General features: G+C 63.5%; 49 protein-coding genes (2 of these 49 only partly in view). 25 read left to right on the forward strand and 24 right to left on the reverse strand.

Annotated features, from left to right (window positions below; all coding sequences use genetic code 11):
* Positions 1 to 118: the 3' portion of an ABC transporter ATP-binding protein gene (locus ACFE72_RS02010; protein ID WP_375411364.1), read on the forward strand. Its footprint begins 587 nt before the window's first position; only the last 118 of its 705 coding nucleotides appear in the window; the start codon falls outside the window, past its left edge; the stop codon is at positions 116 to 118.
* Positions 119 to 135: 17 nt separating this feature from the next.
* Positions 136 to 591 carry a MarR family winged helix-turn-helix transcriptional regulator gene (locus ACFE72_RS02015; protein ID WP_375411365.1) on the forward strand — a complete coding sequence of 152 codons (456 nt, stop codon included), beginning with the start codon at positions 136 to 138 and terminating at the stop codon, positions 589 to 591.
* 239 nt (positions 592 to 830) lie between these two features.
* On the opposite strand, the gene ACFE72_RS02020 is transcribed toward ACFE72_RS02015, so the two are convergent.
* Positions 831 to 1,793 carry an alpha/beta hydrolase gene (locus tag ACFE72_RS02020; protein WP_375411366.1) on the reverse strand — a complete coding sequence of 321 codons (963 nt, stop codon included), beginning with the start codon at positions 1,791 to 1,793 and terminating at the stop codon, positions 831 to 833.
* 67 nt (positions 1,794 to 1,860) lie between these two features.
* The gene (locus ACFE72_RS02025) at positions 1,861 to 3,057 is read right to left on the reverse strand and encodes an amidohydrolase family protein (protein WP_375411367.1); all 1,197 of its coding nucleotides are present in this window, start codon (positions 3,055 to 3,057) and stop codon (positions 1,861 to 1,863) included.
* Between the two features lie 151 nt (positions 3,058 to 3,208).
* On the opposite strand from ACFE72_RS02025, the gene ACFE72_RS02030 reads away from it, so the two are divergent.
* Both ACFE72_RS02030 and ACFE72_RS02035 read left to right on the forward strand, forming a co-directional pair.
* Positions 3,209 to 3,982 (forward strand): ferredoxin--NADP reductase, encoded by a 774-nt coding sequence (locus ACFE72_RS02030; RefSeq protein WP_375411368.1) that lies wholly within the window; start codon positions 3,209 to 3,211, stop codon positions 3,980 to 3,982.
* Positions 3,983 to 4,166: 184 nt separating this feature from the next.
* Positions 4,167 to 5,297, forward strand: a complete 1,131-nt coding sequence (locus ACFE72_RS02035) for an alpha-hydroxy acid oxidase (RefSeq protein ID WP_375411369.1) — start codon at positions 4,167 to 4,169, stop codon at positions 5,295 to 5,297.
* Positions 5,298 to 5,472: 175 nt separating this feature from the next.
* On the opposite strand, the gene ACFE72_RS02040 is transcribed toward ACFE72_RS02035, so the two are convergent.
* From ACFE72_RS02040 to ACFE72_RS02065, 6 genes are all read right to left on the reverse strand, one after another.
* Positions 5,473 to 6,291: an MBL fold metallo-hydrolase gene (locus tag ACFE72_RS02040; protein WP_375411483.1), complete on the reverse strand. Its 819-nt coding sequence runs from the start codon at positions 6,289 to 6,291 to the stop codon at positions 5,473 to 5,475.
* Positions 6,292 to 6,495: 204 nt separating this feature from the next.
* Positions 6,496 to 7,170, reverse strand: coding sequence for an ATP-binding cassette domain-containing protein (locus ACFE72_RS02045; protein ID WP_375411370.1), 675 nt, complete (start codon positions 7,168 to 7,170; stop codon positions 6,496 to 6,498).
* A complete protein-coding gene (locus ACFE72_RS02050; RefSeq protein ID WP_375411371.1) occupies positions 7,167 to 7,916 on the reverse strand; it encodes an ABC transporter ATP-binding protein in 750 nt (249 codons plus the stop codon). The genes ACFE72_RS02045 and ACFE72_RS02050 overlap by 4 nt, the downstream gene beginning before the upstream one ends.
* On the reverse strand, positions 7,913 to 8,905 hold the full coding sequence (locus ACFE72_RS02055) for a branched-chain amino acid ABC transporter permease (protein ID WP_375411372.1): 993 nt from the start codon (positions 8,903 to 8,905) through the stop codon (positions 7,913 to 7,915). The genes ACFE72_RS02050 and ACFE72_RS02055 overlap by 4 nt, the downstream gene beginning before the upstream one ends.
* Positions 8,905 to 9,801: a branched-chain amino acid ABC transporter permease gene (locus ACFE72_RS02060; protein ID WP_375411373.1), complete on the reverse strand. Its 897-nt coding sequence runs from the start codon at positions 9,799 to 9,801 to the stop codon at positions 8,905 to 8,907. Before ACFE72_RS02060 ends, ACFE72_RS02055 begins: the two co-directional genes overlap by 1 nt.
* Positions 9,802 to 9,990: 189 nt before the next feature.
* Positions 9,991 to 11,295, reverse strand: a complete 1,305-nt coding sequence (locus ACFE72_RS02065; RefSeq protein WP_375411374.1) for an ABC transporter substrate-binding protein — start codon at positions 11,293 to 11,295, stop codon at positions 9,991 to 9,993.
* A gap of 302 nt (positions 11,296 to 11,597) precedes the next feature.
* Between ACFE72_RS02065 and ACFE72_RS02070 the strand changes: the two genes are divergently transcribed.
* From ACFE72_RS02070 to ACFE72_RS02095, 6 genes are all read left to right on the forward strand, one after another.
* Complete coding sequence (locus tag ACFE72_RS02070) at positions 11,598 to 11,855, forward strand: DUF3551 domain-containing protein (RefSeq protein WP_375411375.1); 258 nt, start codon at positions 11,598 to 11,600, stop codon at positions 11,853 to 11,855.
* A gap of 458 nt (positions 11,856 to 12,313) precedes the next feature.
* Positions 12,314 to 13,909 carry an ABC transporter substrate-binding protein gene (locus ACFE72_RS02075; RefSeq protein WP_375411376.1) on the forward strand — a complete coding sequence of 532 codons (1,596 nt, stop codon included), beginning with the start codon at positions 12,314 to 12,316 and terminating at the stop codon, positions 13,907 to 13,909.
* 310 nt (positions 13,910 to 14,219) lie between these two features.
* Positions 14,220 to 15,167 (forward strand): ABC transporter permease, encoded by a 948-nt coding sequence (locus ACFE72_RS02080; RefSeq protein ID WP_375411377.1) that lies wholly within the window; start codon positions 14,220 to 14,222, stop codon positions 15,165 to 15,167.
* Positions 15,164 to 16,057: an ABC transporter permease gene (locus ACFE72_RS02085; RefSeq protein ID WP_375411378.1), complete on the forward strand. Its 894-nt coding sequence runs from the start codon at positions 15,164 to 15,166 to the stop codon at positions 16,055 to 16,057. The genes ACFE72_RS02080 and ACFE72_RS02085 overlap by 4 nt, the downstream gene beginning before the upstream one ends.
* A complete protein-coding gene (locus ACFE72_RS02090; RefSeq protein ID WP_375411379.1) occupies positions 16,057 to 17,130 on the forward strand; it encodes an ABC transporter ATP-binding protein in 1,074 nt (357 codons plus the stop codon). Before ACFE72_RS02085 ends, ACFE72_RS02090 begins: the two co-directional genes overlap by 1 nt.
* Positions 17,131 to 17,161: 31 nt before the next feature.
* Positions 17,162 to 18,124, forward strand: coding sequence for an ABC transporter ATP-binding protein (locus ACFE72_RS02095; protein ID WP_375411484.1), 963 nt, complete (start codon positions 17,162 to 17,164; stop codon positions 18,122 to 18,124).
* 231 nt (positions 18,125 to 18,355) lie between these two features.
* Here ACFE72_RS02095 and ACFE72_RS02100 read toward each other — a convergent pair whose 3' ends face one another.
* On the reverse strand, positions 18,356 to 19,000 hold the full coding sequence (locus tag ACFE72_RS02100; protein ID WP_375411380.1) for a hypothetical protein: 645 nt from the start codon (positions 18,998 to 19,000) through the stop codon (positions 18,356 to 18,358).
* Between the two features lie 348 nt (positions 19,001 to 19,348).
* Here ACFE72_RS02100 and ACFE72_RS02105 point away from each other — a divergent pair, with 348 nt between their 5' ends.
* The 7 genes from ACFE72_RS02105 (at position 19,349) to ACFE72_RS02135 (ending at position 28,155) form a co-directional block, all read left to right on the forward strand.
* The gene (locus ACFE72_RS02105; protein WP_375411381.1) at positions 19,349 to 20,416 is read left to right on the forward strand and encodes an isocitrate/isopropylmalate dehydrogenase family protein; all 1,068 of its coding nucleotides are present in this window, start codon (positions 19,349 to 19,351) and stop codon (positions 20,414 to 20,416) included.
* A gap of 57 nt (positions 20,417 to 20,473) precedes the next feature.
* Complete coding sequence (locus ACFE72_RS02110) at positions 20,474 to 21,541, forward strand: ABC transporter substrate-binding protein (RefSeq protein WP_375411382.1); 1,068 nt, start codon at positions 20,474 to 20,476, stop codon at positions 21,539 to 21,541.
* 3 nt (positions 21,542 to 21,544) lie between these two features.
* Entirely contained in the window at positions 21,545 to 23,236 is a 1,692-nt protein-coding gene (locus ACFE72_RS02115) for an ABC transporter permease (protein ID WP_375411383.1), read from the forward strand.
* Between the two features lie 56 nt (positions 23,237 to 23,292).
* On the forward strand, positions 23,293 to 24,348 hold the full coding sequence (locus ACFE72_RS02120) for an ABC transporter ATP-binding protein (protein WP_375411485.1): 1,056 nt from the start codon (positions 23,293 to 23,295) through the stop codon (positions 24,346 to 24,348).
* Positions 24,349 to 24,450: 102 nt separating this feature from the next.
* On the forward strand, positions 24,451 to 26,007 hold the full coding sequence (locus ACFE72_RS02125; RefSeq protein ID WP_375411384.1) for an AMP-binding protein: 1,557 nt from the start codon (positions 24,451 to 24,453) through the stop codon (positions 26,005 to 26,007).
* Positions 26,008 to 26,044: 37 nt separating this feature from the next.
* On the forward strand, positions 26,045 to 27,043 hold the full coding sequence (locus ACFE72_RS02130; protein WP_375411385.1) for an NAD(P)H-dependent flavin oxidoreductase: 999 nt from the start codon (positions 26,045 to 26,047) through the stop codon (positions 27,041 to 27,043).
* A gap of 86 nt (positions 27,044 to 27,129) precedes the next feature.
* Positions 27,130 to 28,155, forward strand: a complete 1,026-nt coding sequence (locus ACFE72_RS02135) for a L,D-transpeptidase family protein (RefSeq protein ID WP_375411386.1) — start codon at positions 27,130 to 27,132, stop codon at positions 28,153 to 28,155.
* 40 nt (positions 28,156 to 28,195) lie between these two features.
* Here ACFE72_RS02135 and ACFE72_RS02140 read toward each other — a convergent pair whose 3' ends face one another.
* The 9 genes from ACFE72_RS02140 to ACFE72_RS02180 all read right to left on the reverse strand — a co-directional run bounded on the left by ACFE72_RS02140 (position 28,196) and on the right by ACFE72_RS02180 (position 41,884).
* Complete coding sequence (locus tag ACFE72_RS02140) at positions 28,196 to 28,495, reverse strand: hypothetical protein (RefSeq protein WP_375411387.1); 300 nt, start codon at positions 28,493 to 28,495, stop codon at positions 28,196 to 28,198.
* Positions 28,496 to 28,520: 25 nt separating this feature from the next.
* Complete coding sequence (locus ACFE72_RS02145) at positions 28,521 to 31,865, reverse strand: DUF6519 domain-containing protein (protein ID WP_375411388.1); 3,345 nt, start codon at positions 31,863 to 31,865, stop codon at positions 28,521 to 28,523.
* Between the two features lie 29 nt (positions 31,866 to 31,894).
* Positions 31,895 to 34,066, reverse strand: a complete 2,172-nt coding sequence (locus ACFE72_RS02150) for a hypothetical protein (RefSeq protein ID WP_375411389.1) — start codon at positions 34,064 to 34,066, stop codon at positions 31,895 to 31,897.
* Complete coding sequence (locus tag ACFE72_RS02155; RefSeq protein ID WP_375411390.1) at positions 34,063 to 36,831, reverse strand: putative baseplate assembly protein; 2,769 nt, start codon at positions 36,829 to 36,831, stop codon at positions 34,063 to 34,065. The genes ACFE72_RS02150 and ACFE72_RS02155 overlap by 4 nt, the downstream gene beginning before the upstream one ends.
* A gap of 3 nt (positions 36,832 to 36,834) precedes the next feature.
* Complete coding sequence (locus ACFE72_RS02160) at positions 36,835 to 37,815, reverse strand: putative baseplate assembly protein (RefSeq protein WP_375411391.1); 981 nt, start codon at positions 37,813 to 37,815, stop codon at positions 36,835 to 36,837.
* Between the two features lie 658 nt (positions 37,816 to 38,473).
* Entirely contained in the window at positions 38,474 to 39,169 is a 696-nt protein-coding gene (locus ACFE72_RS02165) for a hypothetical protein (RefSeq protein ID WP_375411392.1), read from the reverse strand.
* Positions 39,170 to 39,189: 20 nt separating this feature from the next.
* Positions 39,190 to 39,711 carry a phage tail protein gene (locus tag ACFE72_RS02170; RefSeq protein ID WP_375411393.1) on the reverse strand — a complete coding sequence of 174 codons (522 nt, stop codon included), beginning with the start codon at positions 39,709 to 39,711 and terminating at the stop codon, positions 39,190 to 39,192.
* Positions 39,712 to 39,720: 9 nt separating this feature from the next.
* Positions 39,721 to 41,565 (reverse strand): phage tail sheath family protein, encoded by a 1,845-nt coding sequence (locus tag ACFE72_RS02175; RefSeq protein WP_375411394.1) that lies wholly within the window; start codon positions 41,563 to 41,565, stop codon positions 39,721 to 39,723.
* Between the two features lie 58 nt (positions 41,566 to 41,623).
* The gene (locus tag ACFE72_RS02180; RefSeq protein ID WP_375411395.1) at positions 41,624 to 41,884 is read right to left on the reverse strand and encodes a hypothetical protein; all 261 of its coding nucleotides are present in this window, start codon (positions 41,882 to 41,884) and stop codon (positions 41,624 to 41,626) included.
* A gap of 316 nt (positions 41,885 to 42,200) precedes the next feature.
* Here ACFE72_RS02180 and ACFE72_RS02185 point away from each other — a divergent pair, with 316 nt between their 5' ends.
* Positions 42,201 to 43,382 carry a DUF4157 domain-containing protein gene (locus tag ACFE72_RS02185; protein WP_375411396.1) on the forward strand — a complete coding sequence of 394 codons (1,182 nt, stop codon included), beginning with the start codon at positions 42,201 to 42,203 and terminating at the stop codon, positions 43,380 to 43,382.
* Positions 43,383 to 43,478: 96 nt separating this feature from the next.
* Here ACFE72_RS02185 and ACFE72_RS02190 read toward each other — a convergent pair whose 3' ends face one another.
* Entirely contained in the window at positions 43,479 to 44,516 is a 1,038-nt protein-coding gene (locus ACFE72_RS02190) for a sigma-54 interaction domain-containing protein (RefSeq protein WP_375411397.1), read from the reverse strand.
* A 295-nt stretch (positions 44,517 to 44,811) separates the two neighbouring features.
* Between ACFE72_RS02190 and ACFE72_RS02195 the strand changes: the two genes are divergently transcribed.
* A complete protein-coding gene (locus ACFE72_RS02195) occupies positions 44,812 to 46,065 on the forward strand; it encodes a flavin-dependent oxidoreductase (RefSeq protein WP_375411398.1) in 1,254 nt (417 codons plus the stop codon).
* A 147-nt stretch (positions 46,066 to 46,212) separates the two neighbouring features.
* On the opposite strand, the gene ACFE72_RS02200 is transcribed toward ACFE72_RS02195, so the two are convergent.
* Both ACFE72_RS02200 and ACFE72_RS02205 read right to left on the reverse strand, forming a co-directional pair.
* Entirely contained in the window at positions 46,213 to 46,665 is a 453-nt protein-coding gene (locus ACFE72_RS02200; protein ID WP_375411399.1) for a cupin domain-containing protein, read from the reverse strand.
* Positions 46,666 to 46,686: 21 nt separating this feature from the next.
* Positions 46,687 to 47,859 carry an ABC transporter substrate-binding protein gene (locus tag ACFE72_RS02205; protein WP_375411400.1) on the reverse strand — a complete coding sequence of 391 codons (1,173 nt, stop codon included), beginning with the start codon at positions 47,857 to 47,859 and terminating at the stop codon, positions 46,687 to 46,689.
* Positions 47,860 to 48,008: 149 nt separating this feature from the next.
* Here ACFE72_RS02205 and ACFE72_RS02210 point away from each other — a divergent pair, with 149 nt between their 5' ends.
* From ACFE72_RS02210 to uraD, 5 genes are all read left to right on the forward strand, one after another.
* Positions 48,009 to 48,836: an alpha/beta hydrolase gene (locus ACFE72_RS02210; protein ID WP_375411401.1), complete on the forward strand. Its 828-nt coding sequence runs from the start codon at positions 48,009 to 48,011 to the stop codon at positions 48,834 to 48,836.
* A 79-nt stretch (positions 48,837 to 48,915) separates the two neighbouring features.
* Positions 48,916 to 49,197 (forward strand): hypothetical protein, encoded by a 282-nt coding sequence (locus tag ACFE72_RS02215; RefSeq protein ID WP_375411402.1) that lies wholly within the window; start codon positions 48,916 to 48,918, stop codon positions 49,195 to 49,197.
* A gap of 86 nt (positions 49,198 to 49,283) precedes the next feature.
* A complete protein-coding gene (locus ACFE72_RS02220; protein WP_375411403.1) occupies positions 49,284 to 49,697 on the forward strand; it encodes a DUF3830 family protein in 414 nt (137 codons plus the stop codon).
* Complete coding sequence (gene puuE / locus ACFE72_RS02225) at positions 49,697 to 50,632, forward strand: allantoinase PuuE (RefSeq protein ID WP_375411404.1); 936 nt, start codon at positions 49,697 to 49,699, stop codon at positions 50,630 to 50,632. Before ACFE72_RS02220 ends, puuE begins: the two co-directional genes overlap by 1 nt.
* Entirely contained in the window at positions 50,629 to 51,525 is an 897-nt protein-coding gene (gene uraD, locus ACFE72_RS02230) for a 2-oxo-4-hydroxy-4-carboxy-5-ureidoimidazoline decarboxylase (protein ID WP_375411405.1), read from the forward strand. The genes puuE and uraD overlap by 4 nt, the downstream gene beginning before the upstream one ends.
* A 162-nt stretch (positions 51,526 to 51,687) precedes the next feature.
* Here the strand turns inward: uraD and ACFE72_RS02235 are convergent, their stop codons facing one another.
* A complete protein-coding gene (locus tag ACFE72_RS02235) occupies positions 51,688 to 53,085 on the reverse strand; it encodes a nucleobase:cation symporter-2 family protein (protein WP_375411406.1) in 1,398 nt (465 codons plus the stop codon).
* A 170-nt stretch (positions 53,086 to 53,255) separates the two neighbouring features.
* On the opposite strand from ACFE72_RS02235, the gene pucL reads away from it, so the two are divergent.
* Positions 53,256 to 54,092 carry a factor-independent urate hydroxylase gene (pucL, locus tag ACFE72_RS02240; RefSeq protein ID WP_375411407.1) on the forward strand — a complete coding sequence of 279 codons (837 nt, stop codon included), beginning with the start codon at positions 53,256 to 53,258 and terminating at the stop codon, positions 54,090 to 54,092.
* 434 nt (positions 54,093 to 54,526) lie between these two features.
* Here the strand turns inward: pucL and ACFE72_RS02245 are convergent, their stop codons facing one another.
* Positions 54,527 to 57,250: a molybdopterin-dependent oxidoreductase gene (locus tag ACFE72_RS02245; RefSeq protein WP_375411408.1), complete on the reverse strand. Its 2,724-nt coding sequence runs from the start codon at positions 57,248 to 57,250 to the stop codon at positions 54,527 to 54,529.
* On the reverse strand, positions 57,247 to 57,671 hold the 3' portion of the coding sequence (locus tag ACFE72_RS02250; protein WP_375411409.1) for an FAD binding domain-containing protein. Its footprint extends 403 nt past the window's final position; only the last 425 of its 828 coding nucleotides appear in the window; its start codon lies beyond the right edge, outside the window; it ends in the stop codon at positions 57,247 to 57,249. The genes ACFE72_RS02245 and ACFE72_RS02250 overlap by 4 nt, the downstream gene beginning before the upstream one ends.

A 57,671-nucleotide genomic window follows, 5' to 3' on the forward strand; every position in this document is an offset into this window, starting at 1 on the left:
CGCCAAACTGATTTGCGACCGCGCCTATATCGTCGAGCGCGGCCGTATCTGCTTTAGCGGCACCATGAGCGAACTCGACGCGCGACCGGACGTCCGCGACGCGCATCTGGCGCTGTGAGAGGAAGGGGGGAGCGCATGAACAGGGCCATCTCGCCGAAACGAAACCCGAAGCCGCCCCGCCCCGCTTATGTGCTGGAGGAACAGATCGGCTTCATCCTGCGCCAAGTGTGGCAGCGCCACGCCATCATCTTCGCCAAAGAGGTCGGGATCAACCTGACCCCGACGCAGTGGGCGGCGCTGGCCAAACTCACCGAAACCGGACCGTGCTCGCAGAACCAGCTCGGCCGGCTGACGGCAATGGACGTCGCCACCATCAAGGGCGTGATCGACCGCCTCACCGCCCGCGGCCTTACCGAGATCAGCGCCGACCCCGAGGACGGCCGCCGCCTTCTCGTCAGCCTGACGCGGGCGGGTCAGCAACTGGCCGAAAAGACCGCGCCCAACGCGCTTGCGATCACGCGAGAGACGCTGGCGCCGCTCGATGCAAATGAGCGCGAGACGCTGGTGACGCTGTTAAGCAAGCTGCGGTGATGCTCGCAAAGCCGCTATCTTGTCCAGCGTCGTTCCGAGGTGCTCGCCGCGAGGCGGCGAGCCTCGAAGGATTGCTACAGGCGTTGCGGTTCATCCTTCGAGACGCCGCGCAAGCGCGCGGCTCCTCAGGAGGAGATTGACTTGCAGTCATTGCCTTGTCATTGCACGGAACGAAACGACGAAGCACTCCAGCCTTCCTGGCTCTGGATTGCTCCGTTCGCTTACCCGGGCTAGGGTTGCTATACCCCGCGTTCCAGCATCGCCTTGAAATCGGCGCGCGCGCGTTGCGCCTCCAGCAGTGCGGCCTGCGAAGCTTCGCCGAGGCCGAAATATCCGTGGATCAGGCCCGGGCCGTCATGGTATTTCGTAGTGACCCCGGCGGCGGCGAGCGCGTCGGCATAGGCTTTGCCCTCGTCGCGCAGCGGATCGAACCATGCCGTGGTGACCACCGCGGGTGCGACGCCGGCCAGGCTTTTCGCGCGCAGCGGCGAGACGCGCCAGTCCGTGCCATGCCTGGCGTCGGCAAGATAATGCCCCGAAAACCATTCCATCACCGCGCGTGACAGGAAATAGCCTTCGGCATTTTCCGCGCGGGAGGGAAAGCGCGCGTTCTCCGTTGCGTCGGCATAATTTCCGGCGACATCGGTCACCGGGTAGACCAGCAGTTGCGCGGCCAGTTCGAACCCCGCGTCGCGGCAGGCGATGGCTGCCGTCGCGGCGAGGTTGCCGCCGGCGCTGTCGCCGGCGACCCCGACGCGCGTGCTGTCCCCGCCGAATTCGACGACGCGCGCGATCACGTCGCGCAACGCGGCAAAACCATCGTCGAACGCGCCGGGAAAGCGGGTTTCCGGCGGCCGCCGGTAATCGACCGAGACGACCACGGCGCCGGTCTCGATGGCCAGCAGGCGCGCCTGCCGGTCGTGGGTTTCCAGATCGCCAGCAACCCAGCCGCCGCCGTGGAAGAACACCACGGTCGGCGATTGTCGGTCCGACATACGATAGACCCGCGCGGCCAGCGGCCCGGCGGCGCCCTTCACTTGCGTATCGATCGCGCTCGCCACCGGCGGCCGCGGAATGGCGGCGCGGGACGCGGCAAGCGCGCGCAGTGCATCGCGCGCGCTCTGCGGCGTCAAGGTAGCGGGATCGCGCAATGGCAGCAGCGGAATGATCGCTGCGATAACGGGATCAAGCGGCATGGTCATGTTGGTCCTCATTCTCCGTCATTCCGGGGCGCGCCTCTTGGCGCGAGCCCGGAATGACGGTGCTCTCTCAATGTCCGACGATCTCCGGAACCCTGGTCGCCGGCGGCGTGTTGCGGCTGCGCTGGGTGCGGACCAGCCCGTCGATGATGGTCATGCCGATGCCGGGCAGGTCGCCGAGTTGCACGCTCTCAAGGACGTTCTTTCCCGCCGAATGCTGCGCCTTGTCCATGATGACGAAATCAGCCGGTCGACCGACTTCGACAATGCCGCAATCCAGCGCGCGCATCCGCGCAGTGTTGCCGGTGGCGAAGCAGAACGCGGTTTCCGCCGGCACCTCGCCAAGCGACGACAATAGCGACACCATGCGCAAAATGCCGAGCGGCTGTACGCCGGAGCCGGCCGGCGCGTCGGTGCCGAGGATGACACGCGACAGATCGCCCATCTCGCGCGCGATCCGCAGCGTATAGAGCGCGGCGCGCTCATTACCGTTATGCACCAGTTCGAGTCCGCGCTTGCAGCCTTCGCAGATGCAGCGGATCTGGCCGTCCGGCAGCGCGGTATGGCCACCATTGATGTGGCCAACCACATCAGTATCAGCCTCCAGCACCACGTCGGCGTCAATTAGGCCGGAGCCGGGGATCGACGGTCCGCCGGTGTGGATGGTGCTGTTCATGCCGTATTTCCGCGCCCATGCCACCATTTTCCGCGCGGTAGGTCCGTCCTTGACGCCGCCGAGCCCGACTTCGCCGAGCCATCTCACGCCGGCTGCCGCCATCTCGCTGAAATCTTCCTCGACCATGCCAGGCTCGATCACCGGGGCGCCGGCCATCACCTTGACGCCGCCGGGACGAAAATTGTCGAACGCACGCTGCGCGAAAATCGCCATCGCCTTGACGCCGACCACGTCGCGCGGCCGGCCGGGCATGTGCACTTCGCCGGCCGAGATCATGGTAGTGACGCCGCCGTTGAGAAAGCTGTCGATCCAGCCGATCTGGTTCTGCCGGGGCGTCCAGTCGCCGGCCACGGGATGGACGTGGCTGTCGATCAGCCCGGGCGTCACCGTGGTGCCGTTGGCGTCGACGATGGTGGTGGCGGTTTCAGTGTCGAGGTCCGCGGCGCGGCCGACTGCGGTGATCCTGCCGTTCTCGGCGACGATGGTGTCGGCATCGAGGACGGGTTTTTCGATCATGCCCGAGAGCAACAGCCCAATATTGCGGATCACCAGTCTGGTCGGGCCGGTGGCTGCAGGCGCGTCGTGAGCCATGATTTTGTCCTTTTTGTTCAATGCTTTCGCAGTGTAGGGCGCATCTTGCCCGTGGCTTGACGCCGGGATCAAGAAGGATTATTCGTTAGTATACGAATGAATTTATACACACACGCGGCCGGCGCAATCGGCCATGCAGCGGACTGCGCAGATGAGCAACTTCAACCATGAAAACGTGCTGAGCGTCCATCACTGGACCGACACGCTGTTCTCCTTCACTACCACCCGCGATCCGTCGTTCCGCTTTCGTAACGGCGAGTTCACCATGATCGGGCTCAAGGTCGGCGAGAAACCGCTGCTGCGCGCCTACAGTGTCGCCAGCGCCAATTACGAGGACCGGCTGGAGTTCTTCTCGATCAAAGTGCCGGACGGCCCGCTGACCTCGCGGCTTCAACACTTGAAGCAGGGCGACGAGATCATCGTCAGCCGCAAGGCCACCGGCACGCTGGTGATCGACAATCTCGACGACGGTCGCAACCTGTACCTGATCGGCACCGGCACCGGCCTCGCACCGTTTCTCAGCGTGATCAAGGATCCGGAAACCTATCAGCGTGTTGAGAAGGTGGTGCTGCTGCACGGTTGCCGCCGCGTCGCCGAACTCGCGTATGGCGAGATGATCACCAAGGAGTTGCCTAACGACGAACTGATCGGCAACCTCGTGCGCAATCAACTGATCTACTATCCGACCGTGACCCGCGACCCGTTCAAAAACCGCGGCCGCATCACCGACCTGATCACGTCAGGCAAACTGTTCGCTGATGCCGGCCTGGCGCCGCTGGAGGCCGAACACGACCGCATCATGATCTGCGGCAGCCCGGCGCTCGTGAGTGATACGCGCGCGCTGCTGGCGGGCAAGGGGTTCGTCGAAGGCAACCACGGCGAACCGGGGCAGTTCGTGGTGGAGCGGGCGTTCGCGGAGCGGTAAAATGACTCTTCACGTCGTCCGCTTTCGGATCAAGCACAGCGCAATCCGAAGTTGCACGGCGCATTAAAGCCCGGGATTCGCCGCGCTCCACCGAGCCGGGTCGAAGAAGAGGGCTGCCACATTGCGATCGGTGGGGTCCGGCGTTATACGGTTTCCAGTTTCCTTGGAACACCGGTAGCGTGACATGACCGACGGAATTACCAATAAAACGGCACCAGTCGAAGCCGGCACCGCGGCGGGCGACTTCCAGAACCTGCACGAACTCGTCGCCAAGGCGCGCGCCAATCTCAATCAGAACGCGTGGGACTACATCGTCGGCGGTACCGAGACCGAGACGACGCTGCATCGCAACCGGATGTCGCTCGACGAGATCGCGTTCCGGCCGCGCGTGCTGCGCAATGTCGGCAATGTCGACGCCTCGGTCGAGGTGATGGGCCGCAGACTGCGGCTGCCGGTGCTGCTGGCGCCGGTCGGCGCGCTGGAGACGTTCGATCCCGGCGGCGGCGCTGCGGTCGTTCGCGGCGTCGATAGGTTCGGCGCGGCGCATATGCTGAGCTCTGTGTCCGAACCCGGCCTGGAGAATGTCGCCAAGGCTGGGCCCGGCGCGTTGCGCATCTATCAGCTTTATGTCCGCGGCGACCACGCGTTCGTCGAAGATCGCATCGAACGGGCGATCGCCAACGGCTATGCCGCGTTCTGCCTGACTGTGGACACCGCGCATTACAGCCGGCGCGAACGCGATCTCGCCAAGCGCTATGTCCGCGCCAACCGCCGCGACGTCAGCGGGCGCGAATTCCAGATGGGACTGGACTGGCGGACCGTCAAACGCATCAAGGACAAATACAAGGTTCCTCTGGTAATCAAGGGCATCGCTACTGCGGAAGACGCGGCGATTGCGATCGATCATGGCATCGAGTGGATCTACGTCTCGAACCATGGCGGACGCCAGCTCGATCACGGCCGCGGAGCCATGCATGTGCTGCCCGAAATCGTCGCCGCTATCGGCGGCCGTGCGAAAATCATGGTCGATGGGTCGTTTTGCCGCGGCACCGACATCGTCAAGGCGATAGCGGCCGGCGCCGATCTCGTCGGTCTTGGGCGCCTGCAATGCTGGGCGCTGGCGGCGGCAGGCGAAGCCGGGATCGTGCGGATGCTGGAGTTGCTGGAAGACGAGGTGCAACGTTGTTTGGGGCTTCTCGGCGTCAATTCGTTCGCCGAACTCGATAAATCCTATCTGCACGCGGCAACGCCGACCGGTTTGCCGCATGTGTTCAGCGCATTTCCGCTGTTGCAGATCGAGCCCTACCGTTACTGACCAAAGCGCTTCGTCCGAACCGTGCCGTTGGAAGCGCGGGGGAAGAAGCGGTCTTTGTCAGGGGAGCCTGGGCCGGTAGACTCGGCTGCCGTTTTGCGAACAATGCGGTCTTCTCGCCGCGATGTCGGCGGGGACCGGAGCGGATACGTTGTGCTAATCCGCCGTACGCTGCGGATCAGACCCCGTCGAGAATAATCACCGTCGGCGCGCGCGGCAGCGATTCCCGCGATATCCGCAACGTCCGCTCGGTACGGGCATCGATCTCGAAATCCCGGCCGATCCGGCGCATGAAGTCGTCGAGCGGGGTGGCGAAGCGATGCATCGGCAGTACCACGGAAGCGCGCAGCCGGCGGGTGATGTCGGACACGCCATCGAGCGACATGGTATAACTGCCGTCGATCGGCACCATTACGACGTCGAGCCGGCCGATCGCGGCGAAATGGCTGTCGTCGAGCTTGTGGTGCAGGTGTCCGAGATGGCCGATGCAGAGGCCGGCAACCTCGAAGATGAAGATCGAGTTGCCGTCCTTGATCATCTCGCCGTTCGAATCGTCGCCAAAATATCGCCGGATGTCGGTGGTCACGTTGCGGATCAGCACGTCGCCGACGCGGAGCGCGATTTTCGCCGGCTGCCCGCCGTCGCCCCAGCCGTGCAGCACGTGGGGAATGCGGGGATCCGGGAACAGCGTATAGTGTGTGCCGTGGGCCCGGTTCATGGTGACGACCTCGGGCAGCCGGCCGATCCGGTAGGCGCCGTTGTAATCGGTCGCGATCCGAATCCCGCCGGGCGTGTCGATGACGTAGGTCGAATGGCCGGCATAGCTGATCGCGACCTCCTCGGCCGTTGCCGCGGTGCGGCGGAGACTGACCGGCGTGGCGAGCGACGGCGCATTCGCCATCGCAAGACATTCGCTGCCGCGTGCGGCATCCTGCGCCGCCGCCGGCGCGATCAGCGCCCCCAGCAATGCAAGCGTGGCGGATAAGCATCGCAGCAGCATGGCAGTTCGCCTCCGATTAAAGCCAAGCGTACCATAATGTCCAATGCGGCGGCCGTCATCGGGGGGCAGCGACAGCAATGGCGGTCTTGAGGCTCACTGCGCCGCTCCAATAACCGCGTCGTCCCCGCGCGGGTAAAAGTCACTACCGCTTTCGCCATCATCAACGACGGCGTATGGGTCCCCGCCTGCGCCGGCACGACGTTACGGCGCGGCTTGATTGGCCAGATTCGCGCCGCGTTCGATCGTGAACTCGACGTCGGTCAGCCCGCGGGAGTGGTTCATGTCGGATTGCGACATCAACAGTGTCAGATCCCCGCCCTTCAGCGAGGCCAGCACTTCGGACAGCCGTTCCGACAGCGCCGGCGCTATGCCCTCGAACGGCTCGTCGAGCAGCAGGCATTTGGTGCCGATGCCGAGGGCGCGGCCAAGCGCGACCAGTTTCTGCTGGCCGCCGCTGAGCAGCAGCGCCTTGCGGCTGCGCATCTCGGCGAGTTCGCCGATCACTTCATAGACGAAGTCCAGCCTCGCCTTGCGGTCGAGATGCCTGGCCACCCATAGCGGCAACAGGATGTTTTCTTCGACCGTCAGCTGCGGGACCAGGCCGCGATCCTCCGGCATGTAGCCGATGCCGAGGCCGGCGCGGGCGTGGCGCGGAATGGCTGCGAGATCGGCGCCTTCAAACCGCACGCTGCCTTGCGCAAGCGCGAGGTGGCCCATGATCGAGCGCATCAAGGTGGTTTTGCCGGCGCCGTTGCGGCCCACCAGGCTGACCATCGTGCCGCGCGCCAGGTCCATCGAGAAGCCGCGCAGCGCCGGCATCGATTGGATTTCGACCACCAGATGATCGATCTCGAGCAATGGCGCGGCGCCGTTCATCGTCCGCCTCCGGTGACGTAGCGCCGCACTTCCGGGTCCTTCAATACGTGGTTCGGATCACCGTCGGCAAGGATGCGGCCGCTGTAGAACGCCACGACGCGGTCGGCGTAGCGGGCGACGATGTCCATATCGTGCTCGACAAAGACGATGGTCGCGGCATCAGGTGCGACGGCATGGATCACGCGGTCCATGGTAACGAATTTCTCCTCCGCCGAAACTCCGGAGGTCGGTTCGTCCAGCAGCAGCAGTTTGGGACGCCGCACCAGCGCCATGGCGATATCGACGAGTTTCCGCACGCCGCCCGCGAGCTCCGAGACCGGACGGTCGGCCTGGTCGGAAAGTCCGAACCGCGCCAGCAATTCGACCGCGGCGTCGCGCCTGCCTTGCGCATCCGCCGGCGAATGAAACGACAGCCGGTGGCTGCGCGCGCCGGAAATCGCGACGCCCAGGTTTTCGCACGCCGTCAGCTCGATGAACAACTGCGGTATCTGGAACGACCTGGAAATGCCGAGCCGCGCCACGTCTCTGGGCGAGCGCCCGACGAGGTTCATCCCATCGAGCACGATTGCGCCGCCATCGGGCTTCAAATAACCGGTCACCATGTTGACGAACGTCGTCTTGCCTGCGCCGTTGGCGCCGATCAGGCTCAACCTCTGGCCGGCCGCGAGTTCGAGCGTCAGTGCGTCAGCCGCGACCACCGCGCCAAAGCGCTTGTCGAGCCCGCGCACCGATAGGATCGGGGTCACGACAGTGCTCTCTTGTCGGCCGCGACGGCAACTGGCGCTGCCCGGCGTTTCCGGCCACGGCGGTCCCTGATCCAGAGCGAGCCGATGCCACGCGGCAAGAACAGGATAACAGCAAGCAGGAACACGCCGAGCACCAGTTGCCAGGTGTTGGGCAGATACAGGTTCGAAAAAGAGCGGACCAGTTCGAGCGCCATCGAGGCGACGAACACCGCGGCCACGCTTTGATATCCGGCCAGCACGGCCACGAACACGAATTCGCCGGAGGTGGTCCAGTACGCGAATTGCGGGTCGATGTGGCGTTGCGCCATCAGCGTGAGCGCACCCCCGGCTCCGGCGAATACCGCGGCGATCACAAAGTTGATGGTAACGATCCTGTTCGCCGACAGACCGAGATACTCGACCCGCAGGTTGTTTTCCCGCACCGCAAGGCTGGCGAGACCGAGTTCGGAGCGCAACAGGATGGTTGCGGCAATGCCGGCGAGGCCGGTGGTGACGACCGAAACCGCGTACAGCATGAAATCCGCTTCGCGGGCGTCGGTGAAGACCATGCCGAACAGGCTTGGCCGCCCGATGTTGAATCCGTCGGAGCCGCCGAGTGCCGCCGACTTGACCAGCGCACCATATAGCACCATCGACAGTGCCAGCGTCAGCATGCCGAAGAAGATGCCGGTATAGCGTGCGATCAAGGGGCCGATCACGAGGCCGAGCAGGCCGCCGCAGATAGCGCCGATGGCCACCTGCGTCGCCGCATCGGTGATGCCTGAGGCTTTGGCGATCACTGCCACGCCATAACCGCCCGCGGCGAAGAACAGGCCCTGGCCGAACGACACGTTGCCGGTGCGCGCCAGCACCACGATGCCGAGCGCGATCAGGGCGTTGGAAGCGGCCACCGTGGCCAGCGACAGCGTCCAGGTCGGAAGCACGCGGCCGAACAGCGCCGCCGCGATCACCAGCCCGGCCATGACGCCGGGATGCAGGCCGTGCTTCATCAGATCCGCCTTGCCGTCTCGCGCTTGAACAGGCCTTCGGGGCGGAACATCAGTACCGCCGTCATGATGAAATAGATCATGAACAGTTCGGCCTGCGGCAGCAGATGCACCGAGGTGGCGCGCGCAAGCCCGACCAGGATCGCACCAACCGCGGCACCCTCGATGCTGCCGAGCCCGCCGATCACCACGATGGCGAAACTCAGGATGATGACGTCGGAGCTTAAACCCGGCTGCACGGAAATCTTTGGCGCCGTGAGCGCCCCTGCGAACGCCGCCAACAGCACGCCGAACGCAAAGGCGAAGGCGTACACGCGCTTCACCTTCACGCCCATGCTGGCGCTCATCTCGGCGTTGTGGATGACGGCCGAGACGATCTTGCCACTGATGGTCCGGTTCAACCCGAACCATACCGCCACGCCGCTCAAAATCGAAATCGGGATCAGCATCAGGTCATAGCTGACATAATACAGCCTGCCGAAGGAGACGTTGCCGAACAGGCCGTAAGGCTGCGTCGCGTAGATCGGGTTGACGCCCCAGATCAGTTTTGTCAGATCCTCCAGCAGCAGAAACACGGCATAAGTCACCAGCAGCAGCACCACCTCATCGCGGCCATAAAACATCTTGAGCAGGCCGCGCTCCAGCATCAGCCCGACCGCGGATGCAACGAAGGCGGCCGCAAGCAGCATAGCAACGAAGCTGAGGGCGGGCGGCAGTCCTTTCGCGGTAGCCATCGTCACCGTGCTGGCGGCGACATAGGCGCCCAGCGCATAGAAACTGCCATGCGCGATGTTGAGGATTTTGAGCACGCCGAACACCAGCGTCAGCCCGAGCGCGACGATGAACAACCAGGACGCCTCGATCAGGCCGTCCACGATGATGGTGAGAACGAGATTCATCGGGAATCAATTCTTCCTCTCTCCGCCCGCGGGGAGAAGGTCGGGGTGAGGCGGATTCTCCACAGACTGAGCGCTTGCGGATAATCCCCTTCACCCGGATCACATCTAGCGATGCGATCCGGCCTCTCTTTGCAAGCGGGGAGAGGTGACCTGAATGTCTGGGTCGTTTTCACCGGAAGCTACGATGCTTTAATCGCACTTCGCGCCAGCCATGCCGCCCCTGATCCAGTCCAGCGCCTTGACGCCGGGCGGCGGATTGACGCACTCGGCGGGAAAGTACTGGATATCAATCAAGTCGACCCGTTTCGAATCCGGATTGTATTTGGTGCGGCTGAAGGCGATCGGCTGGATTGCCTGGTGGCCGTCGGCGAGCTTCATCTGGATCAGGCCGCCCGGCGATTGCCATTCCAGCCCGGTCATGGCGGCGACCAGCTCATCGGTCGACGGTTTCTTGCCGCCGTTGCCGGCCATGGCTCTTTCGGCCGCAGCCTTCAGTCCAAGGATCGCCTGGCTCATGCGGTAGGCGGCCTGCACCGGGTAGATGTTATTCGCAGCTTCGTAGCCTTTGAAGAACCAGTCGTTGATCGGCGACTTCTGCGACATCAGCCCGTAGGCGCCGCGGGCGCCGATGATGACGCCGTCGGGCATCTTGTCGCCGAGCGGCGGCAGCACGTGATCGGAAGCGCTGAACACCAATTGGCTGCGCTTGGAAAGTCCGCGCGGCACCGATTGCAAAATGAAAGCCTGCAGATCGCCGCCCCACAGGCTCGAATAGACCACGTCGGAACCGGCGCCGACCAGTGCCGAGATTTCGGTGCCGTACTGGCCCGCGCCGAACTTCGGCAGCAGGTCGGTTTGGAGTTTCGCATTTGGATAGAGCTGCCCGGCGGCGGCGACGAAGTCGGCGCGGCTGTCCTGGCCCCAGGCGTAGTCCTGGTTGATGGCCGACAGCGTATCCATCTTGATGTTCTTTGCCTTCATGTATCTGAGGAGGCCGACATTATCCATGGTGGCGTGGGCGGCGGTGCGGAACACATAATTGTATTTCGCCTCCTCGAAGATGCGCGGCGTGCCGCAATCCATGAGCACCAGCATCTTCTTCAGTTCTTCCGCGATCGGCGCCACCGCCAGACAGTCGCCGGAGCCGATATAGCCGAGCACGACGTCGACATTGTCGCGCTGATAGAGGTTGCGCAGTTCCTGCACCTGCTTGGTGGCCCCGCCATTCTCGTCGATGATGACCGGCTCGATCTTCATTCCGCCGAAGCCCACCTTGTCGTAAGGCGGCGGCGCCGAACCTTTGTTCAACTGCTCGATGACGTATTGGCCGCCGTTGCGGGCGGGCACGCCGAAACTGTCCGCCGCAGGGCCGGACAGGAAAGTCACGATGCCGAGCTTGAAGGTTTCCTGGGCGGCGGCGGGGGCTGCCAGCGCCAGTGCCGACGCGGCGACGGCAGGTAGCAACGCGGCATTACGCCGTAAAATTCGGTGCATGGTTGTCTCCCTGGATGGCCCGGCGGTCAGCCGGATCGTTGTTTCCGCGCCCGTTGGTTCAGACGTCGATGGGCACCAGTCTAGGCGCGGTTTTGCGGTCCGTCTACGTCACGCGGGGTTAGCCGTGTGTAAGGTGGCAAAAGTCGTTTGCGCGCGAACGCGCGGCCGGCGGCGTGCCCACCGTTTTCATAACGCATCAGGACAACAATGGTGGGCAGGCGCTTCGCCTTTGCCCACCCTACGGCTCGGAGATGTGTTACGATAAAGTTTGCCAGGCATCAGTCCTTGCAAGGAGGCTCCTTATGCGTGCGTTCGCCAAGCCGGTCCTGGCAATTGCGCTGACGTTGGCCGCGGCGTCAGCACAGGCGCAGACATACGATCCGGCGTATCCGATATGCCTGCAGACCTTTGGCCGGTTCGGCAACGCGATTTCCTGCGGCTATACATCGATGCAGCAATGCAAAATGTCCGCCTCCGGCCGCGCAGCGCAATGCATCGTCAACCCGTTCTTCGCAGGTGCAAATCCAGGCCGGACCCGGCGCCAGCCCCGGATGCAATGACGCGCCCTGTTGCGCGACTATGCTCAGGCTGCGTATCGTCAGGCTTCCTCGCAAGATGATGGGAGAAGGCCGATGCCCGCTTTCATTGCCGTGCGCTGGAAGACCTCTGCCAAGGTCTCGGCGTCACCGATCCGGCGGTGCTGGCGCTGAAATAGGCGCGACGACCGAGCTCATACTCCGCATACATCTCGATGAGTGCCGAAGCTCATTGCGGGGTGTTCCTTCGATCAATCCCGTCAATGCCGGGTTTGACCCGGCAATCCATCCGCTTCGAAAGACTCGTGTGGAGAACGATGGATGCGCGGGTCAAGCCCGCGCATGACACAAATAACAAATAGTCGTGTCGGTTTTTGTCGTCACCTTAGTCATCCGGAGCATTGTCCCCGGGCGCAGCCGTGATAGGTTCGCCGGCAATTCGAAAAACACATCTGCGTCGCGGTTCCGCCGGGAGGAATGTCATGTCGGCTTGCCTGAGATCAACGTCCCTCGCGCTGCTTGCATTCGCGCTTGTTGCCGGACCGGCGGCGGCGCAAAAGGCGGGAGGCACGCTGCGCTTCTATCACCGCGACAACCCGCCGAGCGCGTCGATTCTCGAGGAAGCGACGGTGTCGGTCAACGCGCCGTTCATGCCGATCTTCAACAACCTGGTGATGTTCGATCCGACCAAGTCCCACGAGAGCGCCGATACCGTAGTGCCGGACATGGCGACAAGCTGGTCGTGGGATCCGACCAACACAAGGCTGACCTTCAAGCTGCACGAGGGCGCCAAGTGGCATGACGGCAAGCCCTTCACAGCCAAGGACGTGCAGTGCACCTGGAACATGCTGATCGGCAAGGGGGAGGCTGCGGATTTCCGCAAGAATCCGCGCCAGGTCTGGTATTTCAATCTCGACGACGTCACCACCAATGGCGACAATGAAGTTACCTTCAATCTAAAAACGCCGCAGCCGTCGTTCCTGCTCCTGCTCGCATCCGGATATTCGCCGATCTATCCCTGCCATGTACCGCAGCAGGTAATGCGCACCCGCCCGATAGGAACCGGGCCGTTCAAGTTTGTCGAATTCAAGCGCGGTGACCAGATAAGGCTGTCCCGCAATCCCGATTACTTCAAAAAGGGCCGGCCCTATCTCGATGGCATCGACATCAAGATCATCGAGAACCGCTCGACCCGCATCCTGGCCTTCACCACCGGCGAATTCGACCTGACGTTTCCTACCGATATCTCGGCGCCGCTGATGAAGGACATGAAAAGCCAAGCGCCGAAGGCGGTCTGCGAATTCAGGTCCACCGGGGTTTCGATCAACCTGCTCGTCAACCGCGCCTCGCCACCGTTCGACAATGCCGATATCCGCAAGGCGATGTCGCTGGCGCTGGACCGCAAGTCGTTCAACGACATTCTTAACGAAGGCAGCGGAACCATCGGCGGCGCCATGCTGCCGGCGCCTTCGGGCGAATGGGCGATGCCGAAAGACCGGCTGGAGAAGCTTGCCGGATACGGTCCCGACATCGAGAAGAATCTCAGCCAGGCGCGCAAGCTGATGGAGGGGCTCGGCTATGGTCCATCCAAGCCCCTTAAAGTGAAGGTCGCCACCCGCAACATTCCAGTGTACCGCGATCCGGCGGTGCTTCTGATCGACCAGTTCAAGAAGATCTACATCGACGGCGAACTCGAGAACGTCGATACGCCGCAATGGTACACCAAGATCGGCCGCAAGGATTATCAGGTCGGCCTCAACCTGACCGGCGTGGCGCTGGACGATCCCGATGCCAATCTGGTGGAGAACTACACCTGCAAGTCCGCGCGAAATTACACCGAATACTGCAATCCCGAAGTCGACAGGCTGATCTTCCAGCAATCCAAGGAAATCGACAAGAACAAGCGCAGGCAGATGGTGTGGGACATCGAAAACCTGCTGGTCGAAGACGCGGCGCGGCCGATCATCGAGCACGACAGCGGCGGAACCTGCTGGCAGCCCCATGTGAAGGGTTTTACCATGCACGAGAACAGCATCTACAACAACACGCGCTTCGAGGACGTCTGGCTCGACAGGTGAAAAGAGGAGTCTTTTTCTAAGCCACAACTTCGTCATTGAAAGGGATATGAATGTTTACGTCGTTGCCAGCGAAGCGAAGCAATCCAGAAGCAAGAACTGGATTGCTTCGTCGCTTCACTCGCAATGATGGTTTCAGCTATACATGCCGCCGTCGTGCCTGCATGATGGCTTTACCGTTGAGCTCGTCATGCCCGGCCTTGTGCCGGGCATCCACGTCTTGGCGGTCTCTCAGCCAGAAAGACGTGGATGGCCGGGACAAGCCCGACCATGACGGCGGAGCTGGTTCGGCCGGCAGCAGGAGAACGCCGTGATGGGCGGTTATCTGCTGCGCCGGCTCATGCTGATGGTGCTGACGCTGTTCGGCATGTCGGTGCTGATCTTCATCGCACTCCGTCTCGTTCCCGGCAACATCGCCGATATCCTGGTGGATTCCGCGGGCATCGTCGATGGCGCGCAGAAACTCAAGATCGAACATGAACTAGGCCTCGATCGTTCGCTGCTGTTTCAGTACTGGCAGTGGATCAGCGGCCTCGCCCACGGCGATTTCGGCTACGCCTATATCTCGGAACGTCCGGCGGTCGAGGAGATCGCGCCGCGCCTTCCGGTCACCGCCAAGCTTGCCGCGCTGGCGTTGCTGTTCGCGGTCGCGATCGGGGTTCCGCTCGGCGTCGTCAGCGCGGTCAAGCGCAATACGCCGCTGGACTATTGCCTGCGGGTGCTGAGCCTGAGCGGCCTGTCGCTGCCGTCGTTCTGGCTCGGCCTTCTCGTGCTGCTGCTGTTTGTCCAGGTGTTCGGCTGGATACCGATTTACAACAAGCCGGCGGACAGCGTCTGGAAGGAACTCGGGCTGCTCTGCGTCCCGGCGCTGGTGGTCGGCTTTCGCAGCTCGGCGCTGATGATGCGGCTGACGCGGTCGTCGATGCTGGAAGTGCTGCGCCAGGACTACATCCGCACCGCGCGTTCGAAGGGCGCATCGGAGCCTGCGGTCAACTACGATCACGCACTGCGTAACGCCATGCTGCCGGTAATCACCATCATCGGCATCGAGGCGGCGTTTTTGATCGGCGGCCTGATCGTGACCGAGACGGTGTTCAACATCCCCGGCGTCGCCCGTTTCCTGGTGGAGGCGGTACGTTCGCGCGATTACCCGATCGTGCAGAACCTGGTAATGTTCATCGCCGTCATCGTCGTCTGCATCAATTTCCTGGTCGACATCGCCTATACGCTGTTCGATCCGCGCATCCGGTACGCATCATGACGGTGCTGGAACACGGTGCCGAGCTTGCCAAGGCAGGCGCCAATATCTCCAATCGCCGGCAGGCCGCCCGGTTTCTCGCGCGTCATTATCCGCTGGGTGCGGCCGGTGCCGCGATCCTCATCGTCTTCGTGTTGACGGCGATCTTCGCCGGCGCCATCAGCCCGTTCGATCCGACATCGACGGATCGCGGCGCCTCGCTGGCGCTGCCGGGTGCGGTGCATTGGCTCGGCGCCGATTTCATGGGCCGCGACATCTTCAGCCGGATTGTGGGCGGCTCGCGGATTTCGCTGGCCGTGGGCCTCGGCTCGACCCTGCTCGGCTGCCTGGTCGGCGTGCCGGTCGGCCTGCTGTCGGGCTATTTCGGTGGCTGGCTCGACCTGATCGTGCAGCGCCTGATCGACATGATGCAATCGCTGCCGCTGCTGGTGACCGCGCTGGTGATGGCGGCGGCGCTCGGCCCGTCATTGCGTAATACCATCATCGCCATCGCGATTCCGCTGGTGCCCAGTATTTCGCGCATCGTGAGGTCCAATACGCTGGCCTTGAAGGAAATGCCGTTCGTCGAGGCCGCGCGCGCCATCGGCTTGAGCGAAACCTGGATCGCGATCTGGCATGTGCTGCCCAACACGTTGGCACCGCTGATCGTGCTGGTGACCGCGCAGTTCGGCTCGGCCATCCTGGTCGAAGCGTCGCTGTCCTTCCTGGGCCTCGGCGTGCCCGAGCCTTATCCGTCATGGGGACGGATGTTGTCGGAATCGGCGGCGGAATATATGCGCGCGGCGCCCTGGCTGGTGATCTTTCCGGGCCTGGCCATCAGCCTCGTGGTGTTCGGCGCCAACCTGCTCGGCGACGCGTTGCGCGACATGCTCGATCCCCGGCTGCGAAGCTGATGCAGTCGCAGCCGGACCAACGAATAGGGGTGCGCGCTGCCGGCGAGGCTTTGCATATCGCGAACGCCCAACCCGTTCTCGAGGTGAACGCGCTAAAAACGGTGTTCTTCACGCGCTCGGGTGCCGTCAAGGCCGTCGACGATGTCTCGTTCTCGCTGACGCGCGGCGAGACGCTGGCAATCGTCGGCGAGTCCGGGTGCGGCAAGAGCGTTACCGCGCTCTCGCTGATGCGACTGATCCCCGATCCGCCCGGCCGCATCGTCGGCGGCTCGGTCCGCCTCGACGGCGTCGACATTCTCGGCCTAGACGACGACCAACTGCGCGCCACCCGCGGCCGCGACATCTCGATGATCTTCCAGGAGCCGATGACCTCGCTCAATCCGGTGATGACCATCGGCCGCCAGATCGGCGAAGTCCTCAAACTGCACCGCACCCTTACAAAAACCGAATTGCAGACCCAGGTGGTCGAGTTGCTGACGCTGGTGCGGATACCGGAGGCGGCCCAGCGGGCCCGGCAATATCCGCATCAACTGTCCGGCGGCATGCGCCAGCGCGTCATGATCGCCATCGCCCTGGCCTGCACTCCGAAAGTCTTGATCGCCGATGAACCAACCACGGCGCTGGACGTCACCGTCCAGGCGCAGATCCTCGAGCTGATCGTCGATTTGCAGCGCAAGCTTGGCACCGCCATGATCCTGATCACCCACGATCTCGGGCTGGTGGCGCAGACCGCACGGCGCGTCATCGTGATGTATGCCGGCCGCAAGGTGGAGGAAGCCGCGGTCGGTGCGCTGTTCGCGGCTCCCCGGCATCAATATACAAGAGGCCTGCTGGCGTCGCTGCCTCGGCTCGGGCTGCTGCGCGGCGAGGCCGCCGCAACCAGCCGCTTGCAGGAGATCCCCGGCATGGTTCCGCCGCTGACGAACCTTCCGGCCGGATGCGCCTTTGCGCCGCGCTGTCCGCGCGCCGACGCTCGCTGCCGCAGCGAGGATCCGCCTTATGAAGAAAAGATCGCCGGTCATTGGGCCGCGTGCTGGCATCCGGGCTCCCCTGATGGAGGCAGCCGTGATTGACGCCGCCGCCGACACCGGGGCCGCACATGCAATCACCAAACCGGTGCTCGTCGTCGACGAGCTGAAGAAACATTTTGCGGTGCGGCGCGGATTTCTCGGGCCGCCGGACCAGGTGCTGGCGGTCGATGGCGTCAGTTTCGCGATTTGCGAAGGCGAGACGCTTGGTCTCGTCGGCGAGTCCGGGTGCGGCAAATCCACCGTCGGCCGCGCCATCCTGCGCCTGATCGAGCCCACCAGCGGCTCCATCCGCGTCGCCGGACAAGATATCACGCGCTTGAGCAACCGCGCGATGCGCCCGTTCCGCCGCGAATTGCAGATCATCTTCCAGGATCCGTTTTCCTCGCTCAACCCGCGCATGACCGCCGGCGACATCGTCGGCGAACCGCTACATGCCCATCATCTGGCGAGCGGCAAGGCATTGCGGGAACGGGTCGCGCAATTGTTCGACCGGGTAGGGCTCTCACGCGCGCAGATGAAAAATTATCCGCACCAGTTTTCCGGCGGCCAGCGCCAGCGTATCGGCATCGCCCGCGCGCTGGCGCTCCATCCAAGGCTGATCGTGTGCGACGAGCCGGTGTCGGCGCTCGACGTTTCGATTCAGGCGCAGGTGATCAACCTGCTGATGGATCTGCAGCGGGATCTGAAGCTGTCTTATCTGTTCATTTCGCACAATCTCGCGGTGGTCGAGCACATCAGCCACCGCATCGCGGTGATGTATCTCGGGCGCATCGTCGAGATTGCCGCCAAGGAGACCATCTTCACCCGGCCGGGCCATCCCTATACCGAGGCGCTGCTGTCGGCCATTCCGGTGCCCGACCCGGCCATCCGGGATACGACACCGGCGCTGCAGGGCGACGTGCCGAGCCCGGTTCGTCCGCCCCCCGGCTGCCACTTCCATACGCGCTGCCCGATTGCGGTAGCGCGCTGCAAGGCCGAGACGCCGCCGCTGCGTGAGATCGCGCCGGGACAGCAGGTGGCGTGCCATTTGCGGTAATGGCCTTGGCTTCTCGCGCTCGTCACGCGCGGGCTTGACCCGCGTATCCATCACCTTTGGAAGACGCTTTTAGAGGATGGATTGCCGGGTCAAGACCGGTAATGACGATGAGATGTGTGCATCTAATAGGGTCAAGCCCGGCAATGACGGACCCGCTCGACGCACGTTCGCGCGGACAACGGCGCCGCGTTTCCGGATTCCGACGTGAATCCGTTTAAACTCGTAACCCGACTAGCGTTCCAGAAACTCGATTATTTTCTGACCACGGGGATGATTCCATTCGCCGATGTAGGAAGGCACCCATCCCGCCGAGATGCCGAAGGCCTCCATCTTCGCGCGCGTATAACAGAAGTGCCCATGCGAGTGGGACTGCGCCGGATTTCGCCATTCGGTCTCGCGTTGAGATTCAAAAAACGTAGCAAAGAACCGGCAGCCCGGCGCGGCGACCGCTTTCAGCCTGTTCAAGCATTCCAGGATGTCGCTCTCATTCAGATGGGAGAACAGGGATTGAGCAATCGCAAAGTCCGGACGAGCGTCGACCTTATCGAACTCGAAATGATCGGTAATAACGAAACGGGGGTGCTTAGCGCCAAATACATCAACCCCAAGTTCCGCAGCCACTCCATAGATGACCAGTTCTATGTGTTTGTCGATGCCGACGTATCGATCCTGATCAAGGTAGCGGATCAGCTTAGTGCCAGCCCTCAGCGAACCACATCCAATGTCGAAGAAGGTATGGTCTGGATGCAGGCCATTGGCCTTCAAGAATTCGAATTGAAGCGTGCTGATAGAGTCCCAATATTCGTCACTGCCGCCCACAAAATTCCTGTGACCCATTTCGTGGATCGCACGCCAGTCATCACCGGGTTGTGTCATCCTGCTTCTCCGCGCCTAGCGGTCCGAAACCTAGTCTCACGTCCCGATGGCGTAAAGTCCGGTCACAGTATCAGAGGCGGCATGTAGAAACGGCGCGATGCGCGGACTTGATCCCCGTGTTCGGGTTTAGACTTGATAGAAGGCGCATCGGTTCTCGAGCAGGCCCGAACTCCGGCCTTCCAGATCGGTGCCAGATGAGCTTAAACTCTATGCGAGGCTCAACCAGGCCATCACGGACTTGATCCTCATCTAACGCTTTTCACACGAGTCTTCAAACAGGATGGATTGCCGGGTCGAGATGTGTGAATCCAGCAGGGTCGAGCCCGGTAACGGCAAGAAAGGATCCTCGTGCGTCTCATCGTTCTACCGGGTGACGGCATCGGACCGGAGATCACCGCCGCGACCTTGAGCGTGCTGCACGCCGCATCCACCAAGTTCGGCCTCGAGCTGGCCATCGAACAACATGAGGTAGGCCACGACAGCCTGCGCCAGTTCGGCACCACCGTGCGGCCGCAGCTTCTCGACATCGTTCGGGCGGCGGACGGGCTGATCCTTGGCCCGGCGGCGACGTTTGATTTCAGGGACGAGGGCAGAGGCGAGATCAACCCGTCGATGTTTTTCCGCAAGCATCTCGATTTGTTCGCCAACATCCGCCCCGCCAAAACCCATGCCGGCCTGCGCAACCGGTTCGGCGATTTCGACCTCGTGGTAGTACGGGAGAACACCGAAGGTTTTTATGCCGACCGCAACATGGCGCAGGGCGGTGGCGAGATGCTGGTCACGCCGGACGTTGCGATCTCGCTGCGCCGGATCACACGGCACTGCTGCGAGCGGATCGCGCATGCGGCCTGCAGGCAGGCCGTTCGCCGGCGCAAGCATCTCACCATCGTGCACAAGGCCAATGTGCTGAAGATCGGCGACGGCATGTTCCTCGGCATCTGCCGCGAGATCGCGCGCGATTACCCGGGCCTTGAAGTGGACGACATCCTCGTCGACGCCATGATGGCGCATGTGGTGCGGCAGCCGGACCGTTTCGACGTCATCGTCGCCACCAACATGTTCGGGGACATTCTTTCCGACCTGACGGCCGAATTGTCCGGAAGCCTCGGCCTCGGCGGTTCGCTCAATACAGGCAGCGATCATGCCATGGCGCAGGCTGCGCACGGTTCGGCGCCCGACATCGCCGGGCGCGATGTGGCGAATCCGGTTTCGCTGATTCTGTCGGCGGCGCTGCTGCTGGCCTGGTTTGGCGAGCGTATCGGCGACACGCGATACGAGGCGGCCGCACGTGCGGTCGAACATGCGGTGGCGACCGCGATGCAGGCCGGCCGCGGCACGCGCGACGTTGGCGGCACGCTCGGAACCTCGGCGATGGGAAAAACCATTGCGGACATTCTGATCTCGCAAACCCATTGACAGCGGGGAGGTGGTAACCCGACACTTACCCCACAAAAAAGCTGCAGGTGAGGACCAATGATCACATCGGCAACACGGCGCGTCTCCGGTTCAGCGTTTTCGCGCGCGCGCGGCGTCAGCAGGCGGACGCTGTTGGGATCGATGCTGGCAACGCCCTTCGTTGCACGGCAGGCATTCGCCGCCGAGATGCTGAATGCCTATTCGATCTGGCCGGAAAATTATGCCCGGCCGATGATGGAGGCGTTCGAGAAGACGTCCGGCATTCGCGTCAAATTCATCCGGTTTTCTTCCGGCGAGGCGCTGGCGCGGGTCACTGCCGAGAAAAACAATCCGCAGATCGACGTGCTGTTCGGCGGACCGGTCGAGACCTTTACCGCCGGCCAGGCACAGGGCATTTTCGAACCCTATGTTCCGCCCGGCGCCGCCGAACTGCCGCCGCGCTTCAGGGACAAGGGCGGCGCCTGGACCGCGGTCGCCGACGATCCGCTGGTGTTCATGACCAACACGCAGTTCCTGAGGCGGAATAATCTGCAGGCGCCGGCGTCATGGGACGACCTGCTCGATCCCGCCTACAAGAATATGCTGCAGATGGCCGATGCGCGTACCTCGGGCACCGCGGTCACACGCATCTTCTCGGTGCTCCAGGTGCACAACCGCAACGAGGAGGAGGCCTTTGCATATATGAAGAAGCTGCGACAGAACGTGCAGCTCTATACCAAGAGCGGCGGCGGCGGCACGCTCCCGGTCGGCCTGGGACAAGCCGGCGGCGGCATTTTTTTCATCGTTGACGCGCTGTTCACGCGGCAACAGGGCTATGACGTGCAGATTTCGTTTCCGAAGGAGGGCATCGGCTCCGCGGCGGAATGCATCGCGCTGATCAAGGGCGCGAAAAACCCGGACGCCGGCAAGAAGCTGATCGACTGGGCCACCAGTCCGGCGATGCAATCGCTGCTGGCGCCGAACAAGATCAATTTCATTCCGGCGCACCCCAAGGTCGAGACCGAGCCTGGCCTCGCCGCGGTATTGAAAAGCGCCAACATCATTGAGATCGATGATGCCTGGGCCGGCGCCAACCGGGCGCGCATCGTGCAGCGCTGGATCGCCGAAGTCCTGAACGCTACCTGACCGATGAGCGCACAGACCGCACGGGCGCAATGGCGCGGCGTGGGCGATCCGCTGCGTCTGTTGGTGGTCGTGGTGCTGTGGCTGCTGCTGGGCGTGTTTGTGCTCTATCCGTTGGCTGAATTGATTCGCCGCGCGTTGAGCGATGACGCTGGTTTTACCCTCGCGCCGCTGATTGCGGCGGTGCACAGCAAAAGCAGTCTTCGCGCCTTCGCCAACAGCTTGCTGCTCGCGACCCTGGTCGGAATCTGCGGCACGATTCTCGGTTTCCTGTTTGCTTTTACGGTGGAGCGGACGGCTGCGCCCAGATTCTGGGTCGGGCTGCTCGATATCGCGACGCTGCTGCCGCTGATTTCTCCGCCGTTTACGACCTCGATCGCATTTGTGTTTTCGTTCGGGCCGCGCGGTTTCATCACCCACGATCTGATGGGGCTGAACAACGCCGCGGTCTACGGCTTGGCGAGCACGCTGGCTGCCGAAACGCTTACTTATTTTCCGCTGGCTTACATGGCGTTGCGGCCGATGCTGGCCGGCATCGGCGGCGATCTTGAGGAGATGGCGTTCAGTCTCGGCAGTTCGCGCTGGCGGGTATTCCGCACCGTGACGCTGTCGTTGACGGTGCCGGGGCTCGCCAACGCGTTCCTGCTGCTGTTTGCAGCGTCGCTGGCCGATTTCGCAACGCCGCTGATTCTGGCCGGCAACGATTTCCCGGTGCTGCCGACCGAAGCCTTCCTGCAGATCACCGGGATGTTCGACCTCAAAGGCGGCGCGATGCTGTCGCTGCTGCTTCTGGCGCCGGCGGGGGTCGTGTATGTGGTGCAGCGCAAGGTGGTCGCGCGCCGCCGCTATGTGACCATGACAGGAAAAGGACGCGCCGGGGCGTCGCGAAGCAGCGTGGCACCATTGACCGGCATGGCGCTGACGGCGTCTTGCCTCGCCGTCGTGCTCTTTATTCTTTATCTCTACGCGCTGCTGCTGATGGCCTCCCTGGTGACGTCGTTCGGTGCCGATCACACGCTCACATTGGCGCATTATCGCGTGATCTTCACCGAAGGGCTGCCGGCCATCGGAGATACGCTGATCATTGCCTTGATCGGCATGCCGATCGGCGGACTCTATGGTGTCATCGTCGGATACCTGGTCGCCCGCACCCAATTCATCGGCCGCCAGGCAATTGAAATCGTCACCATGTTGAATTATGCGCTGCCCGGCACCATCGTCGGCATCGCCTATCTCCTTACCTTCAACGAGCCACCGTTCCTGCTGACCGGAACCGCCGCGATCATCATCGCGTGTTATGTGTTCCGCTATAGCCCTACCGGTATTCGCACCACCGTCGCATTGCTGCAGCAGATCGACCGCAGCATCGAGGAGGCGTCGTTCAGCCTGGGCGCAAACAGTTTCATGACCTTCCGCCGGGTCATGCTGCCGCTGATCATGCCGGCATTTTTTGCCGGCTTGAGCGTGGTGTTCATCCGCTCCATGACCGCGATCAGCGCCACCATCTTCTTGGTCTCCATCAACTGGACGCTGATCACGGTGCGCATCCTCGAAAACATGACGGAATTATCGCTCGGGCCCGCGGCGGCATTCTCGGTGTTTGTGATATCGGTTGTGATCATCGTCACCAGCGCCCTGAACTGGGCGTTGCGGCGGATGACCGCGCCGGGCCTGCGTCTTCCGGCCGTGGAGGGCTGAACTTGGTCGAGCGCAGCGAACCGGCCGGCATCCGTCTGCAAGGCATTTCCGCGACGATGCAGGATCGCAACCGCGGCGAAATCGTTGCGGTGCGCAACGTCGATCTCCAGGTGAGCCCCGGGGAGTTGCTGACGCTGCTCGGCCCATCCGGCTGCGGCAAGACCACGACATTGCGCATGATCGCCGGTTTTCAGGAGCCGAGTGGCGGCAGCATCCTTATTGCAGGCCGCGACGTCACCCGCGTGCCGGCCAATCAGCGCGATATCGGTTTTGTATTCCAGAACTATGCACTGTTTCCGCATCTGACGATATTCGGCAACGTCGCCTACGGTCTGCAGGTGCGGCAGTGGCCGGCAAGCGACATCCGGCGCGCGGTCGACGAGGTGCTCGAACTGGTCGGGCTCGCGGGTTTCGGCGAGCGGTTGCCGAACGAATTGTCGGGGGGACAGCAGCAGCGCGTGGCGCTGGCGCGGGCGATCGTGATCCGGCCCAGCGTGTTGTTGTTCGACGAGCCGCTGTCCAATCTGGACGCAAAATTGCGGGTATCGATGCGCGGCGAGATCAGGCGCCTGCAGCAGGCGCTGAAGATCACCACCGTCTACGTCACTCACGACCAGGAAGAGGCGATGGCGATTTCCGACCGCATCGCCGTGATGGAAGACGGCAGGATCGTTCAGCTTGACAGCGCGGAAGTGCTTTACCGGCGTCCCGTATCGGCTTTCGTCGCCGGCTTCATCGGGCGCGCAAACTTGCTGCGCGCCACGGTGCTAAGCGTGGCGAATGGCCGCGCCAGCCTCGACGTCGGCGGCGAACTATTGGTGATGCCGGCCGAAGGCGTGCCTGCGCCGGGCAGCCCTGTCCGTGTCGTCATACGTCCGGAGTCGCTTGCGATCGACCGATCCAGCGCGGGTCCGGCGGCGGTCGTCCGGAGCCGAACCTATCTCGGCGACAAGGTTGAATATGAGGTCATGTTCGGCGGCCAGATATTGCACATCGTGCGCTTCAATCCGGCCGAAGACGAAGCGGTTTCGCCGGGTACCACCGTTTCCATTGCTGTCGCCCCGACAAACATCGTCTTGTTGCCGCCGACAGCCAGATTTAAGCAGGGCTGAACCTCGCGGTTTGCGCCATCGTTTTGGACGAATTGACTCGAAAACCTGATTGGCTCCAAATGCCGCACCAAAAGCATCTGGAGGAAAGGGAGGCATCGCTTCATGTATCCGGGAGAACATGCAGTGCAGCGCGCCAGCCAGCCGGCCTTTATCATGGCTACCACCGGCGAGGCGATTTCGTACGCCGAACTCGATGCCCGCAGCAACCGGCTGGCGCATCTCCTGCGCGCACACGGCCTGGCGCGTCTCGATCACTATTCGATCTTCATGGAGAACAACAGCCACTACCTCGAGGCCTGCGCCGCGGGCGAGCGGGCCGGACTGTATTACACCTGCGTGAATTCTTATCTGATGGCCGATGAACTGGCGTTCATTCTGAACAACAGCCAGTCCAAGGCGCTGATCACTTCGACCGCCAACCACGCCGTCGCGGCGCGGGCGATCGGCCAATGCCCCGACGTCAAACTGCTGCTGATCGTCGATGGCGGCGCGGACCACGCGCCGTTCATCGATCTGGACCGCGCCGTCTCCGCATATCCGGCCACACCGATCTTGGATGAGTCGTTGGGAACGCCGATGCTTTACTCCTCCGGCACCACCGGCCGGCCCAAAGGCATCCTGCGGCCGTTGCCGGAAAATCCTCCCTCGCAGCCATTGCCTCTGTTCGATTTTCTCAACAGGCTTTGGCAATATCGCGAGGGCATGACCTATCTGTCCCCGGCGCCGTTGTATCACTCGGCGCCGCAGGCGGCGGTGTCGCTGGCCATCCGCAACGGCGCTACCGTCGTGATCATGGAGCACTTCGATCCGGAGCAGTATCTGCAGTTGATCGAGCGCTACAAGGTTACGCACAGCCAGCTTGTGCCGACCATGTTCAGCCGGCTGCTCAAGCTGCCCGACGCGGTCCGAAAGCGGTACGATCTGTCGTCGCTCGAGATCGCGATCCATGCCGCGGCGCCTTGCCCTGCTCAGGTCAAGGAACGGATGATCGAATGGTGGGGCCCGATCATCCATGAATATTACGGTGCGACCGAAGGCCTCGGCTTCACCGCCTGCAACAGCGAGCAGTGGCTTGCGCACCGCGGAACGGTCGGCAAGGTGCTGCTCGGCGACCTGCACATCCTGGACGGCGAGATGAAGCCATGCGCCAAGGGCGTGCCCGGCGAAATCTGGTTCAAGACCGCGACGCCGTTCGCATATTTCAACGACCCCGATCCGGACAAGACCGCCCGGTCGCGGTCGCCGGACGGCGCGATGAGCACGGTCGGTGACATCGGCTATGTCGACGATGACGGCTATCTGTATCTCACCGACCGTTCGTCCTTTATGATCATCTCCGGCGGCGTCAACATCTATCCGCAGGAATGCGAAAACCTGCTGGTCACCCACCCCAAGGTCGCGGACGCGGCGGTGTTCGGCGTGCCAAATTCCGATCTCGGCGAAGAGGTCAAGGCGGTCGTTCAACCGATGCCCGGCATCAACGCTTGCGACGAACTCGCCCAGGAACTCATCGGCTTCTGCCAAGAGCATCTGTCGCGCCAGAAATGCCCGCGATCGATCGACTTCGATCCTGCACTGCCGCGGCTGCCGACCGGCAAGCTTTACAAGCGAGGTTTGCGCGATCGTTACTGGGTCGACAGGACCAGCAGGATTGTTTGACACCGGGCAGCGGTTCATGACGTCAGGGGACAGTGCGATGAAGACAGCCATCACCGAAATGTTCGGCATCCGGCATCCGATCATACAAGGCGGCATGCATTATGTGGGGTTTGCCGAACTTGCTTCCGCGGTTTCGAATGCCGGGGGCCTCGGCATCATCACGGGCCTGACGCAGCGAACCCCCGAACTGCTGGCGAAGGAAATCGCCAGATGTCATGACATGACGGACAAGCCATTCGGCGTGAACCTGACGTTCCTGCCGGCATTTACCTCACCGCCCTATCCCGAATACATCGCGGCGATCCGGGAAGGCGGGATCAAGGTCGTGGAGACCGCCGGACGCAGCCCGGAGCAGTACATGCCGGCGCTGAAGAACGCCGGCATCAAGGTGATCCATAAATGCACCTCGGTGCGGCATTCGCTGAAGGCGGAAAAGATCGGGTGCGACGCCGTCAGCGTTGACGGCTTCGAGTGTGGCGGACATCCCGGCGAAGACGACGTGCCGAACATGATTCTGCTGCCGCGGGCCGCGGAAAAGCTCAAGATTCCGTTCGTAGCCTCGGGCGGCATGGCTGACGCACGCAGCCTGGTCGCGGCGTTGGCGATGGGCGCTTCGGGAATGAACATGGGCACGCGGTTTATCGCAACCAAGGAAGCCCCGGTGCATGACAACGTCAAGAAGGCGCTGGTTGCGGCCACCGAACTCGACACCAGGCTCATCATGCGCGCGCTTCGTAACACCGAGCGCGTCCTCGACAATTCCGCCGTGGAGCGGTTGCTCGACGTCGAGCGCGAAAAGGGGGCCGGGCTCAAGATCGAGGATATTCACGATGTGGTTGCCGGCGTCTATCCCAAGGTCATGATCGATGGCGATATGGACGCGGGCGCGTGGAGCTGCGGCATGGTGGCAGGCTTGATCCACGATATTCCCACCGTCAAGGAACTGATCGACCGGATCATGGCCGACGCAGAACGCCTGATCCGCGACCGGCTGCTCGGGTTTCTCGATCCCGCCGGGCGGGCTGCGGCGGGTTAGCCGCCGCGCCGCAGGAGGCGCTGAAATTTGCAGTAGCGCGGGAACCCGGCGATCCGCAAAGCCTTGTCATGAGAACACGCCGATCGATGGCGCAAGTTCGACGCAGAGGCATGCAGGCAATGATGATCCGCGGGTTACTCGGCTTGATATTGATGGCAGCGGTGCAGCACGCTGCATTCGGCGCCGAGCTAACACCGGAGCGGATCAACAGCGCCGACTTCGCGGGAAAACTGCCTGTCCAGGAGGACATCAGCCCGCTCGCCGTAAAGGTGCAGGTCCTGCTCGATCGGGCACGATTTTCGCCGGGGGAAATCGACGGCAGGTTCGGCGACAATGTTGCCAAAGCCCTGCAGGCGTTCACCGAAGCGAACAATCTTGCGTCGGGCAAGATATTGACGCCGGAAATATGGTCCAGGCTGCAGCAGGCCTCGGACGACGCCATCGTCGGCGACTACGTCGTTACAGAACAGGACATAAAAGGCCCCTATATCGAAAAACTTCCGCCTAAAATGGAGGATATGAAGTCGCTCGAGGCCTTGAGCTACACGGGACCGAAGGAAGCCCTGAGCGAACGCTTCCATATGAGCCAGGAGCTGCTCGCCGCTCTCAATCCCGGGCAGAAATTCGACCGCGCCGGCGCCAAGATCATCGTGGTTAATCTCCCGCACGATTCAGCGGCCAAAACGGCGCGCGTCGAGGTCGACAAGGCCCGTGAAACGGTGCGCGCCTTCGCAAAGGATGGAACGCTGATCGCGTTCTATCCGGCGAGCGTCGGGAGCGAGGAAAAGCCGACGCCATCGGGCACCCTGAAGGTGGTATCCATTCATCCCAATCCGACTTATCGCTACGATCCAAAATACAAATTCAAAGGCGTCGACTCGACAAAGCCCTTTGCGATCGCCGCCGGGCCGAACAATCCGGTCGGTGCAATGTGGATCGGACTGTCGCAGGCGAGCTACGGCATTCACGGCACCAGCGACCCGTCGCGGGTCAGCAAGAGCGAGTCGCATGGCTGCATCCGGATGACCAATTGGGATGTCATCCGGCTCGCGCAATCGCTGAAGAAGGGCGTCGCTGTCGCCTTTGTCGAAGGCAAACAGGCGGCGCGTTGATAATGCAAGCCGCAAACATGGCCTTTGCAGCCTGCGCGCTTCATTTATTGCCCTTGGCCTTCGCCGCGGTCTTCGGAGAATCGCCCGCGGCGGCGGGCGCGGCGCCTCGCGGCGGGGCAAGGGCCGCAAGCTCGTTGTTTAATTCCGCGATTGCGTTGTCGTAGCTCTGGATCTCGCGGTCCTTTTGTCCGGCAAGTTCAGCTACCCTCGCCTTGATGGCGTCGATGCGCGGTTGCTTGAGATCGGCCGGCGCGTGATCCTTCGCTTTTGTCGAGGTAAGCGATTGATGGGCTTTTTCCAGCCAACGCTGGTGCTCCTTTAGCATATCGTCAAGGTCCATCTCAAATTCCTCCGTGGTGGGCTGATCATGCAATCAGGTTGAAGCCGGTTTGCGGCGACGGGAACTGGGTATGCTGCACCACGTCGCCGGACGTGACGTTGCCGATGAACGGGCCCGGCATTCCGTTGAAGTTCACCGAGGCGAATACCGCCGCATTCCCGCTCGGACGAAGCGCCTTGATCTGATTGCCCATGACGGTTGCGACGCGGCCGAACAGCGAAACCGTCCCGGCGTGTTTCGCGGTCGCCGCGCCGGCCGCGTAGAACGGGTAGTGCAGGCAATAATTGTTGCTGAAAAATACCCGCTCGAAGCGCAATCGGTTGCCGGTCGGCTGCTCCTGGATCTCCACCAGCGCGGTCTTGCCCGGGCCTGTGAACTTGTTGCCGAGGATCTGGATCGGATAGCCGACCGGTCCGGTCGGACTTTCCCGCTGCTCCAGAAGGCAGGTCATCGTGAGCGCCCGGTCTTCATTGCTGGCCGGACGTCCGGCCGGATCGGTGTAGCCGATGGTGTTGTTCTCGATGCTCGCCTCCAATATCGACGTGCCGGCGATCCCAAACGCGAGCGGGGCGAGAACCCGGCCGTCGGGCGAGATGCCGGTGTCCATCACCTCGTTGTCCTCGATATGCAGTTCGCCCTGCATCTGGGTAGCCAGAATCCCGCTGCCGGCCGCGATGCGGAATCCGCACGAGGCAATGCGATTGCCGACGATGTCGCAACGGCCGGTGACGGCGGCGCACTGGATGCCGGCGGACGTCGTCGCCTCGATGCGGTTATGCGCGATGACCGGCGTGATTTCGCGGTTGATTGCGACGCCGATCCTGCTGTTCGCCAGCATGTTGCCGGTCACCTGATTTGACCCACCCGCCGAGCAGAGGATCGCGACGGTGCTGCCGCTGACCTGGTTGTTTTTCACCCGGCCGCCCTTGACGGTTCCGAGGGCTATTCCGGCGTTGATCGCGCCTTCCCCCAGCTTGACCACGTTGCTCTCGACGATGATGCCCGTGCTGCTTGTCACCACAATTCCGGCACGGCCTGCGTTGACGAGGTTGCCTGCCACCCTGATGTCGCTGGTCAAGGCAGCCCTGTCACCGATCTGGATGCCGATAAAGCCGTTGTCCGTTTTGTCCGCGCCGGGGACCGGAACGATCTGGTTGTCAAGGACGCCGATATTGTCGCCGGTAATACGGATTCCGGCGTGCGCCGTGCTGGTTCCCGGCAGTTGCAGCAGGTTTTGGGAAACGATGCTGGAATTCGCCGCGAGATCGATGCCGAACAGTCCTGCGCTTGCGACGGTGCTCGCCGGAGGCGCCGGCGCGCAGACCACCACATTGCCGGTCACCATCACGTCGCCGGCGCTGGGTTGCGGCGTTCCGGCGATCTGGCCGTTGACGACGATCTCCGAGGTGATGCCGCGCAGGGAATTTCCCGTAATACGGCCGGGGCCGGCGATCTGCATCAGCACGATGCCAAGCGTTGTTGTTTTCGCTGTGTCGGCCGAGAGGTCGATCACATTGTCCTCGAGATACAGCATTCGGGTCTGCAGGCCGCTTGCGAAAATCGCGGTTGTGGTCTGCTCGATCCGGCAACGCGCGATGCGGAATTCGTCCACTGTCGTCAACTGAATGCCGATGGCGGTTTGTCCCTGCTTGGATTTGGCGGCGCAATCCAGGATTGCGCTGCGCCGGACATTGGCGGCTGCAAGAACGGGTGCGGGCGTCGGCGGCGCGAACACGGCTTCCTGATTCTGTTCGAACGCGATCATCGAGATCTCGATCCCCTCAATGCCGTTGTCCTTGCCGTTCAGCGTCAGCACGGTGCCTTGCTGGCCGCGCACGATGGTGCCATGGCTTTCGCCGGCCAGCGTCACGTTGCTGCGTGCGATCACGATCCCGCGTTCGATGTGGTGAATGCCGGTCTTCAGGCACACGCATCCGCCGCCGTCCGGCAGCGCGTTGATGGCCGCCTGGATGTCGCCACCGGGCGACACCACCATGGTGCAGCAGCACTCCTCCTCGGTCTTCTTTGGCCGGCAGTCCTCGAGGCCGGATTGCGGCGTGTAGACCGCGAGCTTGGCGTAGTGATGGTGGATACCGCGCGGCGGCGCGGAATCGAGAATTTCCACCGATGCGTCGGCGGAGCGCGCCGCGAAGGTCCAGTAGTCGCCGACGTGGAAATTTCCGCCGCCCGGTCCCGCCGAAAAGGTAACGATAATGCCGTCCTCGATCCGCAACGACAACCCGCCGGCAGGAACTGGAATCGCGCCGGTGCCGGCCACGGCATCAAGGTCGACATGGGTGCTGCCGTCCTGGGCGACGATCTTGCCCTTCTGATCCCAGCGGCGGATGCGGGCGTTGCGCACCGGATCGAGATTGCCTTGTCCGTCGGGACCGAGATCGATCGCCATTTTCTGGTCGAGCGTGATCGTGCGCGTCGCGTCATCGACGCCGCCGCCGACCTTGATCTTGTGAAGTTCGCCGGCCTGTCCGTTCAGTTCGCGCGTATCGTCGGTGATCTCGATCCAGTCGCCGTCCGAAAATCGCAGCACGCCATCCTTGCCGACGCTGTCGACGACAAAGTTGAGCGAATCGATCACGCGCGTGACCCGCGCCTCGATTGAAGCATTGTCGCGCGACCATTTGAACGTCGCGGTACCCAGCGGGCCTGCGCTATGCACTTCGACGCGGTAGAGCTGGTTCTCCAGGCCTTTGTAGCCGCCCATCGGCGGAACCAGGCAGGGATCGGGATTGGCCACCGGCGCGGTCGCGGTCGTCAGCCGACCTGCGGACGGCTCGGTCGCGGCGACCCAGGCCGGAATTTGGTCGGGTGGCGTCGCGCAGGTAGTGCCGGCGCCGATCTTGTCGAGCCATTTGACCTGCCAGATCGTCTGCACGCGCGTGGTGGTGTCGACGCCGAGTGCGATCTCGACCAGCTTGGAATCCTCGAACTGGGTGACCTCGCGATTCCACACGTCGAGATAAACCAGATACGGGCCGCCGGTCTCGGGCGGCGCGACCGCACCCGGAAGGTGGGGTTGTTTGTCGAAGGCGATGGGATCGGCCCCAAAGCGTTCGGCAAGCCTGCCATCCCATTTCGGCAATCCGGTACCATGATTGTCGGCGAGCAGGCCGTCGACATACATGCGGCCACGGCCGATCAGCAGGCCCGGCAAGATCTTGAACGCATCGGGCGTTTCTCCCGATACCAGCACCGGACCACTCGCATCGAGGGTGCCGGCTTGCGCCCGGCGGTCGACAGCGGCGGTCTGGTCGTTCCAGTCGCGGTCGGTCAAGGGGCGGCCCTGCTGCAGCAACACGCCGCCGTAATTTTGCGACGGGTCGAAGGCAATCCGGCTGTAATCCCCGCTCATGTGTCACTCCCTCGCTCGACGGTCATGGCTCAACTCTCGTAGAAAATTCCCGCTTCCAGGCCGACCCGCAGATATTCCTTGAGCCTGACGCGCAGGTTGATTTCGCGTTGCGGCCGGTAAAGCCAATGCAGTGCGCCGGGTTCGCCTTCGTCGTCGGCGCCGCTCAGCAGCGCCGCGCCGGCGCTTCTCGCCAGCTGTCCGTAGCCAGCAAATCCATAGCGCAGCGACGTGAAGCGCGGTGTCGCCAGTTCGGGGCGGGGTGCGGCTTCCGGCAGGCAGCGATAGCGGCGCGGCACACGTGCGGCTTCCGGCAGGTAGCTGAAACGGACGCAGCCTTCCTGGCGGCGCGCGGCGAGCACCGGCGCCGTCCATCCGTCGCCAAGTTCGGTGCCGGCGAGCAGAATGGAGTTCGAAACCAGCGGCAGCGTCGTGGCGTGCAGCTTGCCGATCACGGTGCATGCATTGAGCGTCAGCGGCGCGCCGGCTCCGCCGCCGTCCGCCGCCGCATAGGCAACGCGCGTGGTCGCCGTCGCATCGACGATGCTGTCGGTCACGACGACGGTTGCGGTCGCATCGATACGCAGGCCCCCCATGATCGAGCGGTCGATGGTGATCGCAAGGTCCGCCACGTCGGCGGTCAGGCTTGCCGCGGCCGGCGATAGCGGCGTACAGTCGGGCGACAACAGCAGACCCGGCACCAGCGTGCAATGCGCAATGCGCAGGTCGCGCAACTGACTGCCGCCCGCCGCCCTTGCCTCCAGGCCGGCGCCTGCGATGAGCAGGCCGTCAAGTCTGATCTCGGAGCGCGCAGCACCGGCAAGCGTCATGGGTCCGCCGAGAAGCAGCGTCGGGCGATGATTGTTGGCGGCGCGCAGCTCGACCCGCTGGCCGGCATTGGCCTTCAGGCCCAGCGTTTCGTCGTAACGGCCGCTGTCGGTAATTTCGACCACGCCGGCGCCATTGAGCGCATTGAGGGCGGCCTGAATCGTCGGGTACTGGTCCGGCACCCGCAGCAGCCGCGGCGGCACCTCGGCGGTTTCGAAGGACGCCGCGCGCTCGTATTCGCCGCCTCCCATCGCCGCGCTGAAGCCGTAATGGAAATCGACGCGGATGTTGCGGCCGGCAAGGTCCGGCGCCAGTGCGATCCGGCCGAGCATTGGGTCGATCGTATAGGTCCCGGCCGGTGGAACATGCGCCCAGCCGCTGCCGCTGTCAGAAAGATTGCACGCGCGGACATTCGCCGGATCGACCGGCTTGAAGCTTCCCGTGGAGTCCTCATAGAGGCGCAGGCTTTTCGCGACGTTGTCGGCGCCCGTGTAGTAATCCGCAAGACGCGCGTCGAGTACGCGCCGCGAGATCGGCTCGGGCACATTGAGCGATGTCGCAAGGTCGGTGATCTCGTCCTCGGTGGCCGGATTGTTGCAGAGCGGCTGATCGATCCCCAGCGGATGGAAGCGCCAGCGCTGAGGATCGAGCGGCGCCGCCGGCGAACCGCTCAGCGGCCAAGCGTCAAGACGCCACAGGAACACGCCGACGTTGGGGATGTTGTGGCGCCCGCGCCCGATGCGGCGGACGTCGATGGTTCGCATCGCCGGATCGAACGCGGTGCCGAGCCGCTGCAGCGGCTCCCAACGCCGCAAGTCGGGGGCTGCGGAGCATTGCGGGCGGAGATGGTTCATGTACTGGGTGACGATCAGCCGCTGGAAAAACTCCACCGCGCTGGCGTTCCAGCCGGTAACGTCCCGCGCAACCTGCTCGATCACCGGCACGGTGCCCTTGCGGCGCCGATAGGCGATAGTGTGGCCGACCTCGGCGCGCGGACTCGCAATCGTTGCGATCCCGTGCAGGGCCTGGCTGCCGACCAGTTCGCCGATGTAGGGAACGACCCAGTCGGCGCAGGTTTCGATGAACTGGTCGTCGTAGAGTTGATCGAGGTCCTCCTGCAACACCGCAACCTGCTCGGCGAACACGGCGAGCAGGCTGGCGAGCGGGCCACCGAGCGCGCTCTGCCGCAGGCTGTCGAGGTATTCGGTTTCGCCGGCCGTGAGCGCAATATGCGCGGCTACCTTCGCCGTCAGGTCGGCGAGCACGGTGCGGTCGCCCGGATTCAGCAGCCCGGGTGTCACGACGGCGTGCGAGTGGTCGCGGAGGCGCAGGATCGCGGGAAGCAGTTCGAACATCCCGCGCGCGTCGAACTTCATGACATCACTCCGAAATCGAGCGGCCCCTTGTCGAGCGTGAGCAACTCGGCCGCCGAGACGTGGCCGGCCTTGATGTCAGGCAGCGCGGCGAGCAGCCGCGGCTGCGGCTCGGAGGGGGCGGGCCCAGTGTCCGTGCGGTAGAGTTGATCGATATCGGCGGCGGTGACGCCGGGAACGTTCTGGATCGTCGCGTAGACCTCGTCGATGGTCACCGGCTGGCCGAAGCCGCGCGCGTCGAACGAATAGGCGCTCCGCAGGGCGTCGGCTACGGCGGCATAGACCTTGTCGGCATCGGCATCCCCGTCAATCTTGATCTTCGCCTTCAGCCTGAAGGTCGTGACGCCAAGACCCTGCACCGAAAGCGGCAGCAGGCTATCGCCGTATCGGCGCAGCGCGCCGATCAGGGTTTTCATGGTGGCGCTGCCTTGCGGGATGGCGGCGCCACCTGGACCCGCCACGGTGAGATAGATTCCTCGGGCGCGCGCATCCTCGATCCATACGCCATGAGCCTTGGCTATTCCTGAGAAGGTCCGGGCTAAATCTACATAGTCCTGGATCGACACCGCCCGCTCCAGGGTCAGGACATGCAGCGGCGCGTTCCTGCGCGCATCGACCAGCGTCTCGGCATCCTGTCCTCCGGTCGGCGCGCTCGGATTGACGACGGTCTTGACGCCGAGCGGCCGGGTCAGCAGCATCGCGATCTGGCCGGCGCGCAGATTGCCGCTGAGGCCGATGCCCTTGCGGTAGGCGAGCCGCACGTTGTTGAGGCCGCTCGGCAGCCGTGCGCCCTGCCGCCCGTCGCCGAACTGGATCGTCGACTTGCCGTCATCATCCTGACGGATGGCGTAGACGCGCTCCAGCCGGTCGTGCCCGTAGAGCGACGGCACCTCCTGCCACAGCAGATCGTTGACGCGGACCTGCAAGGTTGCGGCGCGGCCGCTCGGACCGGCGGACGACACATAGGTCAAGGGCGCGTGCTTGAGCTGGAAGTTCTGGTTCACCGCGGCGGCATTGCCGCTGCCTGCAATCTCTCCGACCGATTCGCCGTGGGTTGCCGGCGCGACATTGGCGTTGAAGGTGGCCGTCGTGCGATCGTAGCAATGGGTCAGCGGCGTGCGCAATGTGATCGTGGTGCGGTCGCGGTCGCTTTTCAAGGCGAGCGCGCCATGCGCGATGGCGCCGACCTCGCTGACCACCGGGTCGTCCTTCAGGGCGGGCTGAAGCAGGATCCGCTCGACCGGCGCCTCGATGATGATGTCGGTGCCATCGTGATCGGCGACGTGCCAGAGGATTTCGCTCTTGAGCTTTGCCGGCGCGTCGAGGTCCTCGGGTGCAATCTGCTGCAGGGCCGGGGTAACGATGTCGGGCGGCGCCGTCATGACGAAGGATTCGCCCGGCTTGGCTTGTCGGTTGGGATCGGCGAATTTGACCCCCGTAGTATCGGCATCGACCGCGATGCGCTGGCGCTTGCCGCTGACGGCGATGAGTTGGTCCGCCGCTAGATGCGGCTGTAACCCGCCGAGCGCCACGGTGCTGCCATAGAGCGGATAGGTCAGCGGGCGTTCCACCAGCGTCAGCTGATCGCTTTGCGCCAGCACCTGGGTCTGCCGCAGGCCAAATTTGTCGAGTCCGATGGCGCCGTTGCTGCTGAGGCGGGTGATCTTTGCGCTGATCCCGAATTTGCTGCGTGCAAGCTCGGTCACTCCGTCGACGCGATAGAGCGCAACCAGCCAGGGATCGCTGCCGTTGTCGCCCGCGAGGGCGAACCAGCCATGGCGCACGATCTTGGGATAGCTGCTGTCCAGGTCGATCTGCTTGCCGCTGCTGTCGATCGTAAAGTTCAGCCACTCGGCGTCGGGCGGAGCGGCGCTGAACAGTTTTGCGTTATTGGCGTTGTAGATCAGGTTTCCGTCCGGCGCGTTGTGTCCGAACAGCGCTGCGCGCTGCCGGAATGCAAAGACCTTGATGCCCTGTTTGCCAGGATCGCTTGCATCCCACGCGGCCTTAAGCGGCTGCGCCAGCGTGACGTGGGTCAAGCCATGGGCGAGATCGACATTGACGGCCTCTATCCAGCACACGTCCCACAGCGCGCTGGCGACGTTCTTTTCGCGGTCGCTGCCGACGACGAGGATGGCGTCGCCAGCCGCAAGCTGCGGGCTGGTGCCGGCGATGTACAGCTCGCGCAGCCCGGCCTGGATCTTGATCGGTGCCGATTGCTGCGCAGCAATCGCGTTCCATTCCACCCGGGCGGGAACAGCGGCGATGGTCTCGTAGGTTTGCGGATCCTGGTTCGGATCGGGAATGCTCTGGGCCCGGGTCCCGACCGGGATGGTGACAGGCTGCGCCGCCAGCGACGGCCTGCCGGGCGCCGACTCCAGCGTGAAGGCGAGCGCGGTGCTCGCCGCGGCGCCCGGGGCCAGCCGATATCCGATCAGCCGCGCCAGCATCAGCAGAGAGCGCCGTTCGACTGCGGTGCCGAGATAGGATTCGGTGGCAATGCGCTCTTGATAGAAGCTTAGCACATCGGCGAGCACGGCGAAGGAGTCGCACAGCGCGACCGTGGCGTCGTCCGGTTCGCGCGTGGTGAGCGGCGTTAGCGCCGGATAATCAGTGCTCGACAGGCGCGCCAGCAAGGTCCGCCTGAAATCCGCGTAGCTGCCGACCCGATAGGCGATCGCCGGCAATCCGGCGCGGTTGGATTTTGCCGCCGGCGTGTCGGCTTCGGTGCCGGAGCAGCAGCCGCAGTCCGTGATGTCCGCGCTCATACGCTATTTGCCCCCGTTGATGTCGAGGCGCAGTACGCCGTGTTCGGGATAATTCAGGCTGTTCTGAAGGCGCGCGATCTCCAGCCGGCCGAGCGCCAGTTCGGAGTTGGCGAGATAGGTCGGATCATCGGTGCCCTGGCGTTGCAACGTAACGACCTGCGCCGATGCCACGCCGGGCACCGCGTGCGCCGCTGCGTAGATCTCGCTGAGATAAACGGTCTGGCCGAAGCTGAAATTGTCGGGATGAAACAGGCCGCGACGGTCGTCCGGCAACGTCTGGCTGCTCAATGCGTCGAGCAGGCCAGCCTTGACGTCGGCGCGGAAGTAGTCCGGCGCGACGCAGACATTCAGCTTTAGTTCGAGCGACACGTAATGCGGATCGTTGAATTCGAGATCCTGGCCGGCCATGCGATAGCGCTCGACGAAGGGGAGAAGGTCGGCCTTGAGCGCGCGGGCATCGGTGCCGGCCGCGGGGTCGACGGTGATGAATTGCGTGTACCAGCTCCCGGTCCACCGCGTCGTCGCGGCGGCACGCTGCACGCCGCTGAAACGCTCGGTGACGTCGGCGTAGTCATCGGGCGTTACCGCGCGCTCCTGCCTGCGGAACGCTTCTGGCGCGTTGCGCCGCACCTCATCGGCGGTCTCCGGATCGAGGCCGCCCGTCGCCGGCAGCGGGTTGCGCACGCCTTCGATGTTGGCAAGATCAGCCGCGGCCGCGACCACGTGCACGATCGATTCGCCGCCGACATTGCCCACGCTGCCGTTACCGATCCGATAGGCCGCGGTGAACCGCGTGCCGGCGTTCGGACGCAGCCCGTGCACGCCGTCCCCGAAGCGCAGGCTGGCGCGCCCATCGTCGTCGACCTCGATCACGAAATCGTTGGCGTCGGCGCCGCTGTTGAGCAGCGTGCGGCGCGAGCGCCATGTCGCCGGCGTCGAGTTGGTCACGCTCGACAGTACGACCTGGGGCAGCACATCCGACATGTCCCAGTCGATCGCGGCGGCGGCGGAAGCGCCGGGATCGAACGATTGACGCTCGCTGCTATTTCCGGCGCCCGGCTTTCGATCCGGCCAATGTGGATATGCACGTCCGGCGCAGGCTGGGCGGCCAGAGGCGCGTCGGATCGATCGGGCGGTCTGTTGCCGGTCGGCCGTGTCGCGACGCGCGGGGCAACCGGCAGTCGCGCCGCTCCGCGGCGGTCGGGGACATCGGAGGTGGTTTTGACGTCGGCCATGGCGGGCCTCGCAGGCGATGGGCCATCGCCGGCGGCACGATCGGCATGCTCGGCGCCCGTGAAAGCCGCGGACCCCGCCGCAGCCGATTCCGGTTGCGCTGCCGGCTGCGGCCGAGGCGCGTCAGCGTCATGCGCGACCGCGCCCGCGGAAAAACCGCCGGCCCCGGTTGCAGCCGGCGGCTCGCCGGGCGTGCGCGGTGCGACCGGCCGGTCCGCCGCCGCGTCAAGGTGTTGTTCACCGACGCCGCTCGGCGCCGTTTCCGCGGACGCCACATTGCTTCGATGCAAAAGCGCCGCGGCATCGCGGCCGGCAGATGGCCGGCTGGCGACGGAGGGCAGGCGGCGCGCCGGGCGCACCCCGGACGCTTGGCCGAGCGCCCGTTCCGCCAGCCAGCGCAAGTACCCGCTCATGCGAAACACCGCTGCAGATAAGCGTCGCGCCTTGCCTCACTCATCGACAGAATTTGCCGCTCGCTCCAGCCGTAATGCGCGGCAAGGCCATGCACGTCGTCAAGCAGGCGCCGCGCGCGTTCGGCAATCTCCTCCCAGACGTAGCCGGCCACATCGAGGCGATCGGCCCAGGCCTTCCCGCATGCGATGCAGTTGAGTCGCAATTCGATGTCCGCAGCACCGATGCGCATATCGGCCGCTTCGAGCAGCGACGGCGACCAAACCAGCGCGGGCGGCGGATCAACGCAGCAGCGTTGCACGAGATGCCGGATCGCGGCCTCGGCGTCATTGTGATGCGCGATGGCGGCAAGATCGCGGCTGTTGGGAAGCCGGAAGCGCAGGCCATTATCGAGCACGATCTCGGTTTCGGCCGGCGGCGGCGAATCGGCCAGCAATTCCTCGATGGCGAGATCGAATTCGTGCTCCTCGCGGCAGTGCGGGCAATTCGCCCGGCCGGAAAGTCGGCCGCCGAACGTCGCGCATCGCAGTTTCAGGATCGCCGCGTCGCGCGCCCCGATCGGCATTCCGGCGCATTGCTCCGGGTTTTGCGCCGGCAATGCGGCGCCGAGCAGCAACAAGGCGCGGTCGACCGGGCCGACCGCGGCGCCGCGTTCCCAGAGGCTGAGCAGGGCATCGTCCGCCAGCGCGTTCATGGTTCAATCATCCTCGTCGCCTAGGGCTCGACAAAACCCGGCTCGCTCGGCTCGGTGACTTCGTAATCGCGTTCCCAGCCTTCGTTTTCGAGCTTGATATGCTGGATCGCGACGGCGTTGGCGTTGGCATCGAGGTCCGGCAGGGCCTGGAATTCCGATACCCATGCACGATAGATTTTGTAGGCGAGCGCAAGCTGGCCCGCCTCGTTGTAGACCTCGATGATCAGGTCCTTGCGGAAATCCTTGAGCGAAACTTCCTTTCCGAGCCCGGAACCGAAATTCCAGACCTTGTTCGCCCATTGCTCGAACACGACGTCATGGGTAACGCCGCGCTCGAGCGTGACGGCTTCGTATTTAGTGCGGCCCGGAGATTTGCGCGACGTCGAGGGATCGCCGCCGTCGCGATGCTCCACCACTTCGGTGCTTCGTTTCAGCGACGAGCATTTGGAAACGCCGGCGACGTAGCGGCCGTCCCATTTCACCCGGAACTTGAAGTTCTTGTAGGGATCGAAACGTTGCGCATTGACGCTGAACTGAGCCATGTCGCTTCCTTAGCTTTCGGTCTGGCCAGCGATCTGCTGGATCTTGATGACGACGAATTCGGCGGGCTTGAGCGGGGCGAAGCCGACGATGATGTTGACGACGCCGTTGTCGATATCGGTCTGCGTCGTGGTTTCGCGGCTGCATTTGACGAAATAGGCGTCCTTGGGCGTCGCGCCCTGGAACGCGCCTTGCCGGAACAGCGTGTTCATGAAGCCGCCGACATTGAGCCTGATCTGCGACCACAGCGGCTCGTCGTTCGGCTCGAACACCACCCACTGCGTCCCGCGGAACAGGCTTTCCTCGATGTAGAGCGCGAGCCGGCGCACCGGGATGTACTTCCATTGATCCGCAAGCTGATCGGCCCCGCGCATGGTGCGCGCGCCCCACACCACACGTCCGGTCACCGGGAAGGAGCGCAGACAGTTCACTCCAATCGGATTGAGCCGGCCGTTCTCGCCGTCGGTCAGCTTGACCGCAAGCGCACTGGCGCCGGCCACCGTCGCCTCCAGCCCGGCGGGCGCCTTCCATACGCCGCGGCTGGCGTCGGTGCGCGCCATCACCCCGGCCACCGCGCCGCACGGCGCGAATGTTTCCAGCCGGTTCTCCTGCAGCGGATCGGGCGAAACGATGAAGGGAAAGAACAGCGCGGCATTCTCGCTGCGCGCCATTCCGAAATCCGTGCCGTCGAGGCCGGTTGCCGCGGAATTGCCGATCACGCTGGCAACGCTGTTCCAGGCCATCAGCGGGTCGACCAGGAACATCGCGCGGCGCTGTTTGCAGTACAGCGCCGCCGCGGTTCGCGTCGCGGCGTTGATGTCGGTATCAAAGGTCAGCGGCGGAATGCACAGCAGGTTGAACAGATCGGCCTTTTCCAGGGCCCACAGTCCATGCTTGGTTCCTGCCAGACTGGGAAGCGAAATGTCGTTGTCGGCGATCGCGGATCCGTCGTCGGTCGCGCTGCCGGTCAGTTTTGTCAGGGTTGTGTCGTCCAGCAGCGGGTCGACGCCGACCGTCGGCGCGTTGCTGAAGACGGTCAGCGGATTCGGCGCAGCACCCTGGATGCGGACAAGTTTGGACTGCTGTTCCAGCACCGTGGTTACGAAACGCGGGTCATTCGGATCCGGCGAGAGGTTGAGAAATTTTTCGGTGACGCCCGTGCCGCTGTCGCGAAGCGAGAGGTTGAATTTGCCGGATCCGACGTCGTCGACGCGGAAGCGCAACGCCTGGCCCCATTTGCCGACGCTTGCGGCGGCAAGCGTGAACGTGCCGAGCGCACCGCTTGCCGCGGCCGCCCCATCCTTGCCGCCTGCGAGGTTGGTCGGACCTCCGTTGGCCGGTCGCGCGTTCAACGCGGGTCCGGCGGGATCGAGCCGGACGGCTGCGGCCGCCAACGCGGCGCCGATGGTCAGGTTCGACTGTTCGTCGAATACCACCGCGGGATTGGCACCGGCTTTCACCGTCAGCTTGAAGAGGTTCGCTGTGCCGCTGGTGGCGTTGCCGATGGTTGCGACAATGCCGTTGCCTTGCTGTCCGGATTGCGCCGCGATCAGCGGCAGGCCGCCAATGTTGGCTCTTGCCGTCGCTCCCGCCGAAGCGACGCGCACGATCAAGGCGTCGCCGCCGCCGTTGAGGAAAAATTGCGCCACTGCGTATCCGAGCGTGCTTTGGGCCCACAGCCCGCCCAGTTCGCGCTCAAACTCTGCGAAGCTTTGCACGCGGATCGGCTCGTTCGTCTGCCCGCGCGGCGCGCTGCCGATAAAAGCGGTGATCGAGGTCGCAACGCCGGTAATGGTGTGCACGCCGCTTTGAAGTTCTTCAATATAGACGCCGGGATACGTCAGGGCTGCTGGCATCGGTATTCCTTTCGATCGCCACGGTTACTTGAGGCTCGCGCGGGCGGGCAACGTCATGCTATTCCTTTTCCTCTGCGTCGGGTGCGCGTGCGGCGCGAAAGATAATCGTGCCGTCGGGAAGAACGCTGCTGGCCAGGCGGCGGCGCGCGACCAGATAGTCCAGCGCCTTCTGGACTTCGTCCACGGAATCGCCAAACCGCTGGCGGGCGACCCACCAGCTGCGAATGCCCTCGGGAGTGTCGGCGGCGCGCGGATGGTCCGTCACATATCGCTCGATGATGCCTGCGATCACAATGGTCCGCTCGGTGTACGCCGGCACGGATGAATCTCCGTCGGGAAGTCTGCAAGGGCGTGCTCTGCACGCCTCATGCCACCTACACATCACCAGCAAATTCTACGTTTTCTCGATGCGTCCTACGCGTAGCCGAGGCAAATTCACCCCAGGGCGAAATCGGTGCGGGCTGCGGCAACCCGCCGCGTGCCAGCCGTTTCTTGCGATGGAGGCGCAGCGGCCCGATGAGGGAAATTGTCCCCAGCCAACCCGGCTGCGCCATGAATCCACTCGCATTATCCGCAATCGCAGTGGCCGTGCGCGGCGTTTCTGCTAGGATTCGTCGGATACGACGGAGCAACACATGACAGCGGCGCGTGTCCAGGTTCGGCCGGTCCGGGGAGCTGCAAAGGCAGCGGCGGTATCCAGCCATTTTCCGGCCCCGTCATGGGCCTCGTTGCAATCCGACGCCGGCGCGGTGGTCGAGCGCGCGCTGGGCTCGCCGGCACGGCCGCTCGATGCAGCGACCAGGGCCGCGATCGAGCCGCGCTTCGGCCATGACTTCCGCCACGTCCGGATTCATACCGGCCATCAGGCGGAAACCTCGGCGCGGGCGCTGGATGCCAATGCGTATACGGTCGGCCGCGATATCGTGTTTGGCCAGGGCCGCTATTCGCCGAATTCTTCCCACGGCCGGCGCCTGCTGGCGCATGAACTCGCCCATGTGGTGCAGCAAGGCGTCTCGTCCGGAAGCAACACGCCGCGGCCGCGGCATCTCGGCGCGGCCGGCGACGCCTTGGAAGCGGACGCCGAGCGGTCGGCGGATGCCGCGCTCCGTTCAGACCTCGCTGCCGCGGTGCCGGTTCGGCCTGTTGCCGGCCTGCCGGCTCTGATCCAGCGCGACGGCCCCGCAAAGGAGGAAGCGAAACCCGCGGCCAAAGCCAGCGGCTATCCGACGGCGTGGCAGGCGGCGCATGCCGCGCTTGCGATCTGCAATCCGAAGTCGATCAAATCGAAGGATCCGAAAAACATCCTGTCGTCTGGAAACGAATATGGCGGTCTGATCTACAAGGTGGGGAACGAGTATTTCTTCACCGAAGCCGTGGTCGGACAGGGCGCCGGCGGCGAAAGCGCCGCGGTCGATCCGTGGCAGGCGCTCGACAAAGTGCCCGCGGCCGCCAGACACAGCATCGTCGGCGACTATCATACCCACGGCGTGCCGCCCAACCCCAAGCGCGATCCGCGCGAGGCCTACAAGGACCCCGGCGAGGATTTCTCCGGACATCATGCCGACGTCAATCCGCTGACCAAGGAGGTGATGACCGGCACCGAGAAGAAGACCGGTGACATCTATGAGGTCCGCAGCGATCTCGACACCCACAAGGCCAGCATTCTCAATCCGGAAACCTACACCGCGTTTCTCGCGACCCCGACCGGGCGCTTCACGCTGTTCATTCCGAAGAAGAACATCGTGTTCTCCTTTAGTCCCGACCCGCGCCTGATGCCGCCCGAACAGAAGCCGCAGGCGGCGTCCTACGCGCATTAACGCGGACGCAGGCTAAGCTCGTGATGCGCGGGCTGGACCCGCGCACCCATTCTGTTCATGAGTTTTTCGCAAGGTGACAGGTCGCCTGACGCTTCATCACGGCCGCCGCCCCGCGGACCGGAAGCGGTCCGACGCCAGGCCGTGTTTCTTGACAAGCTTGTTGAGCGTACTGCGGTCTTTGCGCGAGATGCGCGCCGCCTGCGAGACATTGCCGCAGGTTTCGGTCAGCAAATGGCGCAGATAATTTTTCTCGAACAGCGCGATCGCCCGCGCCTTGGCCGATTTGAAGGTTTCATCCACGTCGATCCGGTCGAAAGCAAGGTCTGCAGCATTCCGTTGCGGCGCGGCGATCTGGATCACCTCGCCGTCGGCAAGCAGGAATTCGCGCAGCATGAGGTTTTCCAGTTCGCGAATGTTGCCGGGCCAGTCGTGCGACATTAGCCAGGCGATCGAGCTGGGGTGCAGGCGCTTCTGCGGCCGCTCGTACTGGGTGGCGAAACGGTCGAGAAAGCATTCCGCCAGCAGCGCCACGTCGCGGCCGCGCTCGCGCAATGGCGGCATGGTCACGTTGAGGATGCCGAAACGAAACAACAGGTCGCGGCGAAACTCGCCGCGGCGGACCATTTCCTCGAGATCGACATTGCTTGAAGCGATGATCCGCAGATCACCGCTGGATATCTGGCGGCCGCCGACCGGCCGGTAGGTATGATCCTGCAGGAAGCGCAGCAGCACCACTTGTGCGCGCGGCGTCATTGCCTCGACTTCGTCCAGCAACAACGTGCCGCCCTCGGCCTGGGATACAAGGCCGCGGCTGGCTTTCTTGGCGTCGGTAAATGCGCCGCGTTCGTGACCGAACAACTCGCTTTCAAGCAAATTGTCGGGCAGAGCGCCGCAATTGACCGGAATGAACGGAAATTCGCGGCGTGGGCTCAGGTAGTGCAGTGCGCGGGCCGCCAGCTCCTTGCCCGTGCCGGTTTCGCCCTGGATCAGCACCGTGGCATCGACATCGGCGATCCGCTCGATGATCCGCAGCGTCTTGCGGAAGATCAGGGATTCCCCCAGCAGATTGAGACGCGTGAAGGCGCTGTCGGAAGATTCATTTCGTCCCTGCCGCGAGGCCCCGATATCGGTCATCGATCAATGCCGTTCTCGAAATGAAGTGGAAGATATTAATTTGGCGACCTATGGTTGACAATTGAATTATTCAGAACGGCTAAATTATGATCGGATCGCAAATCCGATCGACGACGGTGCGGAGAACGTACCCGCAAAAGATAATGTCGCGAGGTTACCGCCCGCCTCGAATATTTGACAGCATTTTTTTACGCCGCGATAGCGCTGAATCTGAACCGACAAGCTGCTTGCGGCCCGATGGCGCGAAGTGCAAATTACCGGGCGATCGCGGTCGGTCGATGCAGGGAGTTGCGTGATGAAAACGATCATCGTCGGTGGCGGCATCGGAGGGCTTACCACGGCGCTGATGCTGCGGGCGCGCGGCATCGAATGCGAACTGTTCGAGCAGTCCGACACGATCCGCGAACTCGGCGTCGGTATCAATACGCTGCCGCATGCGATCCGCGAACTCGCCGGCCTCGGCCTGCTCGATGCGCTCGATGCGGCGGGGGTGCGCACCGATCGGCTCTATTACCTCAACCGTCACGGCCAGGAAGTCTGGCGCGAGGCACGCGGCCTCGATGCCGGCCACGACGTGCCGCAATTCTCGATACATCGCGGCCGGCTGCAAAGCGTGATTCACCGCGCTGTCGAGCAGCGGCTTGGTGCCGAGGCGATTCAGACCGGCTGCCGGCTTGGCGCCTTCACCCAGGACGAGGGCGGCGTGACGGCGTATTTCTTCGACCGTTCCGGCGCGCATGTGAAGACCGCGCGCGGCGACGTCCTGATCGGCGCGGATGGTATCCATTCGCGCGTGCGCGAGATGCTGTTTCCCGATGAAGGCCCGCCATGCTGGAACGGCCTGATGTTGTGGCGCGGGGCGCGCGACTGGCCGGTGTTTCTGACCGGAAAATCGATGCTCGTGGCCGGCGGACTCCACGCCAAGGTCGTGGTCTATCCAATCGCGGAAGGATCGAGCCCGGCCAGCCGGCTGACCAATTGGGCGGTGCTGGTAAAAGTCGGTGACGGCAATGCCGCGCCGCCGCGACGCGAGGATTGGTCGCGGCCGGGCAAACGCGAAGAGTTGATGCCGCACGTGGCGCGGTTTTCCGTGCCGTATGTCGACGTGCCCACGCTGATCGCGGCGACGCCGGAATTTTACGAGTATCCGACCTGCGACCGCGATCCCCTGCCATATTGGTCAAGCGGGCGCGTCACGCTGCTCGGCGACGCCGCACACCCGATGTATCCGGTGGGATCGAACGGCGCGTCGCAGGCGATCCTGGACGCGCGCGCGCTGGCGGACGCGCTGGCGCGATCGGAACATCCGCGCCAGGCGCTGATGGCCTACGAGCAGAAGCGCCTGCCGATGACCGCGGAGATCGTGCGCTCGAACCGGCGCGGCGGTCCGGAAGGCGTGATCGACGCGGTCGAGCAACTGGCACCCGACGGATTCGACAACATCGAAACCGTGCTGAGCTATTCCCAGCGCGAAGCGATCGTGCGCGGCTACGCCAGCAAAGCCGGTTTTGCGGCGACCGGGCCGGCGCTCGCTGCGGTGAGGGGATAGCAGGCACGGCATTCAACGAGTCGTCCCCGCGAAGGCGGGCACCCATACGCCGTGCGCTCTCGTTTCCATACAGTGGGGGATATTTCTGCTATTATCAACGCCAGGGATTATGGGTCCAGGCCTTCGCGGGGGACGACTTGTAAAGGTTCACGCTCCCGGCGGCGGCAGGAAGTGGATGTTGTGCTCGGCGGCCAGGGCCACGACGTCTTCGGGCTTCTGTTCCTTCATGTTGTGGATGCTCCAGAACAGATCGTACAGCCGACGCGTCGGCGACACCCAGAACAGCGTCTTTGCGGTCTGCCCCGACTTGTTGAAGATGCCGTGCGGAATGCCCATCGGCAGCCGCACCAGGTCGCCCGGCGTCGCCGCGGTATCCGCGCCGGCCAGCATGAAATCCAGTTTGCCTTCCAGGATGTAGAGATATTCGTCCTGGTCGGGATGGATGTGCGGCGGCACGAAGGTGTCGGGTGGGAACGTAGCGTGCCATGAGAACGAATGCTCCGTGCAGTGTTTCGGCACGTAGGTCTGGCCGAGGATGTTCCAGGTGATGCCCTGCATGCCTTCATTGGCCCGGGTGATGCCGGCGACTTCAGTTTTCATGGCGACGTTTCCTTGTTCCCTTCAGTTGCCCAACGGGCAATCCTTGGCATAACGGTCGCCATAATTCTCGAATACCTTCTCGGCGATCTCGGTCTGGAATCTGCCGTCCGGCCGTTTTGCCACCTTGGTCAGGTAGAAATTCTGGATCGGGTAACCGTTGGTGTTGAACTTGAAATCGCCGCGCAGCGAGGTGAAGTCGGCTTTCTTCAGCGCCGCGGCCACCGCGTCCTTGTTTGCGAGATCGCCCTTCACCGCCTTGACCGCGCTGTCGATCAGCATCGCCGCGTCATAGGCCTGGAAGGCATAGGTGCCCGGCACCGAGTTGTAGGCGGCCTCATAGGCGGCGACAAATGCCTTGTTCTGCGGATTGTCGAGATTGGGCGCCCAGTTCGAGCCGCCGAACATGCCGACCGCAGCGTCCTGCTGCGCCGGCAGTGTCGATTCATCGACCGTGAACGCCGAAAGCACCGGAATTTTATCGGCAAGGCCGGCCTGACTGTACTGCTTGACCAGCGTTACGCCCATGCCGCCGGGCATGAAGGTGAACACCGCGTCGGGCTTCAGCGACGCCATCTTGGAGAGTTCGACCTGGAAATCCAGCGAGCCCAGCGGCATGTAGGTTTCCTCGACGATCTCGCCCTTGTAGTCGAGCCTGAACCCGGCCACGGAATCCTTGCCGGCTTGATAGTTCGGCACCAGCAGATAGACGCGCTTGTAACCGCGGTCCTGCGCGACCTTGCCGAGAACTTCGTGCACCTGATCGTTCTGGTACGAAGTCACGTAGAAAAACGGACTGCAGTTCTTGCCCGCGTAGCTCGACGGACCTGCATTCGGACTGATCAGGAAGGTTCTGGTGTCGGTCACCGGCTTATGGATGGCTTGCAGGATGTTGGAGAAGATCGGTCCGACCACGAAGTCGACCTTGTCACGTTCGAGCAAGCCCTTCACCTTGGTCACCGCGCCGTCCGGTTTCAGTTCATCGTCGGCGACCACGACTTCGACGTCGCGGCCGGCCATCTTGCCGCCGAGGTCCTTGACCGCGAGATTGAAGCCGTCGCGGGCCTGCTGGCCCAGCACCGCGGCGGGGCCGGACAATGTTACGATCACGCCGATCTTGACCTTCTCTTGCGCCAGTGCGTGGCCGGCCGCGACGCTCACCAGGATCGCCAGACCGGCGCGTTGAAAGTGCCTCATCGAAAACTCTCTCCGCTTGGCCGTTACTTGCGCGGACGGCTTCCAGCAACTGTCAAGAATAGTTGAACCTTAGAGGGGCGGCTTGCCCCGCGCAAGTTTAACTGCTTCTAGATCGGCCGGTGCACATCGAGCGATGCGGACGGCAAGCAGTGACTGCGGAAATCGACTACGAAGCCGAATATAACAACCGGGCGCGGGTCCCCGATCATCCGGCTCTCATCGCCGGCTGGGCGCGCGACGCGCAAGCCTATCGGGCGTCCCGGCCGAACCTCTTTGATACGATTTCCTATGGGCCCGGCGCGCGCAATACCATCGACGTGTTTCCATCGCGCAGCGAGGGCGCGATCGTTGTCTTCATCCACGGCGGTTACTGGCAGGCGCTCGACGGTTCGTTTTTCAGCCATCTTGCCGCCGGTCTCAACACGCACGGCATCAGCGTGGCGATTCCGAGCTACGATTTGTGCCCTCAGGTTTCGGTCGATGACATCATTGCACAGATGCGCATGGCCGCGCGTGCGTTGGCGCGCCTTGGACGGTGTCTTGTGGTCAGCGGGCATTCCGCCGGAGGACACCTCGCGGCCTGTCTGATGGCCACCGACTGGCGGTCGATCGACGCGGCGCTGCCGGAAGATATCGTGAAGGCGGCTTACACCATTTCGGGATTGTTCGATCTCGGTCCGCTGGTCAGGACATCGGTCAACGCAGCGCTGGGTCTCGATCGGGCGGGGGCCAAACGAGCAAGTCCGTTGTTCTGGCCGGTGCCTTCAGGCGGCAGCCTCGATGCCGTCGTCGGCGCGGACGAGAGCGCAGAATATTTTCGCCAAAGCAGGACGATCGCGGACACTTGGCGCCGCGGCGGCATCGAAACCCGCTTTGCGGAAGTGCCCGGTGCCAATCATTTCACCGCCATCGCGCCGCTGGCCGATCCGCGCTCGCCGATGACGCTGCGATTGCTCGAACTCGCCTTGCATCGATAGTTTGCTGCTCCCAGGCCGTTATGGACTTCTGCCGGGCGATCCGGTTGAATGCGATGTCGATCCGATGTGAGAAAGACGTATGAACAAACTACTGCTGGTCGTTCTGCTGGTTTGCTCGCCGGCCTGGGCGCAGACCAAATTGCTCCCCAAGGGAACGGCGGCCCGGGTCGACAACTGCGCGCCGATCGGGCGGACGGCCGACGGCAAGCTGGTCTATTCGATGAAGTGCGACAACCTGCCGGTGCCGCCATCGCCGCCACAGGCTGAAGTCAGGGAAGTGCAACCCCCGGCCCCGGAACCGGAACTACAACGAAGCGGGATTTTCGGCTGGTCCTATGAACGAAAGCGGCCGGACCAATAACCAATCGTACCTTCTGACTGGAATGTTCCTTGCTTCGGCTGCGGTCTGCGACCCTGCCTTCCTCCATCAGCATCATGGGGCCATCGATGAGCCAGCTCATTGTCCACGTCGGCGACTTTACGTTTCAGGCCCGTTTCGAAGAGCGGCTGGCGCCGAAGACCTGCGCGGCTTTCCGCAAGGCGATGCCGTTCGAGAGCCAAGCGGTGCATGTGCGCTGGAGCGGGGAGGGCGTCTGGATGCCGCTCGGCGATCGCGACTTCGGTATCGGTTATGAAAATCACACCAGTTATCCCGCGCCAGGCCACATCATTCTTTATCCCGGCGGTATCAGCGAAACCGAAATCCTGCTGGCCTATAGCGGCGTGCATTTCGCCAGCAGGATGGGACAGCTCGCCGGCAATCATTTCATCACGCTGACATCCAATCTCGAAAGCCTGCCGGAGATGGGCAAGACCGTGCTTTGGAAGGGTGCGCAGAAGGTCCGCTTCGAGGAAGTGTGATGGCGGCCGCACGCTATCCCCGCGATCTCCGCGGCTATGGCCGCAATCCGCCGCATCCGCGCTGGCCCAAGGGTGCGCGGATCGCGGTGCAGTTCGTGGTGAATTTCGAAGAGGGCGGCGAAAACAGCATTCTGCACGGCGATCGCGCGTCGGAGGCGTTTCTGTCGGACGTGTTGGGTGCGCAGCCGTGGCCGGGACAGCGTCACGCCAATATCGAATCCATGTTCGAATATGGCTCGCGCGCCGGCTTCTGGCGCCTGTGGCGGTTATTCACGGAACGCAAGCTGGCAACGACGGTATTTGGCGTGGCGACGGCGTTGCAGCGAAATCCGGAAGTGGTCGCGGCCATGCAGGAGTCCGGCTGGGACATTGCCAGCCACAGCTTGAAATGGGTCGAGCACAAGGACATGTCGGAAGCGGAGGAGCGCGAGGAAATCGCCAATGCGATCCGCGTTCATACCGGAATCACCGGTGCGCGCCCGCTCGGCTGGTATACCGGACGGACCTCCATCAATACCGTGCGGCTGGTGATGGAAGCCGGCGGCTTCCTCTATTCCTGCGATTCCTACGCCGACGACCTGCCCTACTGGATCAAGGGACCGGCGGGGCCGCATTTGATCATTCCCTACAGCCTTGACGCCAACGACATGCGCTTTGTCAACGCCCAAGGGTTTGGCGGCGGCGATCAGTTCTTCACCTACCTGAAGGACAGTTTTGACGTGCTGTATGCCGAAGGCGAGACCTCGCCCAAAATGATGTCGGTTGGGCTGCATTGCCGCGTCGTCGGGCGTCCGGGGCGCGCGGCATCGCTGATGCGGTTTCTCGATTACATGATGAGCCACGACCGCGTCTGGGTGCCGACGCGGCTGCAGATCGCGGAGCATTGGCACGCCCATCACATGGATCTGGCGGCGAACGCGTGGGATATCGGATGACTGCGACGCCCCGAAGAACCCTTTCTGATCTCAATGCCTGCAGCACGGACGATTTTGTCACCGCGCTGGCCAATATCTTTGAATATTCGCCATGGATCGCCGAACAGGCGGCGTCGGCAAGGCCGTTCGCCGGCGTGACGCAGTTGTTCGAGGAAATGAAGGCCGTGGTCGCGCGCGCGCCCGGCGAGCTGCGCCTTGCGCTGATCAAGGCGCATCCCGATCTCGCCAGCAAGACGCAGCGCGCCGCTGGGCTCACTACCGAATCCAACGCCGAACAGAACAGCGTCGGCCTCGACCGGTTGTCGGATGCCGAATACGAAGCATTCGAGCGCGTCAACAACGCCTACCGCGCAAAATTCGGATTTCCTTATGTGGTTTGCGTCCGCCGCCACAGCAAGGATTCCATTCTGCGCGATTTCGAGCGCCGTTTGCCAAACGACGCGACAACGGAAGCGGCGGCATCGATCGAGGAAATATCCCGGATCGCGGCGCTGCGCCTCGACCAGATGGTCGTGTCCGATGATCGTTTGCCGGTGCATGGCCGGCTATCGACCCACGTGCTTGATACCCATGGCGGCCGACCCGCGGCGGGGATTCCCGTCGAACTGGTCGAGTTATCCGCGCTAGGGGGAAATCGGGTCGTCACACGCACCCTCACCAATGAGGACGGCCGTACCGACCAGCCATTGATCGGCGGGCGGCCGGTGCCGATCGGGGCCTACGAACTTCGTTTCAACGTTGCGGATTACTTCGTTTCGCGACATGCGGCGATGTCGGATCCGCCGTTTCTCGATTCGATTCCGTTGCGGTTTTCGGTTGCCGATCCCGAAGGCCATCTCCACGTGCCGCTGTTGGTCACGCCATGGAGCTATGCGACCTATCGGGGGAGTTGATCTTCGCTCGTGATGCGCAAGCTTGCCGGCGTCTCGCGTCATTGACCCGACAATCCCTCGCTTTGCAAGACCCTTGCGAAGATTGATGGATACGCGGGTCAGGCCCGCGCAGGACGCGATGTGTGAATCTGGGAGGGTCCGGCCCGGCAGTGACAGGAGGTTTCACACATGCTGCGCAGATGCGGCCGCCGTCGCGGCGTCGGCTTCCGCCGCAGCCTTGCTGCCCACCCCGTTGAAAAATGCATTCAGCATCACCGCCACGATCGCGCACAACAGAATGCCGGATTCCAGCAGCGGCTGCAGGTCGTGCGGCAGGTTGCGGAAGAAATTCGGCGCGGCGAGCGGGATCATGCCGAAACCGACGGAGATTGCTACCACGAACAGGTTGTAGCGGTTGTTCCTGAAATCGACCGCGGTGAGTATTCGCGCGCCGGTGGCGGCGACCATACCGAACATGACAAGGCCTGCGCCGCCGAGCACGACCAGCGGCACGGCTTCCACCAAGGCCGCCATCTTCGGCAGGAGGCCAAGCAGCAGCATGATGCCGCCGCCGGCAATCGTGACCCAGCGCGAGCGCACCCCGGTGACGCTGACCAGCCCGACATTCTGCGAGAATGACGTATAGGGGAATGTGTTGAACAGGCCGCCCAGCAAGGTGCCGACGCCGTCGGCGCGCAGGCCGCGCGTCAGGGCATCGCGATCGATGCTCATGCCGGTAATTTCTCCGAGCGCCAGGAACATCCCCAGCGATTCGATCATCACCACGATCATCACGATGCACATGGTTATGATCGGCACGAGATGGAATTGCGGAATGCCGAAATGCAGCGGGATCACGATCGCGCCCCAGGATGCGGCGGCAACTTTCTCGAAGTGCATCACGCCGAGAAGGCTCGCCAACACGGCGCCCGCGATGATGCCGAGCAGCACCGAGACGTTGGCGATGAAGCCCGTGCCCCATTTGATCAGGCCAAGGATCACGAGCAGCACGAACAGGGCGATGCCGAGGCCCTGCAACTGGCCATAGCCGGGATTTGGAAACGCACCGGCAACGCCATCGACGACCTTGGTCAAGGTCGGCAGGCCGCCGCCGGCCCAGTTGATGCCGACCCGCATCAGCGAAATGCCGATGACCAGGATGATGGTGCCGGTGACGACCGGGGGAAACAGCGGCAACAACCGGCTGATGAAAGGCGCGGCAAGGATGCCGAAGATTCCGGCAGCGATGACGGAGCCGTAGATGCCGAGCAGCCCGATGTCGGGCGCCGCGGCCATCGACAGCATCGGCCCGACCGAGGCGAAGGTAACGCCCATCATCACCGGCAGCCGGATGCCGACGCCGGCAAAGCCGACGCACTGCAGCAGCGTCGTAAGCCCGCAGGCAAACAAGTCGGCGCTGATCAGGAAAGCCACATCCTCCGCGGACAGTTTCAAAGCGCGTCCGATAATCAGCGGAACCGCGACCGCGCCGGCATACATCACCAGAACATGTTGAAGCCCAAGCGCCAGCAGGCGAGGGGTCGGCAGTATCTGGTCGACCGGGTGGATGTCGGTAGTCATGAACGGGTCCTTCCGATGCGGTCCATTCGGCCCGCCTGCCGATTCGACCTGATACAAGGCCCGTGCCAAACCCGGCGTTTCCCGGTTGCCCATGGCACGAAGGTTGCTCATGATCGGCCGAACCCGGGATTATCGGGACCTGAATTCGCCGGCTGAACGGGAGGCTCTACGTGCCGCTGATCGCCAACAGATACGGAAAAGGCCGGGTTCGCGTCATGCGGATTCATCGCGATGGGGACAGGCACGAGGTCAGCCAGCTCACCGTCAAGGCGATGATCGAGGGCGATTTTGAGCGCGCCTATACCGACGCCAACAATTCGACGTCGGTATCGACCGACACCATCAAGAACGTGGTCAATATCGTTGCGCGCGAAAATACCGGACTCTGCATCGAGGAATTCTGCCAGGTGCTGGCGAAAAAATATCTCGACAGCTATCCGCAGGTGGCCTCGGTCGCCGTCACGGCGCACGAAACCAAATGGCACCGCTTGAGCTTTGGCGGCAAGCCGCATCCGCATAGTTTCGTGCTCGACAGCAACGGCAAGCCTTTCGTCGGGATCAGCGCCACGCGCGAGGGATCGGCACTGACCTCGGGTATCGACGGTTTTACATTCATGAAATCGACCCAGTCGGGTTGGGAGAACTACGCCAAGGATCCCTATACGACGCTTCCCGAGACCCATGACCGGATGTGCGCGACCAGCATGGTGGCATCATGGAAGTGGGCGGCGAAACCTTCGGGCTATCCCGCCGCCAATGCCAAGATCCTCGACACGCTGCTGGAGGTATTCAGCACCACCTATAGCTCCAGCGTGCAGGACAGCCTGTACCGGATGGGCGAGGCCGCGCTCGCCGCGGTGCCGGAAATTTCCGAGATCAGCATGGCGTGCCCGAACATGCATTTCATTCCGATGAACCTGTCGGCATTCGGGCTGGACAATCCAAATGCCGTTTTCCTACCGACCGAAGAGCCGCACGGCCAGATCGAATGCACGGTAGGGCGCTGACGTGTCCCGGACGCGGTGCGGCATTCTTCATGCCGCTCCGCGAGGCGGGACCGCACCAAACGTCGCAGTTCGTAACCGCCCCGGCTCTGCGGCGCACCGCTCCGCGAAGAGCCAGGCGCTGCGCTGCGTTCCGGATACGTCCCTGCATCGTCATTACCGAACTCGACCTACTCGATGCACACATCTCATCCGTCATTGCCGGGCTTGATCCTACTGGATGCACACATCTCGCCGTCATGCCCGGCCTTGTGCCGGGCATCCACGTCTTTCTTTCTGATGTGGGGCAAAGACGTGGATGGCCGGGACAAGCCCGGCCATATGCACCCATCCCGGCCGTCATGGCCGGGCTTGACCCGCGTATCCATCCCCTTCGAAAGGACTGTTCCGAAGATGGATGGATACGCGGCTCAAGCCCGCGCGTGACGGAGTATATGTTACGCGCCGAACTTCTCCTTCAACGCCGGCCAGATCCGGTCCGGCTTGAACGGCACGCTGGTGAAGCGAATGCCGGTGGCGTCCGCCAGCGCGTTGCCCATCGCCGCTGCGACCGGATTGTACGGGCTTTCGCTCATCGATTTCGCGCCCATCGGACCGATCGAATCCGCAGTGTCGGCGAAATACACTTCGGTGCGCGGAATGTCGGCGAACGACGGCAGATGGTAATCGCGGAATTTGGGATTTGTCACGCGGCCGGCGTCGTCGATCACCATCTCCTCGTACAGCGTGGCGCCCAGCGATTGCGCCACGCCGCCCTCGACCTGGCCGCGGCATTGCATCGGATTGGCGACGCGGCCGGCATCGGCGGCATGAACGCTTTTGAGGATCTTTATCTCCCCGGTGCCCCTGTTTACCGCGATGCGGAAACCCTGGACGTTAAAGGCGACCGAGCGCGGCGTGCCGGCGGAACTGCCGGTTGCGCTCAGCGTCCTGTCCTGCGCGCGCGCGGCCTGCGCAAGTTCGGTAAAGGACAGGCGCCGTTTGCCGCATACCGCGGCATCGCTTTCCAGAATGCACGGCTCGGAACCGATTGCGGTCGCCGCGGCGGCGAAACGCCTCAGCTCGGCGGCAAGATTCTGGGCGGCGACCTGCGTGGCAAGCCCCGCGACGAAGACGCCGGCGCTGCCATAGGCGCCGGTGTCGTGCCCGCCATTGGCGGTGTCGGACTGTTTGAGCAGGATGCGGTCGACCGTGGTCGCCAGCGCGGACGCTGCGATCTGGCGATGCACCGTGCTGGTGCCGTTGCCGAATTCGGCGGTGCCGACGATCAGGTCGAAGCCACCATCGTCACGCAGCGAGATTCTGGACTCGGAAATGTGTCCGTCGGGCGGCACGGTATCGATCATGGTCAGTGCGATGCCGTCGCCGGTCAGCCAGTCATCGGATAAATCCGGTTGCCGCATTTCCGCGGCCATCGCGCGCTCCACCAGATCGAGGCATTGATCGAGCCCGTAGCTGCCATAGTGCACATCCGTGTGTGCCGTATCGGCGGGAGTGAGCATCGGGTCGCCGCGCTTCACGATGTTGCGGCGGCGCATCTCGAAGGGACTGATGCCGAGTCCCTTCGCCAGTTCGTCGATCGCGGCTTCCACGGCGAACAGCGTTTGCGGCAGGCCGTAGCCGCGGAAGGCGCCTGATGGAACGGTGTTGGTGTAGGCAACGACGGCATCGACCCTCTTGTTCGGGCAATTGTAGACGCTGATCGATTCGCCGCAGGCATGGAACAGCACCGGACCGGCGTGATTGCCGTAGGCCCCGGTATTCGAGAGCACGTCGAGCTGCAGCGCGGTGAGCTTGCCGCTGCTGTCGGCGCCGGCCTTCACGACGACCCGCATCGGATGCCGGGTCGAGGTTGCGATGAATTGTTCCTCGCGGGTCAGTTCCAGCTTGACCGGCCGGCCGGTTCTTAGCGCCGCAAGCGCGAGAACGTCCTCGACGAACATTTCCTGCTTGCCGCCAAAACCGCCGCCGACGCGTTCGCAAAACACTCGAACCTTGTCCGACGGCAGATCGAAGATGTCCGCAAGGGCCCGGCGGGTGAGAAACGGTGTTTGCGTGCTGGAACGGACGTTGAGAATACCATCCGCATCGACCCAGCCGAGGCCGCCATGCGTTTCCAGCGCCGCATGTTGCACGCGGTGGGTGGTGAAAGCGCCCTCATAGGTCACCGCCGACGCCGCCAGCGCGGTTGCGACATCGCCGAATTCGCCGCGGGTTTGCGCGACAATATTGCGTTGCGCATCAGCGACGCGCTGCTGCGACGTCTTGTCGGGATGAACCAGCGGTGCATTTCCTGCGATCGCGTCGGCAGGGTCGAACACCGCCGGCAGGATGTCGTAGACGACCCGGAGCCGGCGGCAACCTTCTTCGGCCGCAGCCTCGGTTTCGGCGATTACGGCTGCGACTTTCTGACCGACAAAACGTACGACGGGGTCAAGCACGCGGGTGTCGTCCGGGTCCATCTCGACAACTTCGTGCCGCGCGGTAGAGAACAGTTTTGCCGGCGCGTCCTCATGCGTCAGCACCGAATGTACGCCGGGAACGGCCAGCGCCGCGGCCCTGTCGATCGAGATGATTCTGGCGTGAGGATGCGGCGAGCGCAGCAGCTTGATATGCAGCAAGCCGTCCATCGCCGTATCGAAGGTATATCGCGCCGCACCTCGCACCACCTGAGGTCCTGCGGGCGCAGGCAGGCTGCGGCCGAAGGCGGTGCCGGCGGCGGCGTCCTCGATGGTGTTGACGCCGTTGAGCGCATCCTCGATGGCGCGATAACCGGTGCAGCGGCACAGATTGCCTTTGAGCGCCGCGCCGAGATCCTGCCGCTGCGCCTGGTTCAACGAAGCACAGGTCAGGATCATGCCGGCGGTGCAGAAGCCGCACTGGAAGGCCTGCGCATTGAGGAAGGCCTGCTGCATCGGATGCATGCCGCCGTCGGGCGCCAAGCCTTCGATGGTGGTGATGGTGCGGCCGTCGGCGCGAAAGGCGGGGATGATGCAGCTGTGCACCGGCTCGCCGTCGAGCAGCACGGTGCAGGCCCCGCAGTCCCCGGCGTCGCAGCCTTTCTTGACGCCGAAATGCCCAAGCTGCCGCAGAAACGTCCGCAGGCATTGGCCCGCATTCGCTGTTTCCAAAAACTCCTTGCCGTTGACGTTAAACCTCATCGCCGCGGCACGCTTTGCAGCTCGGCGCGAATTTCTTCGGCCAGACGCAACGTCATGTGTTTGCGCCATGCCGGCTTGCCGTGGACATCGTCATGATAAAGCTCGTCGGGAATGCGATGCAGGATCGCGTCGCGCAGTTCGACCGGCTGCGGGATTCCGGCAAAGCAAAACCGAACAGGGCGCACGGTCGATGCCGTCACCGTCAGCGCCAGTGTGCCGTCGGCGCCGAGGCTGCCGATCAGCAGTGCCGCCGACCGGCCGACGGGCGTCAGCGATATCTGGCGAAACGCGGAGCGCCGTGCCAGTGCCGCGACGGGGATTTCGATCTGCCGCAGCAGGTCGCCGGGCGCCAGTACATTGCGCTGGTTGCCGGTGACAAAATCGGCGACGCCGACGGTTTGCTCGCCGCCGTCAGCCTTCC

This window comes from uncultured Bradyrhizobium sp. (assembly GCF_964252615.1).
Lineage (GTDB): Bacteria > Pseudomonadota > Alphaproteobacteria > Rhizobiales > Xanthobacteraceae > Bradyrhizobium.

Bases quoted from the DNA above. Each gene is read 5' to 3' on its own strand.
- ACFE72_RS02085 (WP_375411378.1), top strand. From the start codon at position 15,164: ATGACGGTGCTGGAACACGGTGCCGAGCTTGCCAAGGCAGGCGCCAAT.
- ACFE72_RS02110 (WP_375411382.1), top strand. From the start codon at position 20,474: ATGATCACATCGGCAACACGGCGCGTCTCCGGTTCAGCGTTTTCGCGC.
- ACFE72_RS02025 (WP_375411367.1), bottom strand. From the start codon at position 3,057: ATGGCTCACGACGCGCCTGCAGCCACCGGCCCGACCAGACTGGTGATC.
- ACFE72_RS02220 (WP_375411403.1), top strand. From the start codon at position 49,284: ATGAGCCAGCTCATTGTCCACGTCGGCGACTTTACGTTTCAGGCCCGT.
- puuE (WP_375411404.1), top strand. From the start codon at position 49,697: ATGGCGGCCGCACGCTATCCCCGCGATCTCCGCGGCTATGGCCGCAAT.
- ACFE72_RS02130 (WP_375411385.1), top strand. From the start codon at position 26,045: ATGAAGACAGCCATCACCGAAATGTTCGGCATCCGGCATCCGATCATA.
- ACFE72_RS02215 (WP_375411402.1), top strand. From the start codon at position 48,916: ATGAACAAACTACTGCTGGTCGTTCTGCTGGTTTGCTCGCCGGCCTGG.
- ACFE72_RS02170 (WP_375411393.1), bottom strand. From the start codon at position 39,711: ATGGCTCAGTTCAGCGTCAATGCGCAACGTTTCGATCCCTACAAGAAC.
- uraD (WP_375411405.1), top strand. From the start codon at position 50,629: ATGACTGCGACGCCCCGAAGAACCCTTTCTGATCTCAATGCCTGCAGC.
- ACFE72_RS02035 (WP_375411369.1), top strand. From the start codon at position 4,167: ATGACCGACGGAATTACCAATAAAACGGCACCAGTCGAAGCCGGCACC.
- ACFE72_RS02160 (WP_375411391.1), bottom strand. From the start codon at position 37,815: ATGTCGGATGTGCTGCCCCAGGTCGTACTGTCGAGCGTGACCAACTCG.
- ACFE72_RS02200 (WP_375411399.1), bottom strand. From the start codon at position 46,665: ATGAAAACTGAAGTCGCCGGCATCACCCGGGCCAATGAAGGCATGCAG.
- ACFE72_RS02020 (WP_375411366.1), bottom strand. From the start codon at position 1,793: ATGACCATGCCGCTTGATCCCGTTATCGCAGCGATCATTCCGCTGCTG.
- ACFE72_RS02065 (WP_375411374.1), bottom strand. From the start codon at position 11,295: ATGCACCGAATTTTACGGCGTAATGCCGCGTTGCTACCTGCCGTCGCC.
- ACFE72_RS02060 (WP_375411373.1), bottom strand. From the start codon at position 9,801: ATGAATCTCGTTCTCACCATCATCGTGGACGGCCTGATCGAGGCGTCC.
- ACFE72_RS02155 (WP_375411390.1), bottom strand. From the start codon at position 36,831: ATGAGCGCGGACATCACGGACTGCGGCTGCTGCTCCGGCACCGAAGCC.
- ACFE72_RS02075 (WP_375411376.1), top strand. From the start codon at position 12,314: ATGTCGGCTTGCCTGAGATCAACGTCCCTCGCGCTGCTTGCATTCGCG.
- ACFE72_RS02120 (WP_375411485.1), top strand. From the start codon at position 23,293: ATGCAGGATCGCAACCGCGGCGAAATCGTTGCGGTGCGCAACGTCGAT.
- ACFE72_RS02195 (WP_375411398.1), top strand. From the start codon at position 44,812: ATGAAAACGATCATCGTCGGTGGCGGCATCGGAGGGCTTACCACGGCG.
- ACFE72_RS02190 (WP_375411397.1), bottom strand. From the start codon at position 44,516: ATGACCGATATCGGGGCCTCGCGGCAGGGACGAAATGAATCTTCCGAC.
- ACFE72_RS02205 (WP_375411400.1), bottom strand. From the start codon at position 47,859: ATGAGGCACTTTCAACGCGCCGGTCTGGCGATCCTGGTGAGCGTCGCG.
- ACFE72_RS02045 (WP_375411370.1), bottom strand. From the start codon at position 7,170: ATGAACGGCGCCGCGCCATTGCTCGAGATCGATCATCTGGTGGTCGAA.
- ACFE72_RS02145 (WP_375411388.1), bottom strand. From the start codon at position 31,865: ATGAGCGGGGATTACAGCCGGATTGCCTTCGACCCGTCGCAAAATTAC.
- ACFE72_RS02115 (WP_375411383.1), top strand. From the start codon at position 21,545: ATGAGCGCACAGACCGCACGGGCGCAATGGCGCGGCGTGGGCGATCCG.
- ACFE72_RS02185 (WP_375411396.1), top strand. From the start codon at position 42,201: ATGACAGCGGCGCGTGTCCAGGTTCGGCCGGTCCGGGGAGCTGCAAAG.
- ACFE72_RS02165 (WP_375411392.1), bottom strand. From the start codon at position 39,169: ATGAACGCGCTGGCGGACGATGCCCTGCTCAGCCTCTGGGAACGCGGC.
- ACFE72_RS02090 (WP_375411379.1), top strand. From the start codon at position 16,057: ATGCAGTCGCAGCCGGACCAACGAATAGGGGTGCGCGCTGCCGGCGAG.
- ACFE72_RS02055 (WP_375411372.1), bottom strand. From the start codon at position 8,905: ATGAAGCACGGCCTGCATCCCGGCGTCATGGCCGGGCTGGTGATCGCG.
- ACFE72_RS02125 (WP_375411384.1), top strand. From the start codon at position 24,451: ATGTATCCGGGAGAACATGCAGTGCAGCGCGCCAGCCAGCCGGCCTTT.
- ACFE72_RS02135 (WP_375411386.1), top strand. From the start codon at position 27,130: ATGGCGCAAGTTCGACGCAGAGGCATGCAGGCAATGATGATCCGCGGG.
- ACFE72_RS02245 (WP_375411408.1), bottom strand. From the start codon at position 57,250: ATGAGGTTTAACGTCAACGGCAAGGAGTTTTTGGAAACAGCGAATGCG.
- ACFE72_RS02175 (WP_375411394.1), bottom strand. From the start codon at position 41,565: ATGCCAGCAGCCCTGACGTATCCCGGCGTCTATATTGAAGAACTTCAA.
- ACFE72_RS02150 (WP_375411389.1), bottom strand. From the start codon at position 34,066: ATGAAGTTCGACGCGCGCGGGATGTTCGAACTGCTTCCCGCGATCCTG.
- ACFE72_RS02100 (WP_375411380.1), bottom strand. From the start codon at position 19,000: ATGACACAACCCGGTGATGACTGGCGTGCGATCCACGAAATGGGTCAC.
- ACFE72_RS02030 (WP_375411368.1), top strand. From the start codon at position 3,209: ATGAGCAACTTCAACCATGAAAACGTGCTGAGCGTCCATCACTGGACC.
- ACFE72_RS02070 (WP_375411375.1), top strand. From the start codon at position 11,598: ATGCGTGCGTTCGCCAAGCCGGTCCTGGCAATTGCGCTGACGTTGGCC.
- ACFE72_RS02140 (WP_375411387.1), bottom strand. From the start codon at position 28,495: ATGGACCTTGACGATATGCTAAAGGAGCACCAGCGTTGGCTGGAAAAA.
- ACFE72_RS02235 (WP_375411406.1), bottom strand. From the start codon at position 53,085: ATGACTACCGACATCCACCCGGTCGACCAGATACTGCCGACCCCTCGC.
- ACFE72_RS02080 (WP_375411377.1), top strand. From the start codon at position 14,220: ATGGGCGGTTATCTGCTGCGCCGGCTCATGCTGATGGTGCTGACGCTG.
- ACFE72_RS02015 (WP_375411365.1), top strand. From the start codon at position 136: ATGAACAGGGCCATCTCGCCGAAACGAAACCCGAAGCCGCCCCGCCCC.